This window comes from Pseudaquidulcibacter saccharophilus, assembly GCF_019455445.1.
GTDB classification, from domain to species: domain Bacteria; phylum Pseudomonadota; class Alphaproteobacteria; order Caulobacterales; family Aquidulcibacteraceae; genus Pseudaquidulcibacter; species Pseudaquidulcibacter saccharophilus.
Genome location: NZ_JAHWUS010000001.1, coordinates 115,344 through 173,014 on the forward strand (window position 1 = coordinate 115,344; position 57,671 = coordinate 173,014).

At 42.2% G+C, this 57,671-nt stretch carries 50 protein-coding genes and 1 tRNA gene (2 of these 51 cut by a window edge); 30 read left to right on the top strand and 21 right to left on the bottom strand.

What is annotated here, in order from left to right:
* The 6 genes from KXV15_RS00470 to KXV15_RS00495 form a co-directional block, all read left to right on the top strand.
* A protein-coding gene (locus tag KXV15_RS00470) for a glutamine synthetase family protein (protein ID WP_240006191.1) crosses the window boundary here: on the top strand, positions 1–1,042 show its 3' portion. The gene continues 350 nt to the left of window position 1, outside the view; 1,042 of the gene's 1,392 nt are visible here — the last part of the coding sequence; its start codon lies off the left edge, out of view; its stop codon occupies positions 1,040–1,042.
* A gap of 48 nt (positions 1,043–1,090) precedes the next feature.
* On the top strand, positions 1,091–2,245 hold the full coding sequence (locus tag KXV15_RS00475) for an ABC transporter substrate-binding protein (RefSeq protein ID WP_240006192.1): 1,155 nt from the start codon (positions 1,091–1,093) through the stop codon (positions 2,243–2,245).
* A gap of 297 nt (positions 2,246–2,542) precedes the next feature.
* Positions 2,543–3,703 carry an ABC transporter substrate-binding protein gene (locus KXV15_RS00480; RefSeq protein WP_240006193.1) on the top strand — a complete coding sequence of 387 codons (1,161 nt, stop codon included), beginning with the start codon at positions 2,543–2,545 and terminating at the stop codon, positions 3,701–3,703.
* Between the two features lie 77 nt (positions 3,704–3,780).
* Positions 3,781–4,674, top strand: a complete 894-nt coding sequence (locus KXV15_RS00485; RefSeq protein ID WP_240006194.1) for an ABC transporter permease — start codon at positions 3,781–3,783, stop codon at positions 4,672–4,674.
* Positions 4,675–4,684: 10 nt separating this feature from the next.
* Entirely contained in the window at positions 4,685–5,521 is an 837-nt protein-coding gene (locus KXV15_RS00490) for an ABC transporter permease (protein ID WP_240006195.1), read from the top strand.
* A complete protein-coding gene (locus tag KXV15_RS00495; RefSeq protein ID WP_420830561.1) occupies positions 5,521–6,684 on the top strand; it encodes an ABC transporter ATP-binding protein in 1,164 nt (387 codons plus the stop codon). The genes KXV15_RS00490 and KXV15_RS00495 overlap by 1 nt, the downstream gene beginning before the upstream one ends.
* 104 nt (positions 6,685–6,788) lie before the next feature.
* On the opposite strand, the gene KXV15_RS00500 is transcribed toward KXV15_RS00495, so the two are convergent.
* Positions 6,789–7,643, bottom strand: a complete 855-nt coding sequence (locus KXV15_RS00500; RefSeq protein ID WP_240006196.1) for a TIGR01459 family HAD-type hydrolase — start codon at positions 7,641–7,643, stop codon at positions 6,789–6,791.
* A gap of 220 nt (positions 7,644–7,863) precedes the next feature.
* On the opposite strand from KXV15_RS00500, the gene fdxA reads away from it, so the two are divergent.
* Together fdxA and KXV15_RS00510 are read left to right on the top strand one after the other, a co-directional pair.
* Positions 7,864–8,205, top strand: a complete 342-nt coding sequence (gene fdxA / locus KXV15_RS00505) for a ferredoxin FdxA (RefSeq protein WP_240006197.1) — start codon at positions 7,864–7,866, stop codon at positions 8,203–8,205.
* A 417-nt stretch (positions 8,206–8,622) separates the two neighbouring features.
* Positions 8,623–9,165 carry a CarD family transcriptional regulator gene (locus tag KXV15_RS00510; RefSeq protein WP_240006198.1) on the top strand — a complete coding sequence of 181 codons (543 nt, stop codon included), beginning with the start codon at positions 8,623–8,625 and terminating at the stop codon, positions 9,163–9,165.
* A gap of 38 nt (positions 9,166–9,203) precedes the next feature.
* On the opposite strand, the gene KXV15_RS00515 is transcribed toward KXV15_RS00510, so the two are convergent.
* Positions 9,204–10,466, bottom strand: a complete 1,263-nt coding sequence (locus KXV15_RS00515; RefSeq protein ID WP_240006199.1) for an MFS transporter — start codon at positions 10,464–10,466, stop codon at positions 9,204–9,206.
* Between the two features lie 87 nt (positions 10,467–10,553).
* Here KXV15_RS00515 and KXV15_RS00520 point away from each other — a divergent pair, with 87 nt between their 5' ends.
* A complete protein-coding gene (locus KXV15_RS00520; RefSeq protein ID WP_240006200.1) occupies positions 10,554–11,447 on the top strand; it encodes a LysR family transcriptional regulator in 894 nt (297 codons plus the stop codon).
* 52 nt (positions 11,448–11,499) lie between these two features.
* On the opposite strand, the gene KXV15_RS00525 is transcribed toward KXV15_RS00520, so the two are convergent.
* A complete protein-coding gene (locus KXV15_RS00525) occupies positions 11,500–11,985 on the bottom strand; it encodes an Hsp20 family protein (protein ID WP_240006201.1) in 486 nt (161 codons plus the stop codon).
* Between the two features lie 416 nt (positions 11,986–12,401).
* Between KXV15_RS00525 and KXV15_RS00530 the strand changes: the two genes are divergently transcribed.
* Positions 12,402–14,411, top strand: coding sequence for a hypothetical protein (locus tag KXV15_RS00530; protein WP_240006202.1), 2,010 nt, complete (start codon positions 12,402–12,404; stop codon positions 14,409–14,411).
* On the opposite strand, the gene KXV15_RS00535 is transcribed toward KXV15_RS00530, so the two are convergent.
* The 3 genes from KXV15_RS00535 to KXV15_RS00545 are packed head-to-tail and all read right to left on the bottom strand — an operon-like array spanning position 14,412 to position 20,685.
* Positions 14,412–16,766, bottom strand: a complete 2,355-nt coding sequence (locus tag KXV15_RS00535; RefSeq protein ID WP_240006203.1) for a DUF4175 family protein — start codon at positions 16,764–16,766, stop codon at positions 14,412–14,414.
* Positions 16,763–17,860 (bottom strand): NAD(P)/FAD-dependent oxidoreductase, encoded by a 1,098-nt coding sequence (locus KXV15_RS00540; RefSeq protein WP_240006204.1) that lies wholly within the window; start codon positions 17,858–17,860, stop codon positions 16,763–16,765. The genes KXV15_RS00535 and KXV15_RS00540 overlap by 4 nt, the downstream gene beginning before the upstream one ends.
* 53 nt (positions 17,861–17,913) lie before the next feature.
* Positions 17,914–20,685, bottom strand: a complete 2,772-nt coding sequence (locus KXV15_RS00545) for a phosphoenolpyruvate carboxylase (protein ID WP_240006205.1) — start codon at positions 20,683–20,685, stop codon at positions 17,914–17,916.
* Between the two features lie 161 nt (positions 20,686–20,846).
* Here KXV15_RS00545 and KXV15_RS00550 point away from each other — a divergent pair, with 161 nt between their 5' ends.
* Together KXV15_RS00550 and KXV15_RS00555 are read left to right on the top strand one after the other, a co-directional pair.
* A complete protein-coding gene (locus tag KXV15_RS00550) occupies positions 20,847–21,131 on the top strand; it encodes a YggT family protein (RefSeq protein WP_240006206.1) in 285 nt (94 codons plus the stop codon).
* Positions 21,131–21,433: a DUF167 domain-containing protein gene (locus KXV15_RS00555; protein WP_240006207.1), complete on the top strand. Its 303-nt coding sequence runs from the start codon at positions 21,131–21,133 to the stop codon at positions 21,431–21,433. The genes KXV15_RS00550 and KXV15_RS00555 overlap by 1 nt, the downstream gene beginning before the upstream one ends.
* On the opposite strand, the gene KXV15_RS00560 is transcribed toward KXV15_RS00555, so the two are convergent.
* The gene (locus KXV15_RS00560; RefSeq protein WP_240006208.1) at positions 21,430–22,041 is read right to left on the bottom strand and encodes a hypothetical protein; all 612 of its coding nucleotides are present in this window, start codon (positions 22,039–22,041) and stop codon (positions 21,430–21,432) included. The genes KXV15_RS00555 and KXV15_RS00560 overlap by 4 nt on opposite strands.
* Positions 22,042–22,189: 148 nt before the next feature.
* Between KXV15_RS00560 and folD the strand changes: the two genes are divergently transcribed.
* Positions 22,190–23,077 carry a bifunctional methylenetetrahydrofolate dehydrogenase/methenyltetrahydrofolate cyclohydrolase FolD gene (gene folD, locus KXV15_RS00565; protein ID WP_240006209.1) on the top strand — a complete coding sequence of 296 codons (888 nt, stop codon included), beginning with the start codon at positions 22,190–22,192 and terminating at the stop codon, positions 23,075–23,077.
* Here the strand turns inward: folD and KXV15_RS00570 are convergent.
* From KXV15_RS00570 to KXV15_RS00585, 4 genes are all read right to left on the bottom strand, one after another.
* Positions 23,074–24,051 (bottom strand): phytase, encoded by a 978-nt coding sequence (locus KXV15_RS00570; protein WP_240006210.1) that lies wholly within the window; start codon positions 24,049–24,051, stop codon positions 23,074–23,076. The genes folD and KXV15_RS00570 overlap by 4 nt on opposite strands.
* A gap of 135 nt (positions 24,052–24,186) precedes the next feature.
* Entirely contained in the window at positions 24,187–24,780 is a 594-nt protein-coding gene (locus tag KXV15_RS00575) for a peroxiredoxin (protein ID WP_240006211.1), read from the bottom strand.
* A gap of 49 nt (positions 24,781–24,829) precedes the next feature.
* The gene (locus tag KXV15_RS00580; RefSeq protein ID WP_240006212.1) at positions 24,830–25,834 is read right to left on the bottom strand and encodes a glycosyltransferase family 2 protein; all 1,005 of its coding nucleotides are present in this window, start codon (positions 25,832–25,834) and stop codon (positions 24,830–24,832) included.
* Positions 25,818–26,723, bottom strand: a complete 906-nt coding sequence (locus KXV15_RS00585; RefSeq protein WP_240006213.1) for a Gfo/Idh/MocA family protein — start codon at positions 26,721–26,723, stop codon at positions 25,818–25,820. Before KXV15_RS00585 ends, KXV15_RS00580 begins: the two co-directional genes overlap by 17 nt.
* A gap of 106 nt (positions 26,724–26,829) precedes the next feature.
* Between KXV15_RS00585 and KXV15_RS00590 the strand changes: the two genes are divergently transcribed.
* From KXV15_RS00590 to KXV15_RS00610, 5 genes are all read left to right on the top strand, one after another.
* On the top strand, positions 26,830–27,504 hold the full coding sequence (locus KXV15_RS00590; RefSeq protein ID WP_240006214.1) for a class I SAM-dependent DNA methyltransferase: 675 nt from the start codon (positions 26,830–26,832) through the stop codon (positions 27,502–27,504).
* 96 nt (positions 27,505–27,600) lie between these two features.
* A complete protein-coding gene (gene ileS, locus KXV15_RS00595) occupies positions 27,601–30,579 on the top strand; it encodes an isoleucine--tRNA ligase (RefSeq protein ID WP_240006215.1) in 2,979 nt (992 codons plus the stop codon).
* Positions 30,580–30,590: 11 nt separating this feature from the next.
* Positions 30,591–31,325, top strand: a complete 735-nt coding sequence (locus KXV15_RS00600; RefSeq protein ID WP_240006216.1) for a heme ABC transporter permease — start codon at positions 30,591–30,593, stop codon at positions 31,323–31,325.
* Positions 31,322–31,522 carry a heme exporter protein CcmD gene (gene ccmD / locus KXV15_RS00605; protein WP_240006217.1) on the top strand — a complete coding sequence of 67 codons (201 nt, stop codon included), beginning with the start codon at positions 31,322–31,324 and terminating at the stop codon, positions 31,520–31,522. The genes KXV15_RS00600 and ccmD overlap by 4 nt, the downstream gene beginning before the upstream one ends.
* On the top strand, positions 31,509–32,024 hold the full coding sequence (locus KXV15_RS00610; protein WP_240006218.1) for a DsbE family thiol:disulfide interchange protein: 516 nt from the start codon (positions 31,509–31,511) through the stop codon (positions 32,022–32,024). The genes ccmD and KXV15_RS00610 overlap by 14 nt, the downstream gene beginning before the upstream one ends.
* A 254-nt stretch (positions 32,025–32,278) precedes the next feature.
* Here KXV15_RS00610 and KXV15_RS00615 read toward each other — a convergent pair whose 3' ends face one another.
* Together KXV15_RS00615 and KXV15_RS00620 are read right to left on the bottom strand one after the other, a co-directional pair.
* A complete protein-coding gene (locus tag KXV15_RS00615; RefSeq protein ID WP_240006219.1) occupies positions 32,279–32,935 on the bottom strand; it encodes a LolA family protein in 657 nt (218 codons plus the stop codon).
* A gap of 24 nt (positions 32,936–32,959) precedes the next feature.
* The gene (locus KXV15_RS00620) at positions 32,960–35,326 is read right to left on the bottom strand and encodes an FtsK/SpoIIIE family DNA translocase (protein ID WP_240006220.1); all 2,367 of its coding nucleotides are present in this window, start codon (positions 35,324–35,326) and stop codon (positions 32,960–32,962) included.
* Positions 35,327–35,467: 141 nt separating this feature from the next.
* Between KXV15_RS00620 and KXV15_RS00625 the strand changes: the two genes are divergently transcribed.
* Entirely contained in the window at positions 35,468–36,718 is a 1,251-nt protein-coding gene (locus KXV15_RS00625) for a UbiH/UbiF/VisC/COQ6 family ubiquinone biosynthesis hydroxylase (protein ID WP_240006221.1), read from the top strand.
* On the opposite strand, the gene KXV15_RS00630 is transcribed toward KXV15_RS00625, so the two are convergent.
* The 3 genes from KXV15_RS00630 to KXV15_RS00640 all read right to left on the bottom strand — a co-directional run bounded on the left by KXV15_RS00630 (position 36,719) and on the right by KXV15_RS00640 (position 38,259).
* The gene (locus KXV15_RS00630) at positions 36,719–37,231 is read right to left on the bottom strand and encodes a hypothetical protein (protein ID WP_240006222.1); all 513 of its coding nucleotides are present in this window, start codon (positions 37,229–37,231) and stop codon (positions 36,719–36,721) included.
* Complete coding sequence (locus KXV15_RS00635; protein ID WP_338050394.1) at positions 37,224–37,826, bottom strand: response regulator; 603 nt, start codon at positions 37,824–37,826, stop codon at positions 37,224–37,226. The genes KXV15_RS00630 and KXV15_RS00635 overlap by 8 nt, the downstream gene beginning before the upstream one ends.
* 130 nt (positions 37,827–37,956) lie before the next feature.
* Positions 37,957–38,259, bottom strand: coding sequence for a hypothetical protein (locus tag KXV15_RS00640; protein WP_240006223.1), 303 nt, complete (start codon positions 38,257–38,259; stop codon positions 37,957–37,959).
* Positions 38,260–38,543: 284 nt separating this feature from the next.
* Here KXV15_RS00640 and KXV15_RS00645 point away from each other — a divergent pair, with 284 nt between their 5' ends.
* Positions 38,544–39,650, top strand: coding sequence for a peptidoglycan-binding domain-containing protein (locus KXV15_RS00645; protein WP_240006224.1), 1,107 nt, complete (start codon positions 38,544–38,546; stop codon positions 39,648–39,650).
* Between the two features lie 126 nt (positions 39,651–39,776).
* Here the strand turns inward: KXV15_RS00645 and KXV15_RS00650 are convergent, their stop codons facing one another.
* The 4 genes from KXV15_RS00650 to KXV15_RS00665 are packed head-to-tail and all read right to left on the bottom strand — an operon-like array spanning position 39,777 to position 47,179.
* On the bottom strand, positions 39,777–40,238 hold the full coding sequence (locus tag KXV15_RS00650) for a VOC family protein (RefSeq protein WP_240006225.1): 462 nt from the start codon (positions 40,236–40,238) through the stop codon (positions 39,777–39,779).
* A 1-nt stretch (position 40,239) separates the two neighbouring features.
* A complete protein-coding gene (locus KXV15_RS00655; protein WP_240006226.1) occupies positions 40,240–40,674 on the bottom strand; it encodes a thermonuclease family protein in 435 nt (144 codons plus the stop codon).
* 41 nt (positions 40,675–40,715) lie between these two features.
* Complete coding sequence (locus tag KXV15_RS00660; RefSeq protein ID WP_240006227.1) at positions 40,716–45,392, bottom strand: translocation/assembly module TamB domain-containing protein; 4,677 nt, start codon at positions 45,390–45,392, stop codon at positions 40,716–40,718.
* Entirely contained in the window at positions 45,389–47,179 is a 1,791-nt protein-coding gene (locus KXV15_RS00665) for an autotransporter assembly complex protein TamA (RefSeq protein ID WP_240006228.1), read from the bottom strand. The genes KXV15_RS00660 and KXV15_RS00665 overlap by 4 nt, the downstream gene beginning before the upstream one ends.
* Positions 47,180–47,443: 264 nt before the next feature.
* Here KXV15_RS00665 and zwf point away from each other — a divergent pair, with 264 nt between their 5' ends.
* From zwf to KXV15_RS00715, 10 genes are all read left to right on the top strand, one after another.
* Positions 47,444–48,922, top strand: a complete 1,479-nt coding sequence (gene zwf, locus KXV15_RS00670; RefSeq protein ID WP_240006229.1) for a glucose-6-phosphate dehydrogenase — start codon at positions 47,444–47,446, stop codon at positions 48,920–48,922.
* Positions 48,923–48,981: 59 nt separating this feature from the next.
* A complete protein-coding gene (pgl, locus tag KXV15_RS00675; protein ID WP_240006230.1) occupies positions 48,982–49,680 on the top strand; it encodes a 6-phosphogluconolactonase in 699 nt (232 codons plus the stop codon).
* Between the two features lie 72 nt (positions 49,681–49,752).
* Entirely contained in the window at positions 49,753–51,561 is a 1,809-nt protein-coding gene (gene edd, locus KXV15_RS00680) for a phosphogluconate dehydratase (protein ID WP_240006231.1), read from the top strand.
* 35 nt (positions 51,562–51,596) lie between these two features.
* Positions 51,597–52,550: a glucokinase gene (locus tag KXV15_RS00685; RefSeq protein ID WP_240006232.1), complete on the top strand. Its 954-nt coding sequence runs from the start codon at positions 51,597–51,599 to the stop codon at positions 52,548–52,550.
* Positions 52,551–52,560: 10 nt separating this feature from the next.
* Complete coding sequence (eda, locus tag KXV15_RS00690) at positions 52,561–53,187, top strand: bifunctional 4-hydroxy-2-oxoglutarate aldolase/2-dehydro-3-deoxy-phosphogluconate aldolase (RefSeq protein WP_240006233.1); 627 nt, start codon at positions 52,561–52,563, stop codon at positions 53,185–53,187.
* Positions 53,188–53,196: 9 nt separating this feature from the next.
* Positions 53,197–54,615 carry a pyruvate kinase gene (pyk, locus tag KXV15_RS00695; protein ID WP_240006234.1) on the top strand — a complete coding sequence of 473 codons (1,419 nt, stop codon included), beginning with the start codon at positions 53,197–53,199 and terminating at the stop codon, positions 54,613–54,615.
* Positions 54,616–54,751: 136 nt separating this feature from the next.
* Positions 54,752–55,612, top strand: a complete 861-nt coding sequence (cysE, locus tag KXV15_RS00700; RefSeq protein ID WP_420830562.1) for a serine O-acetyltransferase — start codon at positions 54,752–54,754, stop codon at positions 55,610–55,612.
* 65 nt (positions 55,613–55,677) lie between these two features.
* Entirely contained in the window at positions 55,678–55,941 is a 264-nt protein-coding gene (locus tag KXV15_RS00705; protein ID WP_240006235.1) for a hypothetical protein, read from the top strand.
* 67 nt (positions 55,942–56,008) lie between these two features.
* A complete protein-coding gene (locus tag KXV15_RS00710; RefSeq protein WP_240006236.1) occupies positions 56,009–56,461 on the top strand; it encodes a GNAT family N-acetyltransferase in 453 nt (150 codons plus the stop codon).
* Positions 56,462–56,683: 222 nt separating this feature from the next.
* Positions 56,684–56,773, top strand: a tRNA-Ser gene (locus KXV15_RS00715).
* Positions 56,774–57,064: 291 nt separating this feature from the next.
* On the opposite strand, the gene KXV15_RS00720 is transcribed toward KXV15_RS00715, so the two are convergent.
* Positions 57,065–57,671, bottom strand: the 3' portion of a protein-coding gene (locus KXV15_RS00720; protein ID WP_240006237.1) for an HNH endonuclease. The gene runs 575 nt beyond the window's last position; the window shows 607 of its 1,182 coding nt (coding positions 576–1,182); the start codon falls outside the window, past its right edge — the gene reads right to left on this strand; its stop codon occupies positions 57,065–57,067.

Genomic DNA, 57,671 nt, shown 5'->3' on the forward strand with positions numbered 1-57,671 from the left:
TGGCAAACAAAACGACCTTGACCCACGTTATATCCTGCAACACGTGATTGATTTATTCGCCGCCGAAGGCCTGACACCCGATGTCGCATGCGAATTTGAATTTTTCCTTTGCGCAAAGCGTGAATATGGTGAACGACCACGAATTGGTAAATCAACTGTAACCAACCATACACCAATCGGTCACGAGGTTTATGGCCTGCGCGAGCTTGATGATTATATGGATTTTTTGCGCGACATTAATGATGCCGCAGAAGCCCAAGGATTACCGATTGAGGCGGCAATTTCCGAATTCTCTCCTGGGCAACTTGAAATCGGTCTTGAACATCGCGCAGATGCTTTGCGGGTTGCCGATGAGGCAATGATGTTTAAAAGACTTGTTAAAGGGGTTGCCGTTAAACATGGTTTTGAGGCCACCTTTATGGCAAAACCTTTTGCTGGGCTTGCCGGCAACGGACAACACCTTCACGTTAGTCTTTTGAATGAAAAAGGTGAAAATGTTTTTGCTTCAGAAGATGTTACCGGCTCACCTCTTGTGAAACATGCAATTGCCGGGATGCAGGCAATGATGCCATCATCAATGGCGATTTTTGCGCCAAATGCCAATTCATATCGCCGCTTTGTTGGCAATTCATATGCGCCAATTGCCTCAACATGGGGGGTAAATAATCGCACAGTTGGTTTAAGAATCACTGCGGGCGCACCAAATACTCGCCATATTGAACACCGAATTTCTGGCGCCGATGCCAGCCCCTATTTAGGTTTAGCAGCAATGTTAGCAGGGGTTTATCATGGCATTAAAAATAAACTCGAACCAAGTGAAATGGTGGTCGGTGATGGCTATTCGCAAATGGAAAAAGCGCCAAACCAACTGCCATTAAATTGGTTTAGCGCGGTTGATAAATTTGAAAACTGTCCACTTGTGGGACAATATCTGGGTCAAAGATTCCAGAAAATGTATTCAATTATCAAACATACAGAGCAAAATAGATTCTTTAGCGCCATCTCACTTGAAGATTATGACTGGTATTTTCGCAACGCCTGATATAAAGGGCAAATAATTTTATTATTTTTGCGAATATGGGGTTATATCATGAGCGAGATAAAGCTTTCGGCACAAGAAGTTGCGCGTTTCTTGAATGGTAATGCGCGTTCAAGACGCGCATTTATGGCGGCATTTGGTGCGACTGCGGCGGCATTTACGGTTTCTGCATGTTCAAAAGGCGGCGCAAAGAGTGGTGAAACTGCCAAAATTGTAATTCCAAATTCGGAAAAGCAACCGCTTAAATTCTATAATTGGGATACTTATATAGGTGAAACCACACTTGATGATTTTAAAGCCGCATCTGATGTTCCGGTTGAAATGACGCTTTTTGCCAATAATGACGAATTATTTGCGAAATTTCGTGCCGGCAACCCTGGTTATGACGTAATTATGCCATCAAACGAATATGTTACCCGCATGGCACAGGCCGGCTTGTTAGAGCCATTGGATCATTCAAAAATTCCAAACCTTAAAAACCTTGCACCACAATTCTTTGACCCTGAATATGACCGTGGCAGCAAATATTCAGCAACATATACATGGCTTGTGGTTGGGGTTGGTTATCGTAAGTCGGCAATGAAAAATGGGGTTGCACCGGATTCATGGAAAACCATTTTTGATTCTGATGAATATAAAGGACGAATTTCACTTCCTGGGGAATCAATGGATTTATTCCGCCTTACATTTAAATATCTTGGTCACTCCGTGAATGATTATACGCCGGAACTTATTAAGCAGGCAGAAGAAATTCTTATCAAACAAAAAGCCAACATCAAAAACTTCCATGATGATAATGGACAGGATTTATTGCTTTCTAAAGAAGTTGATTTGGTTGTCGAATTGAATGGCGATATTGCACAGGTTCGAAATGAAGATGATGATATTGATTTCATCGTTCCCAAAGAAGGCTCACTATTAAACACTGATTGCATGTGTATTCCTAAAGGCGCACCAAGCCCAAACAATGCCCATGCCTTCATTAATTATATTCTTGATGGCAAAGTTGGTGCCGAAATCACCAAAACCATCCTTTATCCAACCCCGAACGATGCCGCAAAAGCATTGATGGATGACGGTTATAAAACCAATACTATCATCTTCCCACCAGCTGATCAGATGAAGAATTGTGAATATGGCAAATATCTCGGTGATAAATATGCACAAGATATTGAAGCGGCAATGAACCGTGTGCGTGCCAGCTAATTAAGCAAAATTTGTTGTAACACTTATTGCTAATACTAATGCGCGGTGATTTTTTGCCGCGCATTAGTGTTTTTGTGTGTTAAATACTGCTGAAATCGTGTTTTTCATTTGACAAATTGCCAATTTGCACAATGATTAAGCATAAAAGGGCAAAAGAACCCAAATTTTGGATGGAAACGTCAAACATTGCAAATAGAATCGTTTCTCCCCATCGATTCTAGTTAAAGTTTGTGGTTGATATTTCATTACGCACAGAATTGTTATGACAATTTTTGAAGTATGAGTAAGGGTGAGACAATGGCTGAAATTAAATTAACACCGGAAGAAACCGCATTATTTCTTAAGGGCAATTCGCGCTCAAGGCGCGCATTCATGGCGGCATTTGGTGCAACCGCTGCGGCATTCTCTATTGCGGCATGTTCAAAAGGTTCTGCGCCGGCAGCAAAAGATGACGGCAAGATTGTAATTGAAGGATCAGAAAAAGCGCCTTTGAAGTTTTATAATTGGGACACCTATATTGGTGAAACTACATTGGACGACTTTAAGGCCGCATCCGATGTTCCGGTTGAAATGACGCTTTTTGCCTCTAATGACGAATTATTTGCGAAATTCCGTGCTGGCAACCCTGGTTATGATGTTATCATGCCATCAAACGAATACGTTACCCGCATGGCAGAAGCCGGCATGTTGCAACCACTAGACCACTCAAAAATTCCAAATATGAAAAATATTGCGCCAGAGTTTTTGGATCCTGATTTTGACAAGGGTCGTAAATTCTCTATGCCATATACATGGTTGGTGCTTGGCATCGGCTATCGTAAATCAGCGATGAAAGATGGCGCTGCACCTGATTCTTGGAAATATGTCCTTGATTCAGACCAATATAAAGGCAAGATTTCGCTTTTGGGTGAATCGATGGATTTATTCCGTCTTACATTTAAATATCTTGGTCATTCAGTAAATGACTATACCCCAGAACTTTTAAAACAGGCCGAGGCGATTTTGGTTAAACAAAAAGCCTTTGTTAAAAACTTCCATGACGATAACGGTCAAGATTTGTTATTATCCAAAGAAGTTGACATCGTTATTGAATACAATGGTGATATTGCCCAAGTGAAAAAAGAAGATGACGATCTTGATTTCCTAATCCCTAAAGAAGGTTCTTTGCTAAACTCTGATTGTATGTGTATTCCAAAAGGTGCACCAAGTCCGAATAACGCACACGCTTTCATAAACTATATTCTTGATGCAAAGGTTGGCGCGGCGATTTCCAAAACCATTCTTTACCCAACTCCAAATGCTGCGGCAAAGGCACTTATGGATGATGCCTATAAAAATAACCCAATTATTTTCCCACCTGCTGATAAACTTGCGAAGTGTGAATATGGTAAATTCTTGGGGCAGGAGTATGCGCAGTCAATTGAATCTGCAATGAACCGTGTCCGTGCGGCAAAATAAAATATTAAGCAGTCAAGGGGGGTGATTTTCGCCTCCCTTTCTTTATAAATAATGCCAAAATAAAATCAGGGAAGAATATGCAAAACTGGTTCGAAAATAAGCGTTTCTTTTGGGCAACAATGCTTGCGCCCACCGTTTGGTTTCTTGCGTTTTTTGTTGCCCCAATGGCGTTGGTTTGGGCATATTCTTTTGGTGAGAACGCGGGGCCAGTAAATATCGCCATAACTGGCACTTTTGGGAATTATGCCAAGGCATTTCGCCCAGAAATTCTTCAAGTTTTAAGCGACAGTGTGGTTTTGGCACTCATTGCCACGTTAATATGTTTGGTTTTGGCATTTCCGGTGGCGATTGCAATGACATTTGCCGATGACAAAACAAAGTCATGGCTTTTGCTTTTAATAATGCTACCGTTTTGGACGAATTTGCTTATTCGAACTTATGCCCTTATTGCGATGATGCGCACCGAAGGCTTTATCAATTTCACCTTTGCATTTTTCCATAATATCGCGGTCTCACTTGGGTTTAATCTTGGCGATTATGTACCGATGGAATTGCTTTACAATAAATCGGCGATTGTAATCGGTCTTGTATATGTGCATTTACCGTTTATGGTTTTGCCCCTTTATGCCGCGCTTGATAAACTTGATCGCTCTTTAATCGAGGCATCACTTGATTTAGGCGCAGGGCATTTAACAACCATGTGGAAGATTGTGGTTCCACTTGCATTGCCGGGAATTGCGGCGGGGTTGGTTATTACCTTTATTCCGGCAATGGGTGCATACCTTACCCCAGATTTGCTTGGCGGTCCAAATGACTTAATGATTGCCACATTAATCGAGAGACAGTTTAAACGTGCCAATGACTGGCCATTTGGTTCGGCATTGTCGTTTATTTTGATGTATGTAACCCTTATATTCTTTGCGCTTAGAACCTTCTTTGAGGCTCGTGGCGGTAAAGTTTCGGCGCATTAGGGGGAATATGATGAGCAAGAAACCACAGCGCGCGCCTTTAGAATATTCAAAATCGTTCCGCCTTCGGGCCTGGATTTTTGGCGTATTATTATTTCTTTATGCACCATTATTAATTCTGATTGCTTTTAGCTTCAACGATTCCAAACGCAACATCGTGTGGAAGGGCTTTACTTTTAAATGGTATGTCAAAGTTTTTGAAAATGATGCCCTGCGTGAGGCATTGTTCAACTCTTTGATAATCGCGGTGCTTTGCACTATCTTCTCGGTAATACTTGGTGCATTGGCGGCATTTGTTTTGTGGCGATTTAAATTCCCAATGAAGGGATTATTAGAAAGCGGCCTTAACTTACCGATAGTTGTGCCAGAAATTTGCATGGGTGTTGGGGTTTTGATGTTTTTCAACAAAATCCATTGGCCAAATGATTTACCTTGGCCCATCTCATTATCACAGATTATTATTGCCCATATCACCTTCTCTTTCCCATTTGTTGCGGTTGTAGTTCGGGCAAGGCTTGAAAGCTTTAATAAAGAGCTTGAGGCAGCGGCACTTGATTTGGGTGCATCACAATGGCGTGCCTTTACCGATGTAATCGTTCCACATATGACACCGGGTCTGATTGCGGGTGCATTATTGGCGTTCACACTATCGCTTGATGACTTTGTGATTACTTTCTTTGCCTCTGGTCCAGGGACAATCACATTCCCGATTAAGGTTTATTCAATGGTGCGCTTCTCGGTTACACCAGAAGTTAATGCCGCATCGACCATCATTATCGTTTTAACCCTGATTGCAACCGCGGTTGCCATGAAGTTTCAGGATACCTCCCCGAACAAGGAGAATGCTTAGTGCCAGATAATTCAACAGTAAATAAGAAATCATCTGTCGTAAAAGATGAAACCATTATCAAAATTGAAAACCTAACCAAACGTTTTGGCAAGGTTGCGGCGGTGGATGACATAAACCTTGAAATCAAGCGGGGGGAGTTTTTTGCACTTCTTGGCCCATCTGGTTGTGGTAAAACCACACTTTTGCGCATGATTGCGGGTTTTGAAGTTCCAACAGAGGGCAAAATATTTTTGGATGGCGTTGATGTTTCCAACATCCCACCCAATAAAAGACCAGTAAACACGGTGTTTCAATCATATGCGGTTTTTCCGCACCTTAGTGTTTTTGATAATGTTGCTTATGGTCTGCAATTTGACAATGTTTCAAAATCCGAACAGCGCGAACGCGTTATGGCGGCATTAGAAGATGTTAAACTTGAACACCTTGCCGAGCGCAAACCTGACCAAATGTCTGGCGGTCAAAGACAACGCGTTGCCTTGGCACGTGCATTGGTAAAACGCCCCAAAGTTCTTTTACTTGATGAGCCATTGTCCGCACTTGATGCAAAATTGCGTGAGGCAATGCGATTTGAGCTTACCGAACTTCAAGACCGTGTTGGTGTAACCTTTATCATGGTTACACATGACCAAGACGAGGCATTGGCGATGGCGTGCCGTTGTGCGGTTATGGATCGTGGTCGTTTGATGCAGCTTGCGACACCGTCAACGCTTTATGAATTCCCCGCCAATAAATTCGTTGCTGACTTCATTGGCTCGGTAAACATGTTTGAAGGCAAACTAATCCTTGATGAGCCAGACAAAGCAATTGTTGAAGTTGAGGAATTAGGCGGAAAAGTATTCTTTGATCACGGTGTTTTGGGTGCAGAAGGCGGTCAAATTTTTGTTGGCATTCGCCCTGAAAAAATCGAACTTATTAAACGCACCAAGGATATGAAGAAACCACAAATGGAAGACAGCCCAGAAGACTGCAATGTTTTTGCCGGCGTCATTGATAATATTTCATATCTTGGGTCAGAATCCATTTATGAAATCACGCTTGAAAATGGTCGCCGCATGCAGGTTTCGCGCCCTAATTTATCGCGTTGGGATCAAGAAGACTTCACCTTTAATGACGAAGTTTGGCTTGGCTTCCATGGCGACAGCCCGGTATTATTGCAAAATTAAAGTTATTTATCATACCTGCCATCAAAAGCCTGTCACCCCACATCGAATTGTGGGGTCTGGTTTATTTGCATCAGGAAAAGGCAATATGGTGGCAAGATAACCCGCTAAATCAAATCCACCATCGCATATTTGGCATGAAGCCCACGTGACGACAAGAATGCGGCGGTGCGTTCTTCATCAAGACCATTAGGACCACTTAGTTCCGCCATATGAATACCACCAGTTATGAATAGACAATCAAGTTTTTGATGGAACGCCCCTTCAACATCGGTTTGAATACCATCGCCAATACATAAAACGCGGGAAGGGTAAAAATCACCGCGAATTTGACGGATTTTATCAAAGGCCAGTTCGTAAATTGGCGGATTTGGTTTGCCGGCCATAATAACTTCGCCGCCCAATTCTTCATAAATATCTGCCAATGCACCAGCGCAGGTTATAAGCCTGCCACCAAATTGCACCACACGGTCAGGGTTGGCACAGAAAAATGGCAGGCCAACATCCGCAAGCATCTCAAGCTCTTTACGATAATCCTCTGCGGTTTCAACCAAATCATTACGCGGGCCAGTACAAATAATGAAATCTGCATCTTTTGGATTATCAACCAATGAGGCATTCATTTTCTCAATTAAGCTGTTATCTTTACCGGTAAGAATTGGATAGGCTTTTGATCCACGTTTTTCCATGGCGTCAAGTATCGCGTCGCCAGAGGTTACGATTGCATCATAAAAATCATTTTCAATGCCGATTGAGGCCATCTGTGGGCCAATCTGTTCACATGGGCGTGGTGAGTTTGAAATCAGAACTATTGTAAGCCCTTTTGCCTTTGCCGCACGTAACGCATCAAGCGCAGGGCCAAATCCTTCGCGGCCATTATGAATAACACCCCATACATCGCACAAGAGTACGTCATAATTTGAGGAAATTTCGGAAAATTTTTGAATAATTGTGGTTTTCATAAGCCCCTATTAACGTCTATATGCTAAATTTAAAAGACTTAAATCTGAAGAAGTTTTAAGCAATTGTTTTCTGTTTAAAAATGCGCTAATAGCCGCCACGAAATAAGGCTTGCTGTATAAAGCAGTTTAAATCACGGGGTGCGACAATATCAAACTTGATTTTGTTGTATTTTTGATGCAACAAGCCAACGTTCATTTCTTGTAGGGAATCTAAGTAAATATGACCTATATCGTTACTGATAATTGCATCAAGTGCAAATATATGGATTGCGTAGAAGTTTGTCCGGTTGATTGCTTCTATGAAGGTGAGAATTTTCTCGTAATTCACCCCGATGAATGTATTGATTGCGGTGTTTGCGAACCTGAATGCCCGGCGGATGCAATTCGCCCTGATACCGACGACGAGCCAGATGGCAAATGGTTGGAAGTAAACACCAAATATGCAAAAATTTGGCCTAACATTAGTGTTAAAGGTACTCCGCCTGCTGACCGTGAAAAATTTGACGGTGAAAAAGACAAATATGAAAAATACTTTTCACCAAACCCTGGAAAAGGTGAATAATCAAATTTGATTAATTGCATTTAAGTAAATGGGGGCTATGCCCCCTTTTTATTATGTTGGTGTAATCTAAAAATTTGCCTGAAAACAAATAATAAGCCATAATATTGGCAAATATGTTCAAAAAATATCATTTTTGGCTTAGTTAAATTATAATTTACCCTTAAACAAAGCAAAATTGATTCAAACACTTTATTTTTTGCAAAATTTATGTTATAGATACATTTAACTAGAGGGCATTTTGGAAAAAGATGCCCTATTTTGTGGAAATTGTTGGGACATTGGTTTTTCATCTCTAAATAATATTTATTATTTGTTCATTACGCGTCCGTAATGGCGGGGTGCTTCTTTTGTCCTTTTTAACATTTTCAGAGTTGTTTCCGACACTTCCGCCGGAATAATTAGAACAGGAAATAAATGATGAGCGCAACAAAAACTCTTGATATTGGCACTCTTGAAATTAACACAATCGAAAAATTTAGTGTTGAAGATTTTGTGGTATATCCTGCGCATGGGGTTGGTAAAATTATCGGTATCGAAACCCAAACAGTCGTTGGCATGAAATTAGAAGTATATGTAATTTCCTTTACTCAAGATAAAATGACTTTGCGTGTCCCAACACAAAAAGCGAAATCTTGTGGTCTTCGCGGACTTTCTGGCCCAAGAATTGTTGAAGAATCTTTGCGTACATTAACGGGTCGCGCACGTATTAAACGCGCAATGTGGTCACGCCGCGCCCAAGAATATGAAGCAAAAATCAATTCTGGCGACCTTATCTCAATTGCAGAAGTTGTTCGCGACCTTCACCGCAATACCGACCAGCCTGAACAAAGCTATTCAGAGCGTCAACTTTATGAAGCGGCACTTGATCGTATGGCACGTGAGTTTGCGGCAATCGACAATTGCGATAAAGATAAAGCAGTTGAAAAGCTTTCTGCAACTTTGGCAAAGCGCGCCGCATAATTTGATAAAACAAATTATATAAACAAAAGACCGGTATTTTACCGGTCTTTTTTTATTACCACCAAGCTATTGGCGGTTACAATTGCAATCAATGACATTGCCGCACACAAAGTTGCAACCGATGCCCAGCCACCATTGTGCCACAATATTCCACCTAGCGATCCAACAATACTTGAACCAAAATAATAAAATAACAAATATAACGATGAAGCATGCCCTTTGTTTTCTTTGGCAATGAAACCAATTGAAGAGCTTGCGGCCGCATGGGCAATGAAAAATCCAGTTGTTACCAATATAATCGCAAAAATAATTGTAACTATTGATGATAAGAATGAAACCAAAACACCAGCCAGCATCAATGTAAAGCCGCCAATCATAACAGGTTTACGCCCAATCTTATCGGAAAGTCCGCCCGCTAATGATGATGAAATCACGCCGAAGCCAAATGCCAAAAACAGCATGGCAATCATAAACTGACTAAGGTTAAATGGTGGGGCGCTAAGGCGGAATGTTGTATAATTAAATATGGTTACGAATATACCGGTAAGCAAAAACCCAAGTAGGTAAACTCGTAATAGGTTTTTATTCGACAAATGGCTTTTCCATGCATTAAAATGGAACCCAATGTCCAATTTATTAGTTCGCACAGAATTACGCGGGGCAGGTAATAAAACATAAAATGCAAATGCCGATAATATACAAATTATTCCCATCAATGCCATTGCAAGATGCCATGATGTAAATTCGGTCAAGGCCCCCATTCCGACGCGGCCAACCATCGCGCCAAAGCCGTTACCAGCAATATAAAGCCCCATGGATCTCCCAAGATTTTTTGGATTAATCTCTTCTGATATATATGCCATTGCCACGGCAGGAACACCGCCAAGAACAAAGCCTTCTAATGCCCTTGCCAATAAAAGCTGATGCCAATGCGGTACAAAGGCGGCGATAAAATTTAATATCGCTCCCGATAACATCGAAACATATATCATTTTTTTGCGGTCAAAAATTTGTGAGATTGCGCCCATCAAGAAAATTGAAATCGCCAAGAAAAATGTCGTTAATGATAGCGCAAGCGAACTATTTGCAGGGCTTACGCCAAAGCTTTTTGCAAATGCAGGCAATAATGGCTGCACACAATAAATCATGGAAAAACTGGCAAAGCCAACAAAAAATAACGCAATCCCGGTATTATTATATTCCTTGGTTCCAGCACTTATATATTTATCGAGCGTCACCGCACCATTAGCGCCAGCGCTATAGTTCGCGTAATTATCTATTATTTTTTCCTGATAAGCCATTTTTATCTCTTTTTTTGGCATTATATGGAAAATTATATATAGTTCTAATATATTGCTCAGGCATTATCCATATGTTATAAATATATCATGGAGCTTAGACATATCAGATATTTTCTTAAAATTGCAGAAGAAGGCAATTTTACACGCGCTGCCGCACAATTAGGGATTGGGCAACCACCATTAAGCCAACAGATACATAATCTTGAAGCTGAAATTGGTTATCCATTATTTCATCGGCTTTCACATGGTGTCGAATTAACGCCGGCAGGACAAGCATTTTATGAAAAAGTACAGGATTTCCCGCAACGGGCATTTAATTCAATTCTTGCGGCACAAAAGGCGGCCCGCGGTGAAACCGGAACGCTTGCACTTGGGATTACGGGTGCAACCGCACTAAACCCACATGTACCGCATACAATACGTGATTTTAGACATAAGTTCCCTGACGTAGAATTAAAAATTGAAGAGGCAAACGGGTTAGAACTTATCAAGCATCTATATGATGGCAGGCTTGATGTCGCTATTTTTAGGTCGTCTTCAAAAGATCCTGATGACTTGCACATTGTAAAATTAGGGCAAGAAGAATTGATGGCGGCATTGCCTGCTAATCACCCTCTGGCGCAAAATAATCATGAAATAAATATCAATGATTTATGTGATGAGCCATTAATCCTTACTCCACGTGATCTTGGCACAAGTTTGCATGACGCAACAATTAAGGCGTTTAAGGATGCGGGAATAGAACCAAAATTAGGGCCACCCGCACCACATATTGCTTCAATAATGTCATTGGTTTCGGCGGAATTGGGTGTTGCCTTGGTTCCAAAATCAACCCGTCAATTGGCATTGGATGGGGTTAAATTTATCCCGTTAATAGCACCCGCCCCGAAAATCACGCTAATCATTGGCAGCCATAAAACAAAATCATCGCCAATTGCACAAAATTTCATTGCACTGGCAACAAAAGTTTTCGCGAGTTAAAAATAGAAAAGGCCGCAAATTGCGACCTTTCCAATCAACGATCTTAAATTAATTAAGCGACTTCTTTGGCTTGCTTACTGTCGTTATTTGCCGTTTTTTCAATTGTTGGCAAATTTTCAACATTGCCGATTGAAATTTTGCGCGGCTTTGCCGCTTCTGGAATTTCACGTTTGAGGTCGATTACCAAAAGACCGTTTTCAAGATTTGCACCAACAACTTTCACATGGTCTGCAAGCTGGAAACGGCGTTCAAACGCGCGTTCAGCGATACCACGATGAAGATATTTGGTTTCTTCAACATTTGTTGTTTTGTCACCTTTAACGGTTAAAAGACCTTCTTTAATTTCAATATCAAGGTCGTTTTGGGCAAAACCTGCGACCGCAATTTCAATGCGATACTGGTCTTCGTCAAACTGCATCACATTATAAGGCGGCCAATTTGGTGCCTGTTCCTGACGAGCAGCAGTTTCGATAAGGTTTGCCATACGGTCAAAACCAACAATTGTTCTGTAAAGTGGTGATAAATCAATATTTCTCATAAGATTCTCCATTCTTAAGCAATCAAATGTGTCCAAAAGCCGCAAACGCGGGATTTGAACGGGCTTCACTTTGTCGTCATCCCAATAAGGCAATGATTTAAAAGTGTTTTTTCGCATCCAAAACCATTCTGCAATGCGAATAAATTAAATAAAGGTATTAAAAATGAGGCTTTCAAGAGGCTGTTCATCAATTTGCTGAAAAATTTAATGTTTGTTTGCTTGAACCAATTCTCCAAAAAAGATAAACCATAACAGAAGGTTTTGAAAAATTATTTTATTTGGCGAATTTTACCGCTTTATAGTCGGCGGCAAATCACGGGAGAATGCGTTTGCGTAAATATAAGGTTTCACATAACGCGAAGAAGAGTCTTCTGGCATCTTGTGCTTTGTTTATTTTGCCATTGTTTGCTTCTAATATGGCATTCGCACAAAATGAAGATGAGCGGATGGCTTCGATTCCTGCTGATAATATTGCACAAGCAGCGCCACGTGTTACGCTTAATGAAACCGATAAAATAAAACTTCGCGCCGCCGTCAACAGTAGTGTACGCGTTGAAATAAACCGCGATAAATACCGGCACCCCGAACAAACCATCGAATTTTTTGGGATTAAGCCAGACGCCACTGTTATCGAGATCTGGCCTGGTCAAGGTTGGTACACCTCAATTCTTGGTCCCTATTTGAAAAGTGGCGGCGGGCATTTGGTTGCCGCAAATTTTGATACCGCAACGACAAATTCTGATTTGGTTCAAAAAGTTGTCGATAGCTTTAGGGACAAATTTTCATCCCATCCAGAGGTTTATGGCGATGTGCAAATTGTTCCATTTGGTCCACGTTCTGGGGCAATGGTTCCCGATGGAACAGCCGATGCAGTATTAACATTCCGCAACATCCATAATTGGATGGCGCAAGGCTGGTCCGATAAAGCATTTGACGATTTTTACCGCGCCTTAAAACCCGGTGGTATTTTGGGCATCGAAGAACATCGTGCAGATGAAGATACGCCCCAAGACCCTATGGCTGCGGACGGTTATGTTCGCCAAGATTATGTCATTAGCCTTGCCAAGGACGCAGGTTTTGAACTGGTAGATGCATCAGAAATTAATGCGAATGCCAAAGACACCAAAGACCATCCGTTTGGGGTTTGGACATTGCCACCAGTTTTGCGCACGGCACCAATGGGGCAAGCACCAAATCCGAAATTTGATTCAAACCGATATAATGCAATTGGTGAAAGCGATCGCATGACGCTTTTATTCCGCAAACCTTTGAAAGTTGATAAACCGCCGGTAATGGCGGAAAAATCTGGTCCGATTCCTATTCCAGTATTTTTTGGCGATAAGAAACCGAAAAAAGGTAAGGCCGATACTAAAACTGCATTGGCAAAAAACCCAACAATCGCAAGCCTAAATCCGTTTGATAAAAAGCCTCAAGAAACCACAGTAACACCAAATACTGTCGTAAGTTCGCCAGTTATAGAAAAGACAGAAACCAAAGCTGTGGCGCTTAATGAAGCCGCCAAGTCAGAAGAGGCAAAGGCCAAAGCAGTTATTTTAACCAAGCCACCTAGCTGGGACAAAGGCGCACCAAAGCAAGAGACTGTAAAAGCTGATGCCAATGTTAAGGCACCAATTGTTACAGAACCGCCAAAAGAAACCGCAATTGTGAAAACTGAAGCAGATGTGGAAAAAACAATTGTTGATACAGCAAAAACGACAAATGAAACCCCGGTTAATAACACAACAGTTAACACCACAGAGGTTAAACCAGAAATTCCAGTATTGCCGGAAAATATTATAACTAATGACAAGCCGGCAGAAATTACAAAAGAAGCAAAACCAACAGAAACCAAGGCTGATTTGACCAATCCTGCAAAAGTTGAAGCACCAGCAGTTCACAAAAAACCTGAAACCAAGGCTCCTGCTAAAGCTTCGGCAAAAGCTAAAACAGATACAAAAGAAAAAGCCACAAAAACCGAACCAGCATCAAAAAATGCTACAAAGGATACAAAAGGTAAAATCACTAAAAAAGTTGATAGCAAGGAAGATGCAAAAACCACGTCAAAAGGTGCAAAGGCAACAAATAATAAAACATCTTCTAAAACGTCTGCCAAGAACACCGATAAGGCAGATGTAAAATCTAAAACATCTTCAAAAACTGGTACTAAAACCACTAAGCCTGAGGAAAAAACGACTAAAACCGGTTCCAAAGCTACAAGCAAATCTGGCACAAAAGCCGATAGCAAGACCACAGACAAAAAGACAAATTCAAAAACGGCTTCTAAACCTGCGGTAAGCAGCGAAAAGAAACCAGCCAGTAAAACTGATACAAAAGCAAAAACCACAGCAAAACCAGCGACAAAAACAAGCACTAAATCAAAGAATGCTAATGTTCCTGATTGGTCTGCACCAAAGAAACATAAATAATTATTTTTTCTTTAGCAGGTTTTCGTAATAATCACGCTCGTCACTATCGCTGTCGGGGTTCGATAATTTTTCGCGAAGGGTTTTGATAATATCGCGTACGCGGTTTTTATCCTGATTGGGCGGTATTTTTGTCTTTTCGCCTTTGCCATTTTCACTGTTACCGCGATTATTATCATCGGTTGCACGTCCTAATGGATCTTTATTATCGCTGTTATCCTGATTTTGATCTGCACTTTGTTTTAGATTTTGCAATGCTTGCGCCTGTTCCTTCAACGCGCCCTGCAAATCACCGTTTTTAAGTGCCTGCTCTGCATTTTTCATATTTTGCTGGGCTGCATTAAGGGCATCGTCATTTTTGCCCTGTTTCAACATTTCTAGGTTTTGTTCGAGCGCTTTTTGCTTTTGCGCCAATTCTTCGTTGGATTTTGGATTTTTACCATTTGCCGAAGCAGCATTGTTGGTATCGTCCATTAAATCTCGTTGTTGATTTACCAGATCTGATGGGTTGGCATTTTCTTCGCCACCGCTTTGTTTACTAACGCTTAGATTCTGCATTAATTCATCAAGCTGATCTAGTTGTGAAAGGGCGTCGTCACTATTGCCATTTTTGGCATTTTCCTCAATGTCATCCATCATTTTTTGCAAATTATCACCGCTTAGGTTTGATTTGTCTTCAACCTCCATATCACCGCTATCGCCTTGTTGTTGAGATAACTCGGCAATATGTTGCGCAATTGCATTGTTTAACTCTTGACGTAATTGGCTTAACTCCTCTTGGCTTGCGCCATTTTGAATTGCTTGTTTAAGTTTTTGGATTGCATCACTAACTTTTGACTTGGTGTCTTGGGAATCTGCTATTGATTGCTGTAATATTTCCCATAATATGTTTGCAGCTTTGTGGGCTTCTTTTGTGCTTCTTGCCCCGTCCAAAGACGCAAGTGCATAAGAAATACCATTCAGATAAGAAACCGGTAATTCAAGATTTTTGGCATTATTAATCCCATTCAAAAGCGCATATGCTTTTTTAATATTTTTTGGTGCGGCGGATAAATAATCGCTAGCATCAATATTATCACCATTAATATTGGCGTAATTAAACAAAACAGATTTATACGGGTGCGTTTCACGCAAAATCATAAGCCTTATTTCCGCAATCGCACGCGAAAAATCATTTGAAAAAACTGGTAGCGGAACATTTATTAATTTAATTTGTGAACGGGCGGGTTTATCGTCGCTATTGGCAATTTCAATCCAGGCCTGCGCATCATAACCAACAAGCGGGCTTTCGGCGGTTGGTATTATGATATTATTTTCACCGCTATTTATATCTTTGATATTTATTTCATGGGTTGAAAGTAATTCATTACCATCAACTTTACCCTTTAGAACCAATTGTGCGCGCGAAACCGCATTTTTGTCATTAATGGTAAAATGGGCGGCAATTGAAGTTGTTCCAACCGGATTAAAATCAACCTTGCCTTTAAATCTTGGTACCGGCGGCCTAATAATTTCAATATTCCACTTTTTTCGCGTGCCGAAATAATTTAATTTCAAAGTACCTGAATTATGCAATATAATACGGGTTTGAAATTTGCCATCCGTTACCTTATCCAATTTTTTTGTTATTCCGCCGATGGTGATTTTGGGTGCAAACTTCGCACCATTAACTTCAATTTCAATTTCACTACCGTCTTTTATCTCATTATCCTTGGCCTCTAAAGGAATTATCGCGCCTTGGTTATCTTTTGCTACCACCCAAGCATTAATTGATTTTGGTGCACCGCCAAAATATACCGCAAAATCTGGCTTCAACACTGGTAATGAGTGTTTATAATCAATCCCAACAATCATAAAAACTAATGAAAACGCGGTAAGCAATAATTTATCCGCCGCAATTAATCGTGGAAAATATATGCGCGGCTTTATTTTTATTTGTCCAAGACGTTCAACCTCATAAAGCCATAAATTTTTATCACCATTTAGCGGTCGACTTCCTAGAATAGATAATGGCGAAAGTGCAGTTAAATTATAATGCTTTTCAAAAATGGTTTCGGCAACTTCATACTTAAATGGGTTAATTTTTCTCAAGCTTTTAATTAAAAAATATATTGCGGCTGCGTATCCAACGACCATAATTGTCGTAGATAAAATTGAATATAAATTTTCAGAAATCGGTAACAATTTAATAATTGGTACAAGGCAAGTTATTGAAAAAATAATTGTTAATGGCAAAAGTGCAGCGCTGATTATAGACCAAAGGTTTTCGGTGAAAATAATCTTGTTTATCTCTTTGCGCGCAAGGGTTTCAAAAGTTTTTACCCCGTTAAATTCATCATTGTTGGCAATTTGGTTCATCGCAATTTTTCCGCAATATATTCACCAATTGCCATTGATGAAGTAAGGCCCGGGCTATCTATACCAAATAAACAAACCAAGCCATCAAGCGAATGCGTATCACTAAATAAAATACGAAAATCTTCAAAATCATGAAGAGAGTTTCCAATTTTTGGCCTTATGCCCGCATAATCTGGTGATAAAAGTTTTTCATCAACTTGCGACCAATATTGTCGTATTGAATTTGCAAACTTATCTCGTTTATTTTCATCAACTTGATAGTCGATAGTTTGGCTTTCTTCCATATCCGGCCCAAAACGCGCATGCCCTGCCGCATCGGGGGTTAAATGTATGCCAAGCGCCGTTGATGTTGGTAAAGGGTATATAAGACGGCTAAAAGGTGCCTTGCCCATATAGCGGAAATAATTCCCTTTGCCATAGCGCATTTTGGGGACAAAATTTTCCAAGCCAACAACACGCTTTGCCACCTCTTCAGACCATAGCCCAGCACTAAGAATTAGTGTATTTGCGGTGATTTCGGTTGGGCTTTCACCACCTGTTTTAATGTGCCATACCCCATCTTTACGCTCGGCATGTTCAAAGGGCGTGCCTTTAACCAAAAACCCGCCACTATCCTCAATATCACCCAAAAACCCCAGCATCATGGAATGGGAATCAACGATGCCTGATGTAGGTGAATAAATTGCCGCCACCGCATTCAATGCCGGTTCAAGAGTTTTAACGCGCGCACCGTCCCAAATTTCTAAATCAGGCACACCATTATCATTGCCCTTTTGCAAAATGGCTTCAAGACCCTTTATTTCATTATCATTTGTGGCAACAATGAATTTGGTGATTGGGTTTGCCATTATACCGCGCGGTGCACAATATTCATAAATCATGCGATTGCCGCGCACGCAAAAGCGGGCTTTTAATGTATCTTTGGGATAATACATTCCAGCATGAATAACTTCGGAATTACGCGAAGAGGTTTCTTCGCCAAAGCCGTGATTTTTTTCAAGCACAATAACGCTTTGCCCGCCTAGCGCCAATGCACGACCAACGCCAAGCCCGACAATACCCGCACCAATTATGCAAACGTCAATATCTGCCATAAGGCACGCTACCAATTAATAATCATCAATTCAATTATTAATTACCAATATAATTAGCCATGCGCACCAAAATAATTGGCTATTGAAACTGATATCCGCACACATAAGCGATAGGCGGTTTCAATTTGATCAAAATAAAGTCGGTTAATTTCCTCATAGGCCTGTTCATTGTCTTTGGGATAATCGGATGGCGCATTAATTGAAAAATCACTTAAAGACGGTGCATGCAGCGGGAACGCGGCACGCAGAAGCCGTAAAGCATCATCAATCCGTAGTGTGAAAATCATTTCCAAAATATCATCACGACTTATGTCATTGCGTCTTGAGAATTGCGGTATTTGCACGGCACGAAGAAACATATGCTGCATTAATGCCAAACGAAGCGCATGCAAAACGCCCATCGAACGGCGCGTATCTTCGCGCCCCTTTTCAACACGATCGCCATCAACCAATGCAAAGATTTGATGAAGCCTGAGCGCATCAACCCGTAAAGACGACGCAAGGCGGCGGAATTCACCGGGGCGATCATCTTTTTCAAGTTGTTCAGACAAGGCAAGGAATGCGTTTTCAAGCTCTTTTTCTTGCCCGCGATATGGGCGGGTTGCCCAATAAGCACAGTTGAACAATTCACCATATGCCGCAAGCGATTTAATACTGGCCAGAGTATTTGATGCCTGCAACATTCGCAAAATTGCCTGACCGCGTTCGGATTTTTTCAACAAATCAGCAATTGATTCGAGATCAAATTTGGCTGCGGTGCCAACACCCGCAAGCAAATTGACGGGATATCCCAATTGTTGCAACACCGCATTATGGGGAATTGCGCGAATTTGGCGTAGGCTCATATCCCTATCGGCAGCAATATCAGATTGGCGGCGTGATTTGCGCGAACCGGTTTCTTTCAAAAGCCCAAGCCCGAATGAAGTAATAGCCCGTGAATAATGGCTGGTTTCCATAAATTCACGTTGTACGCGCCTTATGCCACGATAAAAATCAAGGCTTAGATCCGTACGAGTATAGAATGGGTCATTAACTTTTTCTATTGGTTTGGTTTCAACCTCGGCAATGCGAACCAAGGTTGCAAGCGCAAGTTCTGGTGTGCGGAAGAATAAATAACCATCCCCACCTTGGAAACTTACCTCAAGTCTTGTGCCAATGTTGCGCGATGCAAATTGATAACGTGCCCAATGCGACATGTTATAATAAAGCCTGTCGTACATTGAAACAGGGTGCGCACCACGCCCCATGGATTCACCATGCGTATTGAAAATTAATGCCTCAACCTCGTCCAAATCATGTTTTGCCATGATGCGGGCAAGGCGACCGTGCAGACGCTCGATTGCAAGGCTTGCCGGAATTTGCCCAACAAAACGACCAGCATCAGAAAAACCGGTTTGGATTGCCACAAGACCACGCTTAATCGCATAATGACGATAGTTTACATCACCCAGAAGCGCATCAAGGAAACGCGCACCGTGTTCCATTGCGGTTTCGGTTTCAAATAATGGTGAGATGTCGATTTTTTCTTCAATTCCAAAAAGGCGCGCGAAATAAAGGGCAATTAAAACGGTTTGCGGCTGTTCGCACTCGGCAATTAAAAGCCGGATTGGATTATCGGCATCAATATGGTTGAAAATTTGCACCATTGCCAAAAATTGACGTAATGCAGTTGTCGTTTCAATTGCCAATGACGCAAAATTGGTACGAAGTGGTTTTAAGTTTCTTATCATCTCATCAAGTTGTTTGATGGTTGATTGTGATGATAATTCGCCGGTTTCTTCTTGTGGGAAATGGCGGCGGATTGCGTTGTTTAATTGCGCGGCATTAAGGCGGAAATGAATTTGCCCAACCCCAAGCCCCTCTGAGCGCATAGTCGAGGCAAATGCCAAAAGTTTAACCGCATCTTTTTGATTTTTATCGCGTGCCAATTTTTCAATTTCCACGATAATCTCTTTGAGGCTAAGAATTTTATTGGCGTTTTCTTCATCAATTTTATTGGCAACATCAGAAAGAACTGCCGGATCTGTAAGGTTTTGTTTGAAAAGCAATAAAATCTCATCATTATATTGCAATGCAGCCTCTAGCCGTGCCGCGATTTCATCAAGATTAAGCCCCTTTGCCTTGGCAACATAATTTGCCAATTTGATTGATTTTTCTTTTAGGCGATACGAAAACGAGGTTGACCACGAAATATCGGTGCGCCCATCCATATCATAACCAACCCAAGTTGCGAATTTAAATGGCTTGGCACAAAGTTTGTGAAACTCTTCTGGATAATGTTTGGCGGCAATTTCATAAATAATTTCGGTTAATGCATCGCGGGCATCATGTGCCTTTGACAAGGTTGCCATTGCCTCATCATGTTCGTAATCAAGGGTAATATTGTCATTTTCAGTGGCGAAAATACAAACGGCCTTATCAACCTCACCAGAGCTTGCGGCATGGGCAACCGAATCGGCCTCTAATTTATTTAAAAGAAATGTTGGGTGTGCCGTGAAAACATTGGTTAAAAGCGGGCGTGACCAAAATTTCGCAAATTGGGCAAAATCACGATCATTGGTGGAATTAATGACCAATTCCTTGAAATGGGCAAGGTTGCTTTTGATATCAATGGGGGCAATAAGATTTTGCAAACGGTGCGCACGGTTCTGCAAAGCCTCACACTCAAGCTCCCGAATATAGGTTTCAATGGTTTTTAAATCGGTTTCCCCAACCTCGATTTTGCGCGATAGTTCCAACGATAATTGAAATACCGGATTAAACAGCGGGGTCGCAGTGGTAAGTTTGTGCAATTCCTTGAGGCGGGTTTTGAAACCATCAATCATGTTGTGTCTCTCACAATATTATAATTAATTATCAATTCCCCAGTAATCATGCTTATAGAGGATAATTTTATAAACTAAATATTTTTATCAGTTTATTTCAGTGATACTTATTTCTTTTTTAACAACAATGCCTAAATTATACACACATCAAGGAGTTATTTATGCAACCACCTATTCAATGGTTAGTTTCGAATATTTTGGGTTTATATTGGTATGTTATTTTAATTGATGTCATCCTTAGCTGGCTCATTGCATTTGACGTTGTAAATACACGCAATAAATTTATTGGCACAATTGCCGATGTTACCAACCGCTTGACCGCACCGGTTCTAAACCCACTTCGCAGAATTATTCCACCAGTTGGTGGCCTTGATTTATCGCCATTGGTGTTGATTTTTGGAATGAGATTCTTGCAAATATATGTTGTACCGCTTATTCCTATTTAATGGCATTTTATCGGCAAATTAGTAACGATATTGAAATCCGCGTTCGCGTTATCCCCAACGCCAAGCAAGAAGGCATAATGGGCGTTGAGGTACGCGATGACGGTAATGAATATCTGAAAATTAAAACCCGCGCCGTTCCTGAAGACGGCAAGGCGAATGATGCAATTATTAAAACCCTTGCCAAGGCTCTAAAAACCTCAAAAAGTAATATCACACTCTTAAGCGGCGCAACGAACCGTACCAAATGCTTTTTGATTAATGAAATGAAAATCAACGAGATATTAGCACTTAAAGAAGGCTAATAGTGAAAATACTTTGGAACAATGATGTAATTTGGGGTTTGCACTTTTGATACAAGTGCCAACTCATTGGCACCGTAATTTCTAACCATTTCTCTTATTAATAGTTCACGTTTTTTCTCTGTACTTACAAGAAAGCGGGATTGGTTTGCAATTTCATCAACCGTTTTTAAAACCCCACACACTGTGCTTATATCTGAATTACATTCAGAATAGATTTCGTATAATTTTCCATACTGATGAATATAATTTATGTCCGGTTTGGCGGTTACAGGGTATTTATAGGCAATTTGGAAATCTTCGTTCAAAACGTCAAAACGACGATTAAAAATATTATCGATTTTACTTTTGGCACCTTTGTCGTCAAGAACCAATATTTTTGTAGAACAATTATAACCACCACCACTGGCCACAACGCCATTTATTGCCACGGTGGCCATAATCGAACTGCCATCAATTGAGCCAGATCTGACCTGATAAATACCGTCTTTAAACGGGCAAATAGGCTTTGTAGCATTGGCAATTTCATTTACTGCCTTTGGTGTAGTGCGATAACAGCCACCCAGAATTAGCATCATTGCCAAAAAACATAAGCGCACCTTTACGCCCATTTAGCACCCCATAATTTAAAACTGCTGGAAAATGCCACAAGATTTATAAAATGCAATGACTTTTGGTGGTTGGCTCTTGGTATTTTTCGCAATTTGTTATAGAGAAGCCGCACATTCGGTAAATAGTGATTTAGTGGGGGCATTTTACATGAGCGCAACATTAATCGACGGCAAACATCAGGCACAATTACTTAACCAAGCAACCCGCGAAGGGGTTTTGAAACTGTCTGAAACCGCTGGCTTTGTGCCAACATTGGCGGTTATTTTGGTTGGTGAAGATCCCGCTTCCCAAGTATATGTTCGTAACAAAGTTCGTACAGCCGGCGAAATTGGCATAAAATCACTTGAATTTGTTTTACCTGCGGATGCCACCCAAGAAACCCTTGAAGCTAAAATCAAAGAATTATCAGATGACGAAGGCGTTGATGGCATTTTGGTGCAACTACCGCTACCGAAACACCTTAATGAAGATGCCGCAATCGAGCTTATTGCGCCACTAAAAGACGTTGACGGCCTAACCGAAAAATCGGCAGGTCGTTTGTCATTGGGTAAAGTCGGCCTGCGCCCTTGCACGCCAAAGGGTTCGGTTATTCTTGCCAAATCGGCATTGGGTGATGATTTATCTGGTAAAAACGTTGTGGTTATTGGGCGTTCTATACTGGTTGGCAAACCGGCGGCATTCTTATTTTTAGAAGAAAACTGCACCGTAACCATCGCCCATTCACGCACCAAAAACCTACCTGAAATCTGTAAAAATGCCGATATTTTGGTAGCTGCGGTTGGTCGCCCGTTAATGGTAAAAGCCGATTGGGTTAAAGAAGGTGCATGCGTTATTGACGTTGGTATTAACCGCGTACCAAACGACAACCCTAATTCAGAAAAGAAAACCAAACTTGTTGGTGATGTTGATTTTGATGGCGCAAAAACGGTTGCGGGGCAAATTACTCCGGTTCCCGGTGGCGTTGGTCCAATGACAATTGCGTGCTTGATGCAAAACACCTTAGAGGCATCAAAATTAAGACGCGGCTTGGTTTAGGGTTTTAAACCAAGCTTTTCTTTGATTTCCCGCCACGAAACAAGTTTAAAGTTTTGTGTTGCATCAGGCATGGTATTAATATCATCCTGAACGACAACTAATCCTTCTGGATAGTTTGGGCCAAAATTATGGGCGGAAATATCAATTCCGTCTGTTGTTGTAACACCGTCAATTTTTTCTGATGCAACAACCCTAAAGCTACCAATATATTGATGTTGTTGATTAATATCATAGATATTGAATCTTGAATCACCTTGCACAGAAACCACCAAATAACGGTGTTTTCCATCATCCCAGATACTTACTCCTTCCACATCGGCAACAAGGCGACCATTCCCAATTTTTTCAACCAGATTTGTAGAATTATCTTTTAAATTAATATCCCAAAGGCCAACCAATTCTTGAGAAACATATAAATGACCAGTTTTGTCATCAATCACACATCCTTCTGCAATTGAGCCAAGACTTTTTTCAAAGACTTTTTCCGAAATAATACCGCTATCACCGGCCTTGATTTTAAATGCCTTTATATCACCAACTTTTGAGGTTGCGACGGCGTAAAAATCATCACCAATTTGCCCAAGGCAAAAACCATAAACCTCGGTAAAATCAGTTTTAATACGGGCAATAGGATTAGGAATAAGGTATGCATCTTTTTGTATAAACCGCCAAAGGACAATTGAATTGTCAATTCGGTCACTGGCCCCAACAATTACATCTTTTCCGTCTGTGAAAGAAAAATCCTTGCGCAAATCGGCATTATTGGGTTTGCCGCCTATAATCTCCTGCGCAATTGTGCCGTCAAGATTATAAACATATATTCCACCCTTTTTTTGCGTTCCGATAATTTTGGAGTTTATAGGATTGGCGGCATTATACCAAATTGCCGGATCATCGGCAGCATCACCATTTGAATTAACAGGGGTAGTTTCCGCCGTGGCATGAACCTCGACAAGATTAATATTGCTTGGCATTTGGTGGGCACATGAAATTATGCCCAATAATGGCAAAAATAAAAAAAACTTTTTAAATAACATATCAAACCTCAAACCAGTGTTTAAAGCCGAGTTTTTTGTCACTGATGTGACAATGTTACTTATGATTATCTTTTACTTTAGCTTCGCCAGTTCTTGAACTTGTTCAAGCGCGTTTTTAACGTGATTGCGATAATCGGAATTTTCGTAAATCATACTTATGGTTCCGTCTTGGGCAATTACGAATGTTGTGCGCTTGGTTATACCCTGCATCATTTCAACATGATACGCCTTGGCAATTTCTGGGGTTGCGGTAGCAACTGCGAATTTATCACGACATTCTTCGGTCGAGAATTTTTTCAACGCATCAATATTATCACCAGACATACCAATTACATTTGCGCCCATTTTCTTAAATTCTTCTGTTGTGTCTGAGAAGTCGTGGGCTTCTAATGTGCAGCCTGGTGTAAACGCCTTGGGAAAGAAATATAAAACCAAAGGGCCTTCTTTTAATTTAGCGGCCAAGGTAAATGAAAAATCTTTGCCAGCCAATGCACCCTTGGCACTGAAATCCGGTGCTTTTTGCCCAACTTTTAGGGTGTTTTCAGCATCTTTTTGGGCTTGGGCGATTGCCTTGTCTAATTGTGCGTCTTTTTTCTCATTTGCTTTGCCACACGCACCAAGTACCGCAAGTGACAGCAATAGTAATGTTAATTTGGTTTTTCTCATCATTAGTCCCTTTTTGATAATTATTATTAATAGGAACCTAAACTATTTTTCACTCTTTTTCAATTTCCCGCAAAATACTTTTACGCAGCAATAAATCAATCGGTGAAAAAGACATGGCTTTAAGGATTTTTAATATGCTTGCAGACCTTTGTTTTTGGATTTCGTTTCGCATCCGAAACGATTGCCCAAGCCCCTTAATTCCTGCCAAAATACCGCTCCAATATGCGCCACCCGCACCATGCATTGAGCTTTGCAACAACAATAATAGTGTCGCCAAAATATGCACCGGAAGCATCACCCACATTACCCAAGACGGCATAAGGCGGATATAGGCCCAAAGGCGATTTCTTGTGCCATGAAATACCGCATATTCTGAATAACGTGATGACGAGCCAGATGCCCGGTGGCGAACCACCGCATTGGCAAGCTGAATACATTTCCCACCCAAAAGACGGTGACGAAAACCCAAATCAACATCTTCAAAATATGAATTAAAGCTTTCCTCAAAACCGTTCAATTTCTCGAAAACCGATTTTTTCCAAACCGCAGCCGCCGCACACGGTGAAAAACATTCGCCATCCTTTATGATTTCTGGCTTTGGTTTGCGATGACCACCGCGCCACGCAATGCCAGATATTGAATAATTATCGCCCATGCCGTCAAGCAATTCAGGGTTATCATCCAATAATTGCAACGATCCAAACGCCTCGGCGTCATATTTACCCGTGGCAATTTCAATTTCTTCTAGCCAATTGTTTTCAGGAAAGGCATCAGGGTTTAATAAAACCAACCATTCACCGTGCGCTAACTTTGCCGCCATGTTGTTTGCCCGTGCAAATCCAATGTTTTCGGTATTTTGCACAAAAATATCGGCACGGTTTGCTAATGCCGCATCCACACCATTGGTTGGCGAGGCATTATCAAGCAATATTGTTTCAAAATCGCGAAACGATTGATTATCAAGACAATCAAATAATCGATTTAGATCATCACCGCTTTTATAGGAGACAATTAATATCGAATATTTGGGGATTGATTTATTTGTGGCAGGCATCATCAACAAGACGTGCGATTTTCACCGCCTTGGCAGCATCAATACCCGAAACTTGAACCGGAATTTCGCCCAAAATTGCCGAAATGAAGTCACTGGTTGCCTGTTGCATTGGGTCTTTTATACGTTCTGCAAAATCCTGATGCAGACCAAAGCCGGTAGTATCGTTAAAGGTACGCGCAATATAGTCAATTTCGATTTTGCCGTTTTCATATTCAATCAAAGTCGTACGTTTACGCTCATCAGCGGCACGTGACGCCATTAATTTTGCCTTGCCACCGTTTTTATAAGTGATTTCAGCAATAATCGCATCAGGGCGATTAATCGGCCCCGCCAAACAATCAGACTTAATGCTTTCTGGTTCAGAACGGAATAAAAGGCCCGCAAGGTCAATGTCATGCACCATAAGATCAAAAGTTGCCGAAACGTCTGCACCACGTTGCGACGGAAGGCCAATTCGATACGCTTCAAGATATTTTGGAACTTCTTTAACATCCAAAAGCCCCATGGCTTTAAAAATGTAGCGTTCTTGGTGACCAGCTTGTAAAACAAGGTTTTTGCTATTGGCAATTGCAACCAAATTATCCGCACTTTCAGGGGTCGCAGACAATGGTTTTTCAACAAGGCAATGTTTGCCCGCCTCTAATGCCGCAAGCGCAACACCGCCGTGCGCGCTTGCCGGAGTTGCAACAACAAGTGCATCAACAAGTGGTAATAATTCATCAAGGGAGCCAAATGCCTGACAATCATGCTTGGCGGCAAGTTCTTGTGCGCGATTAAGGTCAAGGTCAAAAATCCCGACAAGCTCGGCACGATTATCACCTTTTACTTTATTTGAGTGATTGTTACCGAAAACGCCTGCCCCTGCGACACCAATTTTAACTTTTGTCATTTTATTCCCTAAAAAGTTTTATGACGGATTAGCTTAAAATCATGAATTTTACAACATATTGCATTGCAAAAAAACTTATGACAAATTGCACTCTAGGGGATCAATAATGAACGAAAACAGCGATTTCATATGGCAAAACCAAAATATGTATAATGCCTGGGCCAAAGCCTATGATAATTATACCAATTCAACCGTGTTTTGCGATGAATTGCATTTCCCAAAACACTGGGCATTGTTGCCACCGTCGAAAATTCTTGAAATTGGCTGCGGCACAGGGCGACATACAAAAAAACTTGTTGATTTTGGGCATGAATTAACCGCGATTGATATTTCAGAAGGCATGCTGGAAATTGCCAAAAGCAAAATAAAAAGCGCGCAATTCATCCATGGTAATTTTCTTGAATATAATTTTAATGGGCAAAAATTCGATTTCATTATTATGGCATTGGTGCTTGAACATTTGCCGGATAAAGAAATTGTTTTTGCCAAGATTGCCGAACTTTTGACTTCGGGTGGGAAATTATTTTTATCAGAAATCCACCACAGCCGCATGGAAAATGGTTCGGGGGCGCGTTTTACCGATGAAAATGGAAGCGAAATTCGCGCCGCTTCATTCACGCATAATAATGACGATGTAATCAATTCCGCCACCAATCATGGCTTTGAGCTTGTTGCCAATGAAGTGGTTTACGGCACAAAAACCCTTGTTGAACATAATAAGGGTTGGGAAAAATATTCAGGCAAACCAATGATTGAGATTTTTGAGTTTTTAAAACCATAATAATTCCGTCTCATCTGCCCCGATTATTTGCATTTTCTGTGACTGCTGCTAATAGGTTTTTGCTGATTTAATCCACAAAACCATAAGTGACGAAAATTGACCAATCAAGAAACTGAACAACGCGATTACCGCCCGACCATCTTTTTACCAGATACCCCGTTTCCAATGCGTGCGGGCTTGCCGGTAAAAGAAAAAGAAATCCTTGAAAAATGGGGTGTTACCACACTTTATAAGGAAATTCGTGCGGCATCTAAAACCAAACCAAAATGGGTTTTGCATGATGGCCCTCCGTATGCCAACGGTGGCATGCATATTGGGCACGCGCTAAATAATATCTTGAAAGATTTTATGATACGTTCACGCCAAATGGTTGGTTATGACGTTGATTATATCCCGGGTTGGGATTGTCATGGTCTGCCGATTGAATGGAAAGTTGAAGAAGAATTCCGCGCCCAAGGCCGTGATAAAAAAGATATTTCCCCATTAGAATTCCGCAAGGCATGCCGCGTTTACGCCAAAAAATGGGTCGAGATACAAAAGGCGGATCGTATCCGTATGGGTGTTGTTGGCGATTGGGACAATCCATATTTGACCATGAATTTCTCATCAGAGGCGGTGATTGCATCTGAATTTTTAAAAGTTGTGAAAAACGAATTGGTGTTCCGTGGTTCTAAACCAATTATGTGGTCACCGGTTGAGCGCACCTCTTTGGCAGAGGCCGAGGTTGAATATCAAGAAAAAACCAGCCCGATGATTTGGGTGAAGTTTCCGGTTGCTAAAGGTCTTGAAGATGCTTTTGTAATAATCTGGACCACAACCCCTTGGACGATTCCTGCAAACCGCGCGGTTTCATATTCCAAAAAGATTTCATATGGTCTTTATCAAATCGATGCAATCGAAGAAGGTCTTGAATTCACGCCATTTGCAATTGTTGGCGAAAAAATCGTGGTTGCCGATAAATTGGCCGAAGATATTTTCAAAAATGCCAAGGTTGCCAAATTTACCCGTCTTTCTGATGTGAACCCTGAAGGCATTACTTGCGACCACCCACTTAAAAATTGGGAAGGGGCAAATGGTGGCTATCAATTCCCTGTCCCACTGATTGCAGGCGAACACGTTACCGATGATGCAGGTACAGGTTTTGTGCATACCGCGCCATCGCATGGTGTAGATGACTATTTGGTTTGGTTAAAGCATGGCCTGCCACAATCTGAAATCCCATTCACCGTTGATGAAGAAGGTCGATTAACCAAAGAAGCCCCAGGCTTTGAAGGTGCATTAATCATGCAAATCGAAGGCAAGGCAAAAGACATCGGCAAAGAGGGTGATGCCAACCCACGCGTTCTTGATGCCCTTAAGGCAACCGGCAATCTACTTGCTATGGGTCGCCTTAAACACCAATATCCACATTCTTGGCGTTCACGCGCACCGCTTATTTATCGCAACACACCGCAATGGTTTATCGCAATGGATAAGGCGGTTGATGCATTGGGCGGCAAAACCCTTCGTGAGGTTGCGCTTTCTGAAATTGATAAAACCGATTGGGGTAATGCAGCCGCCAAAGGGCGGATTGAAACCATGGTTCGCGAACGCCCAGATTGGTTGATTTCGCGTCAACGCGCATGGGGCGTGCCAATTGCATTATTTGTAAACAAGGCAACCCAAGAAGTCCTTATGGATGATGAGGTTAACGCCCGCATTATCACCGCAATGGAAGTTGACGGTGCGGATGCGTGGTATGACAAGCCAGCACAATATTTCCTTGGCGATAAATATAAGGCAGAAGATTTTGAACAAATCCACGATATTCTTGATGTGTGGTTTGATTCAGGCTCTACCCATGCTTTCGTTCTTGAAAGCCGTGATACGTTACCGCGCCCTGCGAATATGTATCTTGAAGGTACGGATCAGCACCGTGGTTGGTTCCAATCATCATTGTTGGAATCATGCGCAACCCGTGGCGTTGCACCATATAAACAAGTGCGCACACACGGTATGACGGTTGACGACAAGGGTCGTAAAATGTCCAAATCATTGGGCAATGGTATCGAGCCACAGGATATTGCCAACCAAAACGGTATTGAAATTTTGCGTGTTTTATTTGCAAGCGCCGATTACACCCAAGAGCTTGCACTTGGTAAAACCATGATTTCACAAGCATCGGAAACTTATCGTAAATTACGCAACACAATTCGTTATATCCTTGCATCCACCAAAGATTTTAATGAAAAAGATTTGGTTGCCTATGGTGATTTGCCATTCCTTGAACAATGGGTTTTGGCTCGTACCGCACAAGTTGATGAAGAAGTGCGCAAAGCATATGATACCTATGACTTTAAAGAGGCGCTTTCGGCAATTTCCGATTTTGCCAACCTTGATTTATCAGCATTCTTTGTGGATGTGCGTAAAGATGCACTTTATTGCGACCCACTAAACAGCAAGAAGCGCCGTGCGGCACAAACCGTTCTTAGCATTCTATTCAAACGCTTCTTAACTTGGCTTGCGCCAATCTGTCCATTCACCACAGAAGAGGCATGGGGCATTGCCAAACCAGAGGCGGGCTCGGTGCATTTATTGGTGCTTGAAGATGTACCAAGTGAATGGAATGACGCTGCGGTATTAGAACGCATGGAAAAATTGCGGGAATTCCGTAAAGCGGTAACTGGTCTACTTGAATTACGTCGTGCTGACAAAGTAATTAGTTCTTCTCTAGAGGCAACACTAGATATTTACTCTAAAGATGGAGGTTTTTTAAATAGCTTATCAAGCTACCTACAAACTGAAGATATTGGCTTAATGCAAGAAACTCTTGAAGAACTTCTAATAGTTTCCAATGTAAAAATTCATACTAGTGAGTTTAATTTTAAAGGCAATGAAGATAAAGATTCGGTGGGGTTTGATATTAATCATTTCATGCACGGGATAGTTCTGGTTTTTGGAACTGCGGTTAGTAGAAATCTTGTTAAATGCCGCCGTTCATGGAAATATTTTGACCCTAAAACTGCACATCCAAACTTCCCCGACATTACCCCACGTGATGCCGAGGCGGTTTTATATTGGGAATCAATTCAATAGGAAAAACATAAGTGTTCAATTATCTTGCCAACCCAGAAAGATTTAGTCGCTTTGCCAAATGGGCATATCCATTGCTGTTGGTATTGGGTATTGTTACCTTGGCTGTTGGCACGGTTTGGTCGCTTTTATATGCCCCTGCGGATTATCAGCAATCGCAAAGTGCACGTATTATGTTTATCCACGTGCCGGCGGCATGGATTGCCACTTTTGCCTATGCCACAATGGCGGTGGCAAGTGTGATTTTTCTTGTTTGGCGGCATAATTTGGCGGACTTGGGCGCACGTGCGGCGGCAGAAATTGGTGCGGCATTCACTTTCCTTTGCCTTGTAACCGGATCAATTTGGGGTCGCCCAACCTGGGGAACATGGTGGGAATGGGATGGACGCTTAACATCCGTATTGGTGTTGTTTTTCCTATATCTTGGCTATCTTGCCCTTAGAAGTTCAATTGATGATGAGCAAAAGGCAGGAAGAGCGGCCGCAATTCTTTGCCTTGTAGGTTCAATCAATATTCCAATCATTCGTTATTCAGTTGTATGGTGGAACACATTGCACCAACCGGCCGCAATTATTCGCAAAGGTGGGCCATCAATTCACCCTGAATTATTATACCCGCTTTTGGTAATGGGTATTGCCTTTATGCTTTTGTTTGGGGCATCATTAATTGGGCGAACCAAAGCATTATTAATGGCGAAACGCGCCAAGAACCTAGAAGCCAAATTAGTTTATTCAGGTGAAAATCAATGACGCCGCAATTCCATAATTTACAAGAATTAATCGCAATGGATGGCTATGGCGGCTATGTATGGACTGCATGGGGTCTGTCGTTTTTGGTCGTTATTTTCTCACTTGTTTTTCCATATCTTGCGCAAAAGAAATGGCAAAAAAGGGTTTCCGAACTAGAGGCATTATTGGCGGCAAAGAGAAAAAATGAAAAAAATTAATCCAATTGCATTCCTTCCATTTTTGGTTTTCGTTGCCATCGGTGCAATGTTTGTTTATGGCATGTGGGGCAAGCGGGTCGATAAAAATATTAGCCCGTTAATTGGCAAGCCACTGCCAACCATTACTAGTTTTACCATTGATAATAAAGAATATGCCATAAAGGCCGATGGCAAGCCGAAAATTATAAACTTTTTTGCTTCTTGGTGCGTTCCTTGTCGGGCCGAGCATAAACAATTATTACAAATGTCTGCCGAACAAGGGTTTGATCTTATTGGCGTTGCCTATGAGGACAAGCCACAAAATATCGCCAATTATCTTGATGAACTTGGCAACCCTTATCATATCGTATTGATTGATTTGCACGGTGCGGCGGGTTCAACCCTTGGGCTTTCTGGCGTTCCTGAAACTTATGTTGTCGGCTCTGACGGTATTATTAAATACAAGCATAAGGGTGAAATTACCCCCGCTGATGCGCCAAAGCTAATTGGTATGGCAAAATAATAATTTACATCCCAAAAAACGTTAGCGCGCGAACTTTGGTGGTTCGCGCGCATGACGTATTTAGCGTCCTTACCGGGAGGGGAAACCGGTTAGTGAGAACTATAAAAGCCGGAGAATGTGGTCGATATTGCCAAGCTTTTTGTTAGCTCCCTAACTGGTACAAATATGACACAGCAAAATATTTAATGCAAGTAAAAAATAATTAATTACTGCATGTGACAGATTTGTCACGTTTTGACGTGTTTTACGGCTCTTTATTTGCCATTGCCGCTTTTTATCTGGTTGTTGCGTGGGTCTGGGATTACAAATAATTTGTCCGATAGGCCACTTGCCACTTTAACATCGCTTAATTTAACGTATGTCATCTGATTCTGTTGGTTAATAACCGCCCATTCACGCAATTGCATATCGCCATTAAAAACGATTCGTAATTCGCCTTGGGTTTTTTTCTTTTTATCGCGCAAACTAACGACATAAGAATCGCCAACTTTTACAACATCGGTAACGTTCAATTCTTTACCAATATCAACCTTGGACTTAAGCAAGAAATATAATGGGGTCGATTGCAAAGGATATTGATTGAGGTTTTTAAGACGACGATTAGTAACCCCAACATTTGTGCCATTTGAAACCATCAATAGTGCAGATGGCGCATTATATTCAAACCGCATTTTGCCAGGGCGGGAGATATAGAACTTACCACTAGAGATAGACAAATCAGGATTTCTTTGGGTGAAATTGCCCTCTAATTTGCCGATTGAATTAATTGCCTTATTGACGTCATCAATCACTTTCTGGCGTGCCGCGCCCTGAACATCTTGTACAGTTGGTGCCGCAACCACATTATTAGTGACCATAGATGCAAAGCCGCACAGAATTAGCGCGCCATATCCAATAATTTTTTTATTCATTATAACCTCTGTTCACCTGAAACATTACATATTGTGGTCTGGTAACAGAATTTGCCGCCTTCCCACATGGTCCGCAGCTGAAATCATGCCTTCGCGTTCAAGCCTGTCAACCAAATCTGCGGCGCGGTTATAGCCAATGCTTAACTTACGCTGCAAATATGATGTCGAGACTTTACGGTCACGCGCAATAATTTCAACCGCCTTATCAAACAACTCATCACCTGAATTAGATGAGAATGTTGGGTTCATGTCCCCTTCATCATCATCAATATTGGTGATATCATCAAAATATTGCGGCTTTCCTTGCGCTTTTAATGCGGCAACAATTTGTCCAACTTCCTTATCAGATACGAAAGGTCCGTGAAGACGCGTAGTTTTTCCACCATTTTCAACAAACAACAAATCACCTTGGCCAAGCAATTGTTCGGCCCCGCCATCAAAACCAAGAATAACACGACTGTCGGTTTTTGAGGTTACCATATAAGAAATACGGGTTGGGAAGTTTGCCTTGATTGTACCAGTGATAACGTCAACCGATGGCCTTTGGGTTGCGGTAATAAGGTGGATGCCAACCGCCCGCGCCATTTGCGCAAGACGTTGTACAAGACCCTCAATTTCCTTGCCGGCAATCATCATCAAATCGGCCATCTCGTCGATTACTACAACGATGAACGGCATATGGCGAAGTTCAAGCACGTGTTTTTCGTAAATAATCTGTCCAGTTTCACGGTCGAAGCCGGTTTTTTGCATAATTTCGATTACTTCGCCATTCTTATTGGCCTGTGCCGCACGTTCATTATAATTATTAATGTTACGAACCCCAAGTTCAGACATAAGGCGATAGCGGTTTTCCATTTCGCGCACCGCCCATTTAAGTGCGGCAACTGCCTTCTTCGGATCGGTCACAACTGGCGTTAAAAGATGCGGAATATCATTATAAACCGACAATTCAACCATTTTGGGGTCAATCATGATAAAGCGGCATTGATCGGGTGTAAGACGATAAAGCATTGAAAGAATCATTGCGTTAATACCAACCGACTTACCAGAACCAGTAGTACCCGCAATCAACAAATGCGGCATCTTTGTAAGGTCGGCAACCCATGGTTCGCCGCCAATTGTTTCACCAAGCGCCATTGGCAATTGTGCCTTACCACTTAGATAGCCTTCAGAAGTTAGAAGGCTTCTTAAATATACCGCTTCACGGGTTGAGTTTGGTAATTCAATACCAATCGCATTCTTACCTTTTACCACCGCAACACGGGCAGAAATCGCAGACATTGAACGCGCAATATCATCGGCAAGGCTGATAACACTTTGTGATTTTATACCCGCAGCAGGCTCTAATTCATAAAGCGTAACCACAGGACCAGGGCGCACATTAATAATTTCACCCTTTACCTTATATTGCTCTAAAACGTTCATCAAAAGGTGGGCATTTTGACGAAGCGCCGCCGGATCATGCGATTGTTTTCTTATTTCTGGCTTTTGCAATAAATCAAGACGTGGCAATTCAAACTCACCGCTGCTTCCAAAAGGAAGGCTTTGCTGAATTTCAATATCCGGCGCAGCCGCCTTACCTTTTTTAGGCATCTCAACCGCAAACTTACCCAATTTTGCATTTTCAGTTTTTGGGATAGCAATATTTATATCTTTGTTTTCTGCTTTATTACGGCGAGTATTAATAGGCTCATCCGATTTTGGTGCAGCCTCTGGCGCAGTTTTTTTCATTTTTTTGCGCGGCGCAGGACTAAATAAATTGTCCCATGCAACCCTAAGGCCAGCCCAGTAATATCCCGCACTATCAACCGCGCCATCAATATCACGAAGCCTTAGATTAAAGACAAAATAGGCACAAACCAAAAATCCCGCAAAGGCCAAAATTCCAAAAACCGCTTTTGACCACCAAACACCGCCAAATGCAAAGGTAAACAAGCCCAAAATACCATCACCGACAAGTCCGCCAAAACCACTTGCAAATGGCCAATTTGCACTTGGTGGCATAGCAGAAAACACCGCAGATAATAATAAAAGCCCAATTACACCAAGCACCAAACGAAGATTACCGCTCTTGATATTATTAGGGCCTTTTATAAGGGCAAAAATAGATGCACCAGCAGCAAGAATAATGAATGGGACCGAGCTAAGGCCAAAAAATTGCATCATAATATCGGCAAAATTTGCGCCAATCGCGCCCAACCAATTTTTGATTATGCCTTCTGATGCCACATTAAAGCTAGGGTCAGTTGAAGAATAAGAAATATTTGCCAATAAACCGCAAATAGACAAGAGGAAAAACAAACCCAAACCAAAATCACGGATAAGCCTGTCCTTTAACGGCATTGCACCGAATTTCGAACCTGTATCTTTTGACTTTGCCCAACTAGCCATTATTTTTCCTTTAAAAACACCAAAAGCCCGCAAAAACGGGTATGCTAATCCTAGCTAAACATGGTTTACCAGAGGTTAAGACCTGTAAATTCAAGCGACATTTTCTTGTTTTATTTTTTGAAAATCTGCTAAAAGGAAAATATGAAAAGTGATGAAGTATTTGACGTTTTAATTGCCGGCGGCGGTCTTGCGGGTTTATCATTGGCTCTTGCCCTTGATAGCGCTGGCTTTAAGGTCGCGGTAATTGATAAATTGCCGCCTGTCGAAATGCTTGAAGAAAAATATGACGGCCGCTCTAGCGCGATTGCCTATGCTAATATGCGTATGTTAGAGGTTTTGGGCATTAAAGATAAATTGCTTGAATTTGGCGAGATCAAAGAAATTCTTGTTTGCGATGGCAAGGTAAAAGATGGTGCACAAAAAGGCGGTGCGCGTGGCTTTACCCTTCATTTTGATGAAGCCGAAATTTCCGATAGCGAACCACTTGGCTATATGATTGAAAACCGCCATACACGCCTTGCCCTAGATAAGGCTGCAAGCCTACGTGAAAATATTACTCGTATAACTGGGCAATCATATATTACACACCGTGAATTAGGCGATATTGTCGAAGTTGAAATTTCAGACGGGCGCAAATTACAAGCTAAATTATTGGTTGGCTGCGATGGGCGGGGCTCAAAAGTGCGTAATAATGCCGGAATTAAAACCAATAAATTTGGCTATAACCAAACCGGTATTGTAACAACCGTAAAGCTTGAAAAGCCACATAATTCTGTCGCCTATGAATATTTTTTACCATCTGGCCCATTTGCTATTCTGCCACTACCTGAAAATCGCGCCTCAATTGTCTGGTGCGAACCACATGCCAAGGCGCAAACAATAGTAAAACAAAGCAAAGAATTCATCGAAGCAGAACTACAAAAACGCTTTGGTGATATTTTGGGCAAGGTTGAAATTTGCGCCCCTGTTTTTGCATACCCATTATCAATGGAATTGGCGGCCGATTGGTATCGCCCGCGCGTGGCATTATGCGGTGATGCCGCACACGGCATTCACCCCGTTGCCGGACAAGGTTTTAATTTAGGCCTTAAAGATGTTGCCGCATTAGCAGAGGTTTTGATTAATTCACGCGATGTCGGCCTTGATATTGGTGATGAAATTGTTCTTGAAGAATATGCAAAATGGCGTCGTACCGATACCATGATGGTCGCACTTGCGTGTGATGCCTTTGTACGATTATTTTCAAATGACTTTGCACCGCTTCGCCTTATACGCAACATCGGAATTGGTGTTGTTGACAACATCTCACCGATGCGGAAATTCTTCTGCCGTCATGCAGGTGGTGATGTTGGCGATTTGCCGAAATTATTACGTGGCGAAGAATTGGTATAATTAAAGAATTTCGCCGCCACGTCCTTCACGGGTTTTTTGAACTTCAACCGCGACCCTGCATTCTTCGAATAGGGTTGCAAGCTCTGTGTCATTGTCAGCAGTTTCAGACATCGCAATATTTGCCGCAACTGATAAATCAGTAATTAAAGCGGCATTGGGGCGAAAGTTTTCATCGGCATCATTAAGATAATTACAAATAAGATCCCCAAAACGACCCAATAATTTTCGGTTTGCACTTCCCGCCATGCCACGAATTTCATGTGCTTTTCGCCAAATTTGCGGCGCAACGCCACGTGGTCGTACCCTTGCCAATGTTGAAATATCATGCAGCATAACATTCAACGCATTAATAATTGTTGGCTTTAATGCCTGCATGCATTTTTCTGCGATTTTGAGCTGGTCTGCACCAATAAGCCGCTGTGCCGAAGTACCAATTTTTTCTTGAATAAAAAAGTCAGGCGGCAGCACTTCGTACGAAGCGCCGTTTTCAATATCATTTTCATTCTCAGCCACGATACTTATGATCCCCGATATGATGTTTATGATCCCCCAATTTGTTAACTGGTGGATTTTCTTTTTCGGCTTCTTCGCGCTCTTTTAATTTGCGCATTTCTTCTTCAGGATCATCAGTACTTCTACGCCACGGCCCTGCATAATCCTTGTGGATAGTGCGACGGCGACATGGGCCAGTATAGTTTGCTGATTTAATAAATGGTCTTGGGCGATCAATTACCGACACAATACGGTCTAGCAAAGTGCGCGCAGAAATTGGTTTTGCCAAAAGCTCGTTAACGCCGGCATCACGCGAGGCAATTACCTTTGATCGTTCGGTATGGCCTGTCATCATAATGATTGGAACAAATGGAAAAGGGCTATCGGGTGCAGTGCGCACCATGCGCGCAAAATCAAGCCCATCAATCGGATCCATATTAAGATCTGTGATTACAATGTCGGGAACACCGGCGCGCATTACTTCAAATGCATCTGCACCATCAGCAGCCTCTTTTACTGTGCCGATACCTATACCGCGCAAAATCGCGACAACAATTGAACGCATATGCGCATTGTCATCCACAACCAGCACATGAAGACTATTAAGTCCAGACATAATACAACCCTTGTGTGCAATTATTTTCGCACACATTACGTTAATTAAAAGTATATTTATTCTGTTCTAATGACAATGGTCTAATGACAATAAGTTGTGCGCAAAAAGCCGATAAGTTATTATAATTAAACTACTTTAAATCAGCCATTTGCTGGCCTGCTTCGCTAATTCTTATAAAACGTTGTTCTAATTCATTTAATAATTTATCTTTTTCAATTCTCGCCTCAAGAGCAGTTCTTTTTTTCGGATGCATTCTTCGTTTTTCAGCAAATTCCATGAATGATTTTTTTAACTTTACCAGTCGCTCTAAAATATCAATTTCTTTTCGCGCCTTGTCAGCATCATCAGCAACAATTGCCGCGCCTATTTTGTGGTTCTGTATTGCGAATAGTTTATTATAGGTGGGAGGACGATTTGCCATTAATATTTCCATCAATCTTGTTTTACTTGAATAATATTAAATCTGCATTTTTTATTGTTAATAAAGATAAATTATCCACTCTATTATGCCCTTGAATCTGTGCCTTATAAATTGTTTCATATCGAGAACAAAACCCCAAATAATTGAATATCGCAATTTCATTTCGGGCATAAGTTGTAAATAATGGTAAATATTTGACTCCTGATTACTTTGTGATTTTAAGTAATTCCGTAAAAGTTTCGAATGCTGTTTTAAAGTTTTATTATTTTTGAAACAGCAAAATTATGGTGGTCAAAATGAAAAATAATATATCTGCAATGATGTTTGGATTTGTAGCGGCGGCAATCTTGCCTAATCTTGCATTTGCGGGCGGTTATAATGCGCCAAACGGCTTGCCACCTGGCCCACCAGCAACAGCAAAACCAGGTCAATGTTATGCACGCGTATTGGTTCCTGCGGTTTATAAAAACGTTCCGATGGATGTTGTTACCCAAGAGGGTTATGAAAACTTTGAAACCCGTGATCCTGTTTTCCGTTCACGTCCTGAAACCATTGTTACACGTGATGGCTATACACGTTACATCACCACCGAGCCTGTTTTCCGCACTGAGCAAGTGACCAAAACCACTCGCCCACAATATGAAAGATTGGTTGCGGTTCCTGCGCAATTGGCATCAAAAACAGAAACCGTTGTAATCCGTGAACCAAGAATGGTTTGGCGTTCTGGTCAAAATCTTTCTGGTGTCCGTCGCCTTGATTCAAGCACTGGTGAAGTTTACTGCCTTGTTGAAGAACGTGGCGTTACCCAAGCCGTTACCCGTCAAGTAGTTATAAAACCATCTGATGTTAAACGTGTTATGGTTCCTGCTGAGGTTAAAACTTTCAACACACAAGTTCTTGTGACCCCTGCAACCGTTAAAGAAGTAAAAGTTGCGCCCGAAGTTGCAAGCTATGAAGTTAAAGACATTGTGCAACCTGCTATGGAGCGTAAAGTTTCTGTTCCTGAACAACGCGGCACAATCAATCGTCAAGAACTCGTGACCCCAGAACACTATGAATGGGTACAAGTTGATTGTGATCAAGTTGCAAAACAACCAATGCCAGATATGCGCCCCGCACCTATGCCTGCACCTATGCCAATGAATGAAATGGGTAATGGTGGTCAGGTTGCACCGGCTGCACCAATGGTAAATGCAAACCCACAAGTGTTGCGCGGTCATACTGTTGCATATTCTGTAACAAGCCTACAAACTGCATTGGCAAAACGTGGTTATTACCGTGGTCCGATTGATGGCATCTATGGCCCATTAACCCGCGATGCAGTTGCCAAATTCCAAAAAGCACAGGGTTTTGAAGTTAATGGTCGCGCGGATGGCAAAATCGCCGAAGCACTTGAGCTATAATACGAAATAAAGATTAAAAATTAAAAGGCTTGGCAATGCCAAGCCTTTTTTATATTTTATCTTTTGGGTTTTTATTGCCCGCTTAAACCAAAACCCTGTGTAAGGCACAAAATACCGAAGGTGGGGTTACCATTCCCCTACATTTGGCATAGATGCCCATGGTTCTTGAGGCGGAAGGGGTTTTCCCTTTTGCAAGAATTCAATTGAAATATTATCTGGAGAACGAACAAACGCCATATTGCCATCACGCGGCGGTCGATTAATTACCACCCCCATATCCATCAAATGTTGGCAAAGGGCATAAATATCATCAACCTCATAGGCAAGGTGTCCAAAATTACGACCACCGCCATAATCCTCAACATTGCCATTCTCATCAGGCCAATTATAAGTTAATTCAACATGCGGCGCACCGCGACCTGGCGCTGGTTCACCACCCAAATCATGCTCCGCAGCGAGAAAAATAAGACTGTAACGCCCCGCTTCACTATCCATTCGGCGCACTTGTTTAAGGCCCAAGCCGTCGCAGTAAAATTTTAAAGATGCGTCCAAATCATGAACCCGAACCATTGTGTGTAAATAACGCATTTTAATTACCTCTTCTGTAAAGCCATGGTGGAATTTGCTTTTTGTCCGACCATAACGCTTTTTTGTTTCGTCTTGCTTGTTGTTCAAGGGCGACTAATTGACTGTCGCGCAAATATTTCCGATATGCCCACGCACACCCATCGCCAACTATTTCACGATTAATATTGCGATTTTCAAGATAAACCACTGCAACAACACGTCCATAGCGGTCAGTATCTGTTTGCCGAAATCTTATTTTGCGGTTTAGAATTTTTGCTTCAAGACCTGACTTGCAATATTGCCCATAACTTTGGGAATGCTCTGGGGCATCGACCGAATCCATTCGTATTTCTATCGTGTGCCTTCCAGATTTAACCAAAAAGGAATCGCCATCAAAAACTTTTGTAACTGTCCCAAAGCTATTTATATCTTTTGAATACGCAGATTGCGTAAGCATTAAAGCAAACAAAAATACAAAGAATCTAGTGAAACGACTTATCATCGGAAATCTTTACGCCATCTTATCGACAGTTTTGCGTCACCCATTGTGCCAATGGTGGAAACAATCGCTGTTGATGTAAACGGACGCCATTCAACCGATGTATCAACACCCTTTGTGCCTTGGGAAATGACCTCTAGATAAACATCGCGACCTAGATATTTTCCACCCGCAATAGAGATTTCACCATCATTAGTATTGCCAAATACCAACCGATCAAGGCGGGCAAATTCGCGCAAGTTTGCCATAACGTCAAAGCCACCACCGCCCGCAAGTGCCGCCAATGATGATGCAAGTTGCACCGCCTCGAATGAGGACAATTGCGATTTGGAGCGCCCGAATAAAACCTGTGCCAAAACTTCGTCTGGTGGCAAACTTGGGGTTGATGACAGGGTTATTTCTGGCTTTTGTGCGGTTCCACCAATATTAATATAAGCGTTTAGATTGGTGGTTTCACGTTTCGCACTTAGGTTAAGGCGAATATTTTCCGGCCGTTCATCCAAAGTGATTGTGCCGCGATCTTCAAATTCAAATGCACGACCACCATATTCATATTCACCACGGAATACTTTGGCGGTGCCGTTAATTTTTGGCTTTTGTAATGTGCCACCAATTCCAGCATCTACCGATAATTCAAGATTCAAGCCACGACCACGGATAAACACACCGCGCGCCGCCGAAAGTTTTACATCAAGTAGAATATTATTATTTACCGCGAGCGGTTTAGGTGGTTTTATCGCCTGACCATTTTCATATTGGGTTTTTACCAAATCACTCGGCACATTGATTTCTTCAACATCCAAAGAAGTTACTTTTGAACCAGAAAGCGAACGTGGTGAAAATTCTGCGAAATCAATCCGCAATTGACCTTTTAAGCGCGATTGACGGTTATCAATGTGTTCTAATACTGTGTCGCCGGTCGCATCAATCACCGCAATATCGTTATCAACAAGACGGAATTTATGGGTATTTATATGGAAACTACGTTCGGAATTACCACGCAAGCCAACTTCACCCTCACCTTTAATTTCGCCGTGTTTTCCGTCTTTGGCGTTAAAATTAACAATATCGAGCTTTTGGCTATCAATAGTGCCGTTTAAATTAAGCTCATTGAGGGTTAGACCAAGTTCCGGTTCACGGTATTTTCCGTTTGAAAGTGCAAAGTCACCGTTTACAATTGGGTCGTTAATGCTTCCGCTTAGGCTACCTTGTCCCTTAAACTTGCCTGATAAATAACGTTGTCCGGCAAAAATTAAATCGGCAAGCGGCCGAACTTCGCCATCAATTGTGAAATTGCCGTTTATTGGTTCATTACGAGCAATGGCAACTCGTAGCGGGCTAACCGATGTTACGGCTGCAACATTCACATCAGAATTGGCGTTAAGCCCCTCGTTATTATAAGCATGGGTTTTTATTGCGATGCGCTCATTTTCTAATTTTGCATTAATGTCGCCATTAATTGCCATGTTTTTATTTAAACCACGTGCGCGGGCATCATTTAATTTTCCGTCAACCACACCCTCTATATGGTTGCCCATATTGTGCAATTTCATTGTGCCACTAAATGTGCCAACAAAATCCTGATTAACAGCAGAAATGCTAAGCTTATCCACATCGGCAGCAACTTTTAATGATTCACCCTTTTGTTGGGCATCAAAGTAAATCATTGCATTTTCAGCAGCATTAGCCGCAGTAAAATTAATTCTTCCGGTTGCCGATTTTTCATTATCTCCAAAGCGAATTTGCAATGGCTCGGTGAAAGTATAATTTTTTGTCCCAATGTGTCCGCCACCATTTAGGCGCACCATAGTATTGTCACGGCCAGAATTTATATAGGTTTTACCATTAAAACTAAGTACTTGATAAGAACGCATTGAAAAATTGGTATCAAGGATTAAATTCTTTAAATCACCTGAACCATTTACCGCGAAATTATCAAACGCCATGTTGGTGCCACGGAATGTAAATTTTTGCCCCTGAAAATTGATATTGGCAAAAGTTTTTTTCCCATTCTGCTCAATTTTAACGTTTCCAGACAATGCGCCATTTTGTAAAAACAAGCCCTTTTGAACTGATATTGCAAAATTAGCGCTGGGATTTTGGTTTTCTATAAAACTGGCTGAGCCCAATGCCCGCACGCCCGCACCATTAATATCAATATTGCGCACCGCAAAACCATTTTCGACACCAAGTAATTGTGCAACGCCATTAATGTCGCCAAATTCACTTTTGCCATTTAGTTTGAGATTGGTCACAAACGGCTTTTGCCCAGACAAGAATTCAGCGGTCAAAACCGCAGGTGAAATACTAGAACCACCAATATCAATCCTGCTTAGGTTTGTGGTAAAACTACCCTTGAAATTATCGTATGGCCCAACAATGAGACCATTGCCATATAAATTACCGCTGGCCTCTAATGGTCCAAAATACAAAGGTCGGTTTAATTTCCACTGGGTCTTTAAAGAAAAATCACCCGGGCCAACCAATTGTCCAGAAAGTGTGATATTGGCATCTTTTCCAGTTAAGACCAACTCATCTGACAATACGCGTTTAAGGCCAATCAAAACTTTGCCTTTTACATTTGGTGTGGCACCAATATATTCATCAAGCTTTGAAATTTTTGAAGTAAATTTTGCGGCGTTTACATTCAGATTCAAAAGCGCGAAACCATTATCGCCATTAATATTGGTTAACCCCGAAAGCGTGAATTTGCCTGCCAGAGTGCCGTTTAATTTGAATAGTTTTAAGGTGTCATTTCCCGCCTTTACATCGCCACCAATAACGCCGAATAAATTATTACGGTCAAACGAAGTTGCGTTTGCCTCAATATCTTTAGTTTTGACATTGAATGCAGTGAAATAAACCGCATTACCCAAATTAACAACAGTATGCGCGCGTGGGGCATTACCCAGCACTTCATTGATAAAGTCCCCCTTTCCTTTTAGGTTTTTACCAATTGCATCAATTGTAAGCGTAGTGTTTTCAGCACCTTTTGCATGGAGTGCCTCAAAATTACCTTCTAAATTGCCGGTTAAAACACCGCCTGTTAGATTGGGTGCATCAACCATTGCTTTGCCCGCAAGATATGTCGCCCCGCCAAAACGTACACCGCCATTTGAAGACATTTTTACACCGCGACCATTTACGGTTAGACTATCAACAAATACATTCCCATCACGGTCATGCACGACGTTAACGCCGCCTGTAACCTCATTACCAACAATACGTGCTATGATATTGCTACCACTATTGCCAAGGCCGTGGAATTTAACATCGACAACTAATTTTCCTTTTTGGAATGTAATATCAAGGTTGCCATTTGCCCGCGCGAAATGATTATCAAGCAGGGCGTAATCGCGTGCGCTTACTGGCCCCCAGACGCGGAAATCATCAATAGAGCCCTGTGCCTTGCCCACCAAGCCACCAACACCGGCATTAAGAAAAACTGTATCAAGCAAGTTGCGCATTTGGCGGGTGGTTAATACCACATCAAGCGCACCAATGGTTTTACGTTTTTCATAATTTAAATTACCAGATGCGCTTATGTTAGTATCGGGACCACGAACATCGAGGGTGAAAAAATGCTCATCTTCTTTTGCACCCGCAAGATGGGACCAATTTGATTTAACATCAACCGGCCCACCAAATTTTTTATTAAAGTCGCGCGTGTATAATGACGAATTGAAATTAATAAAGCCCGCAAAGCCGCCAATATCTTTGTCCCAATTACCGCGCACGTCGGCAATGCGGTTACCGCCATTTTGGGCAAATAAAGTTATAACGCCAAGTTTTTTGTCGCCTTCTAATTGCGCCTTAATGAACAAGGGTGAATTGGCATCAAACCCAAGCATTCCGGCAATTGGCCCGCCACCTTGTTCGGTCGCGCGAATATTGGCATGAATTGGAAGGGTTTTGCGGGTCTCAAAATCAATATCAACCCGATCAAATTGGCGACGTGCATTAATAATTTGGGCAAAAATTTTAATGTCTTTGTTACGCTTTAAATAAAGGCTAGTGCCGACACCAAGTATGCCTTCGCGTGTCGAAAACTCCTTGTGCGGGATAACCACCGCACCAAGTTTATCAATCGCAATGGCAACAGGTAAGTCTTTTTTTGATTCCGGCTCTTTGGTTAAAATCGGGCGACGATAGATATTAAGGCGGTTGATATTGGCATTTTCAATATGCACTTTACCGATTGCCAAATCAGCAGGAGCCCATTCTATTTCAATGCCGCTTGCATCAAGCCAAACGCCTTTTTCATCCTTTATCATTACATAATCGGCGTTAAGGTCGGTAAGCAAATCACCATGCAGACCTTTTACATAAAGCGTGCCAATTGGACCAAGCTTTAGGCCATTTAATGCTTTTTCAATGCCGGCACGCCCGCTATCGGTCGCGGTTCCAAAGCGAATAAGTGCAAGTCCTCCAACGACTAACATTATCAAAAACATTAAAAAAGCATTTGCCGAACCCAAGGCCTGAAAAAAATGCCAACGCACCATATGCTTTTCAGACTTGTGCCGTTTAAAGCGGCGGATTTTACGCTTCTTTTTTTCGACTATATCTTCTTCGGAATCGGCATTTGCAACATCGCTTTCAGACGCAACATTTTCGCTGCCTTCATTTACAGCATCGGCTTTTGGTATTTCTATGTCAGCATCTTTTTTCGTCAAAAGCTTTGCCCCACGCCGATGTAAATCTGGTAAGAAGGATCACCCTTTGGTTTATCAAACGGGACAGCAAGGTCAATCCTTAAAGGCGCAAAACCAAGATCATAGCGGAAACCAACACCACCACCGGCTTTGAATTCTTTAAAACTAGGTGATGAGTGGATGCCCAATGTTCCGCTATCAACAAAGGCAACAAAACCCATTTTATTATCAAATTGATGGCGCAGTTCAACACTCATCTCAACCAATGAAAGACCTCCAATTGGGGTTTCACTTGTATCAGAATAGCGCGGACCAATGCCTTGATATTTATAACCGCGAACCGACCCCCCGCCGCCAACATAAAGACGTTTTGCGGCCGGAATTTCAGGGATAGTTCCCCCAAAAATCGAACCGACACGCGCGCGCGTGGCAAATATCGTTTTTTCTGCTTTATCAAGACCTTTGTAATACGATGCTTGTCCGATGACTTTAACATAAGAAAGATTGGCATCACCGGTTATTAATGTTGGCTCTAATGTGGCATCGGCCTTAAAGCCACTTTTCGGGTTTAGAATATTATCGGTTTTATCAAGCAAATATGTGCCAATTGCACTAAATGCCCAATAGTTGCGGTCGATATTGGTGTTGGTTTGATAATAAGACGGTTCACGGTTTTTGGCATAATTTGCATCAGCACCAACAGACCAATAAGACGTTCGGGTGAATTTACGGGTCACGTCTGCTTTTAAATCAATACCTTGCTCACGATATGCGTCCGTATCATCGCGAAATGCACCGAAAGACAGTGATAATGTCTGATCTGGCTTATGAAAGTGTGGCAGTTTTAATGTGGTTTCCACGCGGCTTTCAATTTGACCCAAAAGAATCCGATTAATGAAACTGTCGCCACGGCCAAACATATTATAACGTCCAACCCTTACCTCACCAGAGAAACTTTCAGTATTTGAATAGCTGATAAGGGTTTCCAATGTGGTTTTCGCCCTATCTTCCAATGTTATATTAATCGTGCGAATATTAGAGCCAGGGGCTTTGTCACCAAGGCGGATATTCACAGAATCATATGCGCCGGTATCAATAATGCGTCTTTGCAATTCAGAAATTTTTTCGGTTGAATACGTATCGCCAACTTGCCACGGCACAAAATGCTTTACCCATTTTATTTTGGTTTTGGTTTTGCCCAAAAGCATGATTTCGCCCAAACGCGCCCGCTCACCGGTATTAATGCGGTAAATTGGATGAACCGAATAATCCGCATGATCAACAATTACCCGTCTTTGTCCAAGTGTGGCATCGGCATAACCGTCATCTAATACTTTACCTAATGCGCGACTTTCGCCAGCAATAACAAAATCTGCGCGCCCCGCATCGCCATTATTAAGGCCAATTGCTTTTAATGAATCAATACGAGTAGCAGCGTCAGGAGGGGTTTCAAGCCACTCAATATCGGGATCTTTTATTTTAAACTGCGTGCCCTGATCTATTTTTAGTGTTGGGTAGGTAACTTCATCATCATTGATTTCAATCGTGATATTAGATTGATAATAGCCAAGTGATCGTAAAGCCTCTTGGGCATATTCTGCGGCAACCTCACCACTTCTTCTTGCTTCATATGCGCTTTGTGGTCTTGATGATGTTTCGCCAATTGCGCCTTTTATATAATCAATGGTTTCCCTATCGGCATCAATCGCAACCTTGGCACGCGGATCGGCAAGCGCCGACGAATAAACAAAATTCGCAGAAATTAATAATGCCGCAAAAGCACAAGAGCCGCGCAATTTTTTTTGCATTCTTTTTCCGTTTTTTATTATTAATGCCTGCGACATATAAAAGCCGTTCTGAAATTTGTGTTCCAAACCATTTATATTAATATTCGCAACAATATTAGTCTCTTGGACATATTTATGGCAAATATTTTCATCTTTTAAATAAAAAAGCAGTTATGAATAGAATATGTATAAATTTGTAATATGCAGTTTGTATAAAAATTAAAAACGTCATATAAGGCAAAATTACTGGGGCAGTTTTAATATTATTTTTGTCAGGGAGACTTTATGGCAGAATTTGTGCCCGTACCAACGTTTGAATTAATTGTGTTTGGTGCATCAGGTGATTTAGCATTACGGAAACTGTTTCCATCTCTTTTCCACCGTTTCTGTGATGGTCAAATTCCAAAAGAATCAAAAATTGTTGGTATCGCGCGTCATGCCTTGAGCCGTGAAGAATTTCATGAGGCTGTTACCAATGGTTACATTAACCTTGCCCAAGGTGAAAAAGACCATCCGCGCCTAAAAGAGTTTTTGGAATTAATTGATTATGTTGCACTTGATGCTGCGGATGAAAACGCGGAATGGAATTTAGTGCATGACGCATTAAAACATGACGGTGAGGAACGCGTAAGGGTGTTTTACCTTTCAACGCCGCCTGCGGTTTTTGTTCCAATTTGCCACTCATTAAAGACTTCTGGCCTTGCCACACAAACCTCGCGCGTGGTTCTTGAGAAGCCATTAGGTCGTGATTTGCATTCTGCCAAAGCCATTAATGACGGTGTTGGTGAAGTTTTTTCAGAAGATCGCGTTTACCGTATCGACCATTATTTAGGCAAAGAAACCGTACAAAACCTTTTGGTTTTGCGCTTTGCCAATGCGCTATTTGAACCAGTTTGGTCGCGCCATGCAATTGATCACGTCCAAATCACGGTTTCCGAGGATATTGGCGTGGGTTCACGTGGTGGTTATTACGATAAATCAGGCGCAATGCGCGATATGGTGCAAAACCATATGTTGCAACTTTTGTGCCTTGTGGCGATGGAGCCACCTGCATCGATGGATGCCGATGCAATTCGTACTGAAAAAATCAAGGTTTTGCGTTCATTGGAACCAATCACCGCCGACACAATCGCCGAAGATACGGTGCGCGGTCAATATAAAGCAGGTTTGGTTGGCGATGAAGCGGCCCCAGGATATCTAGAAGAATTAAAAAAATATGATGACAGTTTAAATTCTTCTTCAACCGAAACTTTTGTTGCGCTTAAAACCCACATTCATAATTGGCGTTGGAGCGGCGTGCCATTTTATTTGCGCACCGGAAAACGCCTTGCAAGCAGACGTTCTGAAATCGTGGTACAATTTACGCCACCGCCTCATGTTTTATTTGAAGGCGAATCAAAACCCAATCAGCTTGTAATGCGACTTCAGCCTGATGAAGGGGTTGAGATGTGGTTACAAATCAAGGAACCGGGCCCTGGTGGTCTTCGTATGAAATCGGTTCCGCTTGATTTGTCCTATGCTGAGACTTTTACCCTACGCTATCCTGATGCTTACGAGCGGCTTTTGATGGATGTGGTGCGGGGCAATCTTTCACTATTCATGCGCCGTGACGAGGTTGAGGCAGCGTGGATTTGGGTTGATCGCATCATCAAGGCATGGGAAGATAAAAAGATTGAACCCCATATTTATACTGCTGGCTCTGACGGTCCACTTGCTTCGGCGCTGATGATGGATCGTGATGGTCGGGCATGGAAAGAATTATAGTTTAATTTCTTGCATATAAATATTCACCCCGCAGTGCGCGGGGTGGCAGGGTTTTTAAAATGCTTAAAATAAATAAATTTGAAAATCGTGATGCTGCATTTGCTGCACTTGCTGCGGCATTAAAAGATGCAACAAAAAATGCGATTGCGAAGAATGGCCATGCCAATATTGCATTATCTGGCGGCTCAACCCCTGAACCAGCATATAAAGACTATGCAGAAGGGGGTTTTAACTGGAATGATGTTAATATCATTTTGGTTGATGAGCGTTGGGTCGATATTGATGATGATGGCTCAAACGAGAAAATGCTGCACCGTGCCTTTACCGCAGCAAAGGGCGTAAATATCATTGGCATGAAGCAGAAAAATGCCGACCTATATGATGCCATTCCTGTTGTTGAGGCGATTTATAATAGATATCTTCCTGCGGATGCTATTGTTTTGGGCATGGGTGAAGATGCCCATACTGCATCATGGTTTGCGGGGGCTGATAATCTTGATGAAATTTTAAAGCCTGATTATCCGCATAATATTGCGCCAATGAATGCCGCCCATTCAGAGGTTGGAAAAAAATATCCGTTAAGAATAACATTAACTTTGCCTGCTATTGCATCTTGCGATATGGTAATGCTACTCATATTTGGTATAAAAAAATTAGAAGTGTTTGAGCGTGCAATAACTGGGGACGCAAGCTCAGGCCCAATCAAGGCAGCAGTTGATGCCGCCAAAAAAGGTTTTGTCGTTTTCTGGGCGGAATGAAATAATTATTCCGCATAGTAAATTGCAATTTAAGTTCGCTTTTTGCGGGCTACCAAAAGAAGGATAAAATAATTGCGTCCCGAAATTAATGCTGTGACCGACAGGATAATTGCGCGTTCTCAAAAGACACGTGAAGAATATCTTGCACTTATCGAAAGCCATAATTCAAAAACCCCAAGCCGTGAACGGTTGGCCGCTGCAAATCAGGCGCATACTTATGCCGCCTGCCCTGCGCTTGATAAATCTGAATTAATTGGTGGCAAATGGCCGAATATCGGTATTGTAACTGCTTATAATGACATGCTTTCGGCGCATGAACCCTTAAAGGATTATCCCGATATCATCAAAACAGCAGTTCGCAAATATGGCGCAATTGCACAGGTTGCAGGCGGTGTTCCGGCAATGTGTGATGGGGTAACACAAGGTTTTGAAGGCATGGAATTATCGCTGTTTTCGCGCGATATTATTGCAATGTCCACCGCAATTGCGATGTCGCACGATGTATTTGATGCAGGGATATGCCTTGGGGTTTGCGATAAAATCGTCCCAGGGCTTATGATTGGTGCATTGCGTTTCGGCTGGTTGCCGTTCATTTTCTGTCCATCTGGTCCAATGACTTCTGGCATTTCCAATAGTGAAAAAGCGAAAACCCGCCAATTATATGCCGAAGGCAAAGTTGGACGCAAAGAATTGCTTGAGTCCGAATCAAAGGCCTATCACGAAGAAGGAACTTGCACATTCTATGGAACCGCCAATTCCAATCAGATGATGATGGAATTTATGGGCGTTCATATGCCAAATTCCGCCTTTATTAATCCACGTAATCCATTGCGTGCAGCATTGGTAAAAGCAACCGGCGTTCGCGCCAGCAAAATCACACATTTGGGTGATGAATATTTGCCACTTGGAAAAGTTATCAGTGAAAAGGCAATTGTAAACGCAATGGTTGGTCTTTGTGCCACTGGCGGTTCTACTAACCATATGCTGCACCTTCCAGCGATGGCACGTGCCGCAGGGATTATTATCAATTGGCAGGATTTTGAAGACATCTCAGAAGCTACGCCGCTTTTGGCGCGCGTCTATCCAAATGGACCGGCCGATGTAAATCATTTCCACGCGGCTGGCGGCATTGCCTTTTTGATTGATCAATTACTTGAAGGTGGATTGTTGCATGATGATGTATTAACCGTCATGGGCAAAGGGCTTTCAAATTATACGCAAGAGCCGTTTTTGGATGGTGACCTTGCTGTATGGCAGGCGGGCACCAAAAAAAGCCATGATGAAGATATCTTGCGCCCACTATCAAACCCATTTGCACCAACTGGTGGCTTGCGTCTTGTTAAGGGTAATATTGGTCGTGGTTGCGTCAAAATTTCTGCGGTCTCACAAGATCACCACGAAATCAAAGCACCGGCACGGGTTTTCACGTCCCAAGCAGACTTTCATGAAGCGTTCAAAGCAGGCGAACTTGATAAGGATGTCGTGGTTGTGGTTCGCGGACAAGGACCACGTGCGAATGGGATGCCTGAATTACACAAACTAACACCTGCACTTGGCGTATTGCAAGATAAGGGTTTCAAGGTTGCACTTTTAACCGATGGACGCATGTCGGGTGCATCGGGTAAAATTTTGGCGGCAATCCATGTTACACCAGAGGCATTGAACGGCGGCGCAATCGCCAAAATTCGCGACGGTGACATAATTCATATCAATGCCAACGGAATCATTGAGGCGTTGGTCAATGAAAAAGAGTGGGAAGAACGCACTGCAACACTTCCCGATATGTCATATTCACATAACGACATTGGGCGCGAATTATTTACCGTATTCCGCAATAATGCGGGCGCGGCCGAAGATGGCGCATCACAATTCGAATATTAAAGAATTGAATATTTAACAGGGGAAAGCAAATAAAAATGGATAAACCGGTTATAGTTGGCGATGTTGGCGGCACAAATGCAAGGCTTGCGATTGCAAAACGTCTTAGTAACGGCAAAATTGACCTCACTCATGTCGGCATAAAACCGGTTGAAGAATTTCGTTCATTAGAGGCCGCGCTTGAAAATTGGTTGGTAGATATTGAAGAGAAGCCAAAAAATGCGGTATTTGCGCTTGCAGGTGTAACAGGTTCTGATGAGGTTCGCTTTACCAATTCAGATTGGGTGGTTTCGGCATCAAAAATTAAAGAAATTTTTGGGCTTGATAGCGTGCTTTTGGTAAATGACTTTGCGGCACAAGCGATGGCAATTCCCGCCACCAAAGACAATGCCTTTGAAGTTATTAACAAAGGCAAACCGATTGACGGAGCACCCAAAGTTATTTTGGGCCCTGGAACTGGTCTTGGTATGGCAGGTCTTGTCCAAACCAATGATGGCTACCGTGTTATGCCTACCGAAGGCGGCCATCAGGCATTTGCACCACGTTCTGATATAGAGCGTGAGATTTTGAAAATCCTTGCAAGTGCATTTGACAATGTCACTTTTGAACACGTGGTTTCCGGCCCCGGCCTATTAAGAATTTACAAATGTTTGGGAACAATTCGCGGCGAACATACACCGTTTGATACGCCACCAGAAATTGGCGAAGCGGCGGCGAATTTATCATCCCAATTAGCGGTTGATGCTGCTAAAACCCTTTCACTTATGCTTGCAACTTTCTGCGCCAATGCAGTTTTGGCATTAGGCGCACAAGGTGGTTGTGTAATTGCCGGCGGGGTCGCGGAACAATTGTCAAAATTCATTGCTACTGATGATTTTCTGGAACGTTTCAAAAATATTGGCGTGATGTCAAATTATGTGCGCGACGTTCCACTTTTAAGAAATACCGATAAATATGCTGCACTTCGTGGTGCAGCAATGTTTGCACAATGAGGATTATGAAATGACTGCCTTTGCTTCACGTTTAAGATTAAACCCAATCATTCCAGTTTTGGAAATTCCAAAAATCGAATATGCTGCACCTTTGGCTGTTGCCCTTGAAAAGGGTGGCGTTAAATATGCCGAAGTAACACTTCGTACAGAATGCGGCATTGATTCAATTCGCGAAATGAAACAGGCCGCGCCATCATTGGTAGTTGGTGCAGGCACAATTTTGACCGAAGGTGATGTTGAAGCCTGTGTTAAGGTTGGCGCTGACTTCATCGTAACCCCGGGTTCAAGCCCGCAATTGCGTGAAGCTCTTTTGAAACTTGATATGGATGTTATGGTTGGCGTAACCACCGCCACAGAAGTTATGAGCCGCCTTGAAGAAGGCTTTGGGGTTTTAAAATTCTTCCCAGCTGAATCATTTGGTGGTGCGGGAACTTTAAAATCATTCCAAGGACCATTTAAACATGCGCAATTCTGCCCAACTGGCGGCATTAGCCTTGATAAAATACCAAATTACCTTGCGCTTTCTAATGTGGTTGCCGTGGGCGGAAGCTGGATTGCAACCAAACAATTATTAGAGGCTGAAGATTTCGCAACCATCGAAGCCAACGCCCGTCTTGCTGCACAATTTAATCAATAAAGGTTCAATATGATAAGAAACCGCCGCACCAGAATCGTTGCCACACTTGGCCCAAGAAGCCGCGACCCAGATACCACTTTGGCGCTTGCACAGGCGGGGGTTGATGTTTTCCGCCTGAACTTTTCGCACGGGTCATTTGATGACCATCGCCTTGCCTATGAATCCGTACGCTCTGCTGAACTTGCTGTGCAACGACCGCTTGGTGTTCTTGCGGATTTACAAGGACCAAAACTTCGCCTTGGAACCTTTAAGGATGGAAAAAAAATCAAGCTAGAGGCAGGTGATAAATTCCGCCTCGTTCTTGAAAAAATTGAAGGTGATGAGAAACAATGTTCACTGCCGCATAAGGAAATTTTTGCGGTTATGAAAAAAGGGCTGAATCTTTTGGTTGATGATGGCAAGGTCCGCCTTGAAGTAACCGACCATGGTGAAGATTGGGCCGAAGTTGTTTGTATTCGCGCGGGCTTTTTATCGGACCGTAAAGGCGTAAACGTTCCCGAAGCTGTATTACCATTGTCGGCAATTTCCGAAAAAGATCGCAAAGACGTTAATTTTGCACTTGAGCTTGGCGTTGATTGGGTTGCATTATCATTTGTGCAACGCGCTGCCGATATGGCGGAACTTCGCTCTATTGTAAAAGGGCGCGCGGCGGTTTTGGCAAAAATTGAAAAACCGGCGGCATTAAAATCACTAAATGAAATTCTTGATTATTGTGATGGCGTTATGGTGGCGCGTGGTGACTTGGGTGTTGAACTTGCGCCCGAAGAAGTGCCGATTGCACAAAAAACCATACTTCGCGCGGCACGGCAACGCGGTGTGCCAACCATTGTTGCCACCCAAATGCTTGAAAGCATGATTACATCATCAACACCAACCCGTGCCGAAGCTTCAGACGTTGCCAATGCGGTCTATGAAGGTACAGACGCACTTATGCTTTCGGCGGAAACCGCATCCGGTGACTTCCCGCTTGAGGCCGTTGAAGTAATGAGCCGTATTGCCGAACGTGTGGAAAAAGACCCACGTTGGGCCGGTTTAATGGATGCCGAACATTCCAACCCTGAACATGAAATTTCCGATGCAATTTCTGCGGCGGCAAGAGTTGCGGCAGATGTTTCCAACGCAAAATGTCTGGTTGCCTTTTCGGCACGCGGCACAACCGCATTACGGATTTCACGCGAAAGACCGCTGCAACCCATCCTTACCCTTACGCCAAATATTCAATCGGCGCGTAAATTGGCACTGGCATGGGGCATGGAAACCCGCATCATCTATGATCCAAAAGACATTGAAGAAATGGCAGAGCTTGCATCAATTTATTCAAGTGGCATCGGGCTTGCCAAATCAGGCGACAGGATTGTTGTGGTTGCTGGTGTGCCATTTGGTACCCCTGGTGCAACCAATTTATTGCGCATCGCAAGGGCAAAATAAATAGTTTCAAAATAAAACCAGAATAAATTTATTCTGGTTTTATTAAACTTAATCTGTTATCCAAATGGCGTGTGGTTTTGGGCTTGAATTTTGTCGCCCAAAGCCCCAAATAGTTTTTTTGCAAAGAAATTGAGTTATGGGTAACAACCTCGTTAAAAATAATCCGCCTTTAAAAATCATTGATAACCATACAAATGGCAACATTTGGGATGTTATGCGCTTTGAGGCCGGACAGGCGGCAAATGATGAGCCGGCACTTGGTTCATTGCTGCATGCAACGATTTTAAACCACAAATCATTATCACGCGCCCTCGCCTATCAATTGGCACAAAAAATTGGTGGCGCGGATTTAAACTCTTTGCAAATTCGCGAAGTTTGTGCCGAGGCGTATATAAATAATCCGCAGATTGTTGAATATGCCGAAATTGATATGGATGCCGTAATGCAACGTGACCCCGCTTGTCATTCATATTTGCAACCATTTTTATATTTCAAAGGCTTTCAAGCGCTTCAGGCGCACCGCATTGCGCATTATTTGTGGCAAAATGGGCGGCAATTATTGGCGCTGCACCTACAAAGCCGAGTAAGCGAATTGTTTCAGGTTGATATTCACCCCGCCGCAAAAATCGGCAAAGGCGTTTTCATTGACCATGCAACAGGGATTGTCGTAGGCGAAACCGCCGTTATCGGTGATAATGTTTCTATCCTCCATAATGTTACCCTTGGCGGAACTGGCAAAGAGGGCGGTGACCGCCATCCAAAAATTGGTGACGGCGTTTTGATTGGCGCGGGCGCAAAGGTACTTGGCAATATTCACATCGGTGAAAATGCGCGCATTGCGGCCGGTTCATTGGTGCTTAAAGATGTTGTGCGCGGGGCAACGGTTGCGGGCATCCCGGCCAAAGTTGTGAAGGTTGCACCGTCTGAATGTTGCGCCCAATCAATGGATCAGATTTTTGATTGCGCCGATATTGCCACTTTTGACCCCGGCCTCTAAGTTTTCAGGCTGCTAATTATTGGCTTATAAACCATTTGTTAAGCATAAATTCCTAATGTTTGCGAATGGCTAATATTTCCGACGCACCAAAATTTAATAATCCGGCCCTTGCCGCTTTTGCCCAAAAGATGGCACAGTCACGCGCCATTAATATTCCACAGGCGCAAGTCGCGGCACAAGCACCCAAAAGCGCGCCAATTGCGGAAAAAGAAAATATTACAACAACCGCAATTAATAATAATGCGGCGGTAAATGCGGTCGAAGAAGCCCCCCAAAAGCCCGAGGGCGCATTCGTGCGAAAAGGCATGTTCCTCGATATTAGGGTTTAATTTACGCGGATGCTCTAATATGCTAAAATCTTCTGTTCATAATAAAAAAATTGATCAAGAGAACCAGATGCAAAACGGGTTGAAACGCATAAATAAAAAAGAGCTTGGGGATTTGAAAATTATCCTTTTATCCGAAGGTTTGCCTGTGCAAACCATTGGCTCTGCCCCAATTAGTTTCTTTTCAATCAATGCCGAAAATGGCGCGCCGCTTGGTTGGGGCGGAATTGAAATTTATAATGACGCGGGTGTCTTGCGCTCTGTGGTAATAAAAAATGCATTGCGTGGCATGGGGTCTGGCAAAAAGCTCGTTAAAGCCCTGATTAATGAGGCGCGGGATTTGGGCCTGAAAAAACTTTGGCTTTTAACAATTAATGCCGAAACCTTTTTCTCCCGCCTTGGGTTTCAACACGCCATAAGATCCGAAGCGCCCAAGGCAATCCAACAATGCGAAGAATTTACTTGGGGCTATAATGATACCGCCCATTGCATGTGCCTTAAACTAAAACCCGCGTGCGAATAGTTTATTCAAGCCAAGTGTGCAAACATCTTGCATTTATTTCGTAAAAATATATTCAGACTTTCTCAATTTAAGACCCGTAACCAAGGTCTTTTTGTTAAATTTGTACTCAAATCAAATTTAAATTAATGTTTGGGGCAGGTGGCCCGGAAGTGAAGCGAAAGCGAAACGACCAAACAAACCAACGAGGTCACATAACCAGTGACCTCGGATCAATGGTGAGATGGGCAGGTGGCCGAGTGGTTGAAGGCGCACGCCTGGAACGCGTGTATAGGTGAAAGTCTATCGAGGGTTCGAATCCCTCTCTGTCCGCCATTTATTTGATGTAATTTGTTGATTTTATTTAATTAATCAAAAATCCACTTCATTCCTTACCCATATTTTTACCCATATTTGCGTTCAGATACTTTTGATTGTGATGGCAATCCACTCTAATTCTTTTCATTAACTCTTGAATATTTTATTTTTCGCCTCGAAAATACGGATTATCCATTTCCGCAAAGTTCATATATACGCTAGTAACTTCATGCATCTGACAACTCCTTAGGATATAATCTACCATTTTCTGGATGATTTCTAGGAGCTCAGGTCAACTGGATACATCGTTTAGATCTTTGAGTTGCGAGCTTCCAATGCCTTAAGGCTAGGGCGGTCTCCACTTTTTTTGGGCAGTCTAATTTCTAATTTATCGTATTTACCATATTCTGAATCTAGCAATTGATCAGATATTTTGATTTCATATTTTTGATTTATTTCAATCAAACGGAGATCGAAAAGAGCATGCACATCTGCTCGCAACAATATTCCATTTTGGATATGATTTGTAAGTTCACCATTGTAAGGAACAATATGAGCAGCTTCCAAAACCTCCGTAACGTCACAACCAGTAATTGCGCATTTGAAATCATATGCTTGCAATAGCTGGTTTCGAAAACCTGCCTGCCCCCTTCTTAATACAATACTTCTTAAAGTCTTTTTGCGAGCGTCCTCATAGCTACCAAGCTCAAAATAGTTTTCTGTTTCCAGTTCACTCTCTACGCTAATGAGCTTAAGCTTAGTTGCGAGATAGGTTGAGTCGCTATTAGTTTTTCTAAGTGCTTTCATCAACGGCAGGAAAATCGAAAACGTTTCATTTACAGTAGACGATAAGCTAAATGTCGAGTTTTCATCAAAAATATCGTCAATGCTATAAAATCTCCCAATCGTACCTCCA

Excerpts from the sequence above, each read along its gene's own strand:
- KXV15_RS00475 (WP_240006192.1), top strand. The coding sequence starts at position 1,091 with ATGAGCGAGATAAAGCTTTCGGCACAAGAAGTTGCGCGTTTCTTGAAT.
- KXV15_RS00480 (WP_240006193.1), top strand. The coding sequence starts at position 2,543 with ATGGCTGAAATTAAATTAACACCGGAAGAAACCGCATTATTTCTTAAG.
- KXV15_RS00485 (WP_240006194.1), top strand. The coding sequence starts at position 3,781 with ATGCAAAACTGGTTCGAAAATAAGCGTTTCTTTTGGGCAACAATGCTT.
- KXV15_RS00490 (WP_240006195.1), top strand. The coding sequence starts at position 4,685 with ATGAGCAAGAAACCACAGCGCGCGCCTTTAGAATATTCAAAATCGTTC.
- KXV15_RS00500 (WP_240006196.1), bottom strand. The coding sequence starts at position 7,643 with ATGAAAACCACAATTATTCAAAAATTTTCCGAAATTTCCTCAAATTAT.
- fdxA (WP_240006197.1), top strand. The coding sequence starts at position 7,864 with ATGACCTATATCGTTACTGATAATTGCATCAAGTGCAAATATATGGAT.
- KXV15_RS00510 (WP_240006198.1), top strand. The coding sequence starts at position 8,623 with ATGAGCGCAACAAAAACTCTTGATATTGGCACTCTTGAAATTAACACA.
- KXV15_RS00515 (WP_240006199.1), bottom strand. The coding sequence starts at position 10,466 with ATGGCTTATCAGGAAAAAATAATAGATAATTACGCGAACTATAGCGCT.
- KXV15_RS00520 (WP_240006200.1), top strand. The coding sequence starts at position 10,554 with ATGGAGCTTAGACATATCAGATATTTTCTTAAAATTGCAGAAGAAGGC.
- KXV15_RS00525 (WP_240006201.1), bottom strand. The coding sequence starts at position 11,985 with ATGAGAAATATTGATTTATCACCACTTTACAGAACAATTGTTGGTTTT.
- KXV15_RS00530 (WP_240006202.1), top strand. The coding sequence starts at position 12,402 with ATGGCATTCGCACAAAATGAAGATGAGCGGATGGCTTCGATTCCTGCT.
- KXV15_RS00535 (WP_240006203.1), bottom strand. The coding sequence starts at position 16,766 with ATGAACCAAATTGCCAACAATGATGAATTTAACGGGGTAAAAACTTTT.
- KXV15_RS00540 (WP_240006204.1), bottom strand. The coding sequence starts at position 17,860 with ATGGCAGATATTGACGTTTGCATAATTGGTGCGGGTATTGTCGGGCTT.
- KXV15_RS00545 (WP_240006205.1), bottom strand. The coding sequence starts at position 20,685 with ATGATTGATGGTTTCAAAACCCGCCTCAAGGAATTGCACAAACTTACC.
- KXV15_RS00550 (WP_240006206.1), top strand. The coding sequence starts at position 20,847 with ATGCAACCACCTATTCAATGGTTAGTTTCGAATATTTTGGGTTTATAT.
- KXV15_RS00555 (WP_240006207.1), top strand. The coding sequence starts at position 21,131 with ATGGCATTTTATCGGCAAATTAGTAACGATATTGAAATCCGCGTTCGC.
- KXV15_RS00560 (WP_240006208.1), bottom strand. The coding sequence starts at position 22,041 with ATGGGCGTAAAGGTGCGCTTATGTTTTTTGGCAATGATGCTAATTCTG.
- folD (WP_240006209.1), top strand. The coding sequence starts at position 22,190 with ATGAGCGCAACATTAATCGACGGCAAACATCAGGCACAATTACTTAAC.
- KXV15_RS00570 (WP_240006210.1), bottom strand. The coding sequence starts at position 24,051 with ATGCCAAGCAATATTAATCTTGTCGAGGTTCATGCCACGGCGGAAACT.
- KXV15_RS00575 (WP_240006211.1), bottom strand. The coding sequence starts at position 24,780 with ATGAGAAAAACCAAATTAACATTACTATTGCTGTCACTTGCGGTACTT.
- KXV15_RS00580 (WP_240006212.1), bottom strand. The coding sequence starts at position 25,834 with ATGCCTGCCACAAATAAATCAATCCCCAAATATTCGATATTAATTGTC.
- KXV15_RS00585 (WP_240006213.1), bottom strand. The coding sequence starts at position 26,723 with ATGACAAAAGTTAAAATTGGTGTCGCAGGGGCAGGCGTTTTCGGTAAC.
- KXV15_RS00590 (WP_240006214.1), top strand. The coding sequence starts at position 26,830 with ATGAACGAAAACAGCGATTTCATATGGCAAAACCAAAATATGTATAAT.
- ccmD (WP_240006217.1), top strand. The coding sequence starts at position 31,322 with ATGACGCCGCAATTCCATAATTTACAAGAATTAATCGCAATGGATGGC.
- KXV15_RS00610 (WP_240006218.1), top strand. The coding sequence starts at position 31,509 with ATGAAAAAAATTAATCCAATTGCATTCCTTCCATTTTTGGTTTTCGTT.
- KXV15_RS00615 (WP_240006219.1), bottom strand. The coding sequence starts at position 32,935 with ATGAATAAAAAAATTATTGGATATGGCGCGCTAATTCTGTGCGGCTTT.
- KXV15_RS00620 (WP_240006220.1), bottom strand. The coding sequence starts at position 35,326 with ATGGCTAGTTGGGCAAAGTCAAAAGATACAGGTTCGAAATTCGGTGCA.
- KXV15_RS00625 (WP_240006221.1), top strand. The coding sequence starts at position 35,468 with ATGAAAAGTGATGAAGTATTTGACGTTTTAATTGCCGGCGGCGGTCTT.
- KXV15_RS00635 (WP_338050394.1), bottom strand. The coding sequence starts at position 37,826 with ATGTCTGGACTTAATAGTCTTCATGTGCTGGTTGTGGATGACAATGCG.
- KXV15_RS00640 (WP_240006223.1), bottom strand. The coding sequence starts at position 38,259 with ATGGAAATATTAATGGCAAATCGTCCTCCCACCTATAATAAACTATTC.
- KXV15_RS00645 (WP_240006224.1), top strand. The coding sequence starts at position 38,544 with ATGAAAAATAATATATCTGCAATGATGTTTGGATTTGTAGCGGCGGCA.
- KXV15_RS00650 (WP_240006225.1), bottom strand. The coding sequence starts at position 40,238 with ATGCGTTATTTACACACAATGGTTCGGGTTCATGATTTGGACGCATCT.
- KXV15_RS00655 (WP_240006226.1), bottom strand. The coding sequence starts at position 40,674 with ATGCTTACGCAATCTGCGTATTCAAAAGATATAAATAGCTTTGGGACA.
- KXV15_RS00665 (WP_240006228.1), bottom strand. The coding sequence starts at position 47,179 with ATGCAAAAAAAATTGCGCGGCTCTTGTGCTTTTGCGGCATTATTAATT.
- zwf (WP_240006229.1), top strand. The coding sequence starts at position 47,444 with ATGGCAGAATTTGTGCCCGTACCAACGTTTGAATTAATTGTGTTTGGT.
- pgl (WP_240006230.1), top strand. The coding sequence starts at position 48,982 with ATGCTTAAAATAAATAAATTTGAAAATCGTGATGCTGCATTTGCTGCA.
- KXV15_RS00685 (WP_240006232.1), top strand. The coding sequence starts at position 51,597 with ATGGATAAACCGGTTATAGTTGGCGATGTTGGCGGCACAAATGCAAGG.
- eda (WP_240006233.1), top strand. The coding sequence starts at position 52,561 with ATGACTGCCTTTGCTTCACGTTTAAGATTAAACCCAATCATTCCAGTT.
- pyk (WP_240006234.1), top strand. The coding sequence starts at position 53,197 with ATGATAAGAAACCGCCGCACCAGAATCGTTGCCACACTTGGCCCAAGA.
- cysE (WP_420830562.1), top strand. The coding sequence starts at position 54,752 with ATGGGTAACAACCTCGTTAAAAATAATCCGCCTTTAAAAATCATTGAT.
- KXV15_RS00705 (WP_240006235.1), top strand. The coding sequence starts at position 55,678 with ATGGCTAATATTTCCGACGCACCAAAATTTAATAATCCGGCCCTTGCC.
- KXV15_RS00710 (WP_240006236.1), top strand. The coding sequence starts at position 56,009 with ATGCAAAACGGGTTGAAACGCATAAATAAAAAAGAGCTTGGGGATTTG.